Origin of the sequence: Paraburkholderia sp. SARCC-3016, assembly GCF_031119615.1 — a bacterium.
Taxonomy (GTDB): Bacteria; Pseudomonadota; Gammaproteobacteria; order Burkholderiales; family Burkholderiaceae; genus Paraburkholderia.
Map to the genome: position 1 here is coordinate 1 of NZ_JAVHZD010000024.1, position 57,671 is coordinate 57,671.

Annotated in this window: 44 protein-coding genes and 1 pseudogene (1 of these 45 running past the window's edge); 20 read left to right on the top strand and 25 right to left on the bottom strand. The window is 65.0% G+C overall.

Features of this window, described 5'->3' with window-relative positions:
* The 3 genes from QYH69_RS23095 to QYH69_RS23100 form a co-directional block, all read right to left on the bottom strand.
* Positions 1-387 (bottom strand): helix-turn-helix domain-containing protein (locus tag QYH69_RS23095; protein WP_308834068.1); only part of this gene is annotated, 387 nt, incomplete at its 3' end.
* Positions 388-1,038: 651 nt separating this feature from the next.
* Positions 1,039-1,149, bottom strand: coding sequence for a SymE family type I addiction module toxin (locus QYH69_RS36130; protein ID WP_374992474.1), 111 nt, complete (start codon positions 1,147-1,149; stop codon positions 1,039-1,041).
* Positions 1,150-1,917: 768 nt separating this feature from the next.
* Positions 1,918-3,453 (bottom strand): methyl-accepting chemotaxis protein, encoded by a 1,536-nt coding sequence (locus QYH69_RS23100; RefSeq protein WP_308834069.1) that lies wholly within the window; start codon positions 3,451-3,453, stop codon positions 1,918-1,920.
* Between the two features lie 389 nt (positions 3,454-3,842).
* Between QYH69_RS23100 and opgC the strand changes: the two genes are divergently transcribed.
* The 13 genes from opgC (at position 3,843) to QYH69_RS23165 (ending at position 23,145) form a co-directional block, all read left to right on the top strand.
* Entirely contained in the window at positions 3,843-4,952 is a 1,110-nt protein-coding gene (gene opgC / locus QYH69_RS23105; RefSeq protein WP_308834070.1) for an OpgC domain-containing protein, read from the top strand.
* Between the two features lie 191 nt (positions 4,953-5,143).
* Positions 5,144-6,790: a tannase/feruloyl esterase family alpha/beta hydrolase gene (locus QYH69_RS23110; protein WP_308834071.1), complete on the top strand. Its 1,647-nt coding sequence runs from the start codon at positions 5,144-5,146 to the stop codon at positions 6,788-6,790.
* A gap of 269 nt (positions 6,791-7,059) precedes the next feature.
* Positions 7,060-7,923, top strand: a complete 864-nt coding sequence (locus QYH69_RS23115) for an STAS domain-containing protein (RefSeq protein WP_308834072.1) — start codon at positions 7,060-7,062, stop codon at positions 7,921-7,923.
* A gap of 11 nt (positions 7,924-7,934) precedes the next feature.
* Positions 7,935-8,291, top strand: coding sequence for an STAS domain-containing protein (locus QYH69_RS23120; protein WP_075155559.1), 357 nt, complete (start codon positions 7,935-7,937; stop codon positions 8,289-8,291).
* A 17-nt stretch (positions 8,292-8,308) separates the two neighbouring features.
* Entirely contained in the window at positions 8,309-8,734 is a 426-nt protein-coding gene (locus QYH69_RS23125) for an anti-sigma regulatory factor (protein ID WP_308834073.1), read from the top strand.
* Positions 8,719-9,942 carry an ATP-binding protein gene (locus QYH69_RS23130; protein ID WP_308834074.1) on the top strand — a complete coding sequence of 408 codons (1,224 nt, stop codon included), beginning with the start codon at positions 8,719-8,721 and terminating at the stop codon, positions 9,940-9,942. Before QYH69_RS23125 ends, QYH69_RS23130 begins: the two co-directional genes overlap by 16 nt.
* Complete coding sequence (locus QYH69_RS23135; protein WP_308834075.1) at positions 9,908-11,401, top strand: ATP-binding protein; 1,494 nt, start codon at positions 9,908-9,910, stop codon at positions 11,399-11,401. Before QYH69_RS23130 ends, QYH69_RS23135 begins: the two co-directional genes overlap by 35 nt.
* Positions 11,398-12,963 (top strand): response regulator, encoded by a 1,566-nt coding sequence (locus QYH69_RS23140; protein WP_308834076.1) that lies wholly within the window; start codon positions 11,398-11,400, stop codon positions 12,961-12,963. The genes QYH69_RS23135 and QYH69_RS23140 overlap by 4 nt, the downstream gene beginning before the upstream one ends.
* Before the next feature lie 223 nt (positions 12,964-13,186).
* Positions 13,187-18,241: a response regulator gene (locus tag QYH69_RS23145; protein WP_308834077.1), complete on the top strand. Its 5,055-nt coding sequence runs from the start codon at positions 13,187-13,189 to the stop codon at positions 18,239-18,241.
* Between the two features lie 67 nt (positions 18,242-18,308).
* Positions 18,309-18,923, top strand: coding sequence for a DUF2239 family protein (locus tag QYH69_RS23150; protein WP_308834078.1), 615 nt, complete (start codon positions 18,309-18,311; stop codon positions 18,921-18,923).
* Between the two features lie 440 nt (positions 18,924-19,363).
* On the top strand, positions 19,364-20,668 hold the full coding sequence (locus tag QYH69_RS23155) for a solute carrier family 23 protein (protein ID WP_308834079.1): 1,305 nt from the start codon (positions 19,364-19,366) through the stop codon (positions 20,666-20,668).
* A 410-nt stretch (positions 20,669-21,078) separates the two neighbouring features.
* Positions 21,079-22,356, top strand: coding sequence for an EAL domain-containing protein (locus QYH69_RS23160; RefSeq protein ID WP_308834080.1), 1,278 nt, complete (start codon positions 21,079-21,081; stop codon positions 22,354-22,356).
* A 42-nt stretch (positions 22,357-22,398) separates the two neighbouring features.
* Positions 22,399-23,145 carry a copper homeostasis protein CutC gene (locus QYH69_RS23165; protein ID WP_308834081.1) on the top strand — a complete coding sequence of 249 codons (747 nt, stop codon included), beginning with the start codon at positions 22,399-22,401 and terminating at the stop codon, positions 23,143-23,145.
* 37 nt (positions 23,146-23,182) lie between these two features.
* Here QYH69_RS23165 and QYH69_RS23170 read toward each other — a convergent pair whose 3' ends face one another.
* From QYH69_RS23170 to QYH69_RS23210, 9 genes are all read right to left on the bottom strand, one after another.
* Entirely contained in the window at positions 23,183-26,944 is a 3,762-nt protein-coding gene (locus tag QYH69_RS23170; protein ID WP_308834082.1) for an indolepyruvate ferredoxin oxidoreductase family protein, read from the bottom strand.
* Positions 26,945-27,177: 233 nt separating this feature from the next.
* Positions 27,178-27,978 (bottom strand): ion channel, encoded by an 801-nt coding sequence (locus tag QYH69_RS23175; RefSeq protein WP_308834170.1) that lies wholly within the window; start codon positions 27,976-27,978, stop codon positions 27,178-27,180.
* 241 nt (positions 27,979-28,219) lie between these two features.
* Positions 28,220-28,465, bottom strand: coding sequence for a hypothetical protein (locus QYH69_RS23180; protein WP_075155570.1), 246 nt, complete (start codon positions 28,463-28,465; stop codon positions 28,220-28,222).
* An 85-nt stretch (positions 28,466-28,550) separates the two neighbouring features.
* On the bottom strand, positions 28,551-28,772 hold the full coding sequence (locus tag QYH69_RS23185) for a hypothetical protein (protein WP_075155571.1): 222 nt from the start codon (positions 28,770-28,772) through the stop codon (positions 28,551-28,553).
* A 157-nt stretch (positions 28,773-28,929) separates the two neighbouring features.
* Positions 28,930-29,841: a carbohydrate kinase gene (locus QYH69_RS23190; protein ID WP_308834083.1), complete on the bottom strand. Its 912-nt coding sequence runs from the start codon at positions 29,839-29,841 to the stop codon at positions 28,930-28,932.
* 5 nt (positions 29,842-29,846) lie between these two features.
* Entirely contained in the window at positions 29,847-31,178 is a 1,332-nt protein-coding gene (locus QYH69_RS23195) for an AGE family epimerase/isomerase (protein WP_308834084.1), read from the bottom strand.
* Positions 31,175-32,161, bottom strand: coding sequence for a LacI family DNA-binding transcriptional regulator (locus tag QYH69_RS23200; protein WP_308834085.1), 987 nt, complete (start codon positions 32,159-32,161; stop codon positions 31,175-31,177). Before QYH69_RS23200 ends, QYH69_RS23195 begins: the two co-directional genes overlap by 4 nt.
* Before the next feature lie 376 nt (positions 32,162-32,537).
* On the bottom strand, positions 32,538-34,385 hold the full coding sequence (locus QYH69_RS23205) for a phosphodiesterase (protein ID WP_308834086.1): 1,848 nt from the start codon (positions 34,383-34,385) through the stop codon (positions 32,538-32,540).
* A gap of 284 nt (positions 34,386-34,669) precedes the next feature.
* The gene (locus tag QYH69_RS23210) at positions 34,670-35,707 is read right to left on the bottom strand and encodes a bile acid:sodium symporter family protein (RefSeq protein ID WP_308834087.1); all 1,038 of its coding nucleotides are present in this window, start codon (positions 35,705-35,707) and stop codon (positions 34,670-34,672) included.
* 541 nt (positions 35,708-36,248) lie between these two features.
* Here QYH69_RS23210 and QYH69_RS23215 point away from each other — a divergent pair.
* The 4 genes from QYH69_RS23215 to QYH69_RS23230 all read left to right on the top strand — a co-directional run bounded on the left by QYH69_RS23215 (position 36,249) and on the right by QYH69_RS23230 (position 43,146).
* Entirely contained in the window at positions 36,249-36,683 is a 435-nt protein-coding gene (locus QYH69_RS23215; protein WP_308834088.1) for a hypothetical protein, read from the top strand.
* Positions 36,684-37,257: 574 nt separating this feature from the next.
* Positions 37,258-38,349: a porin gene (locus QYH69_RS23220; protein ID WP_308834089.1), complete on the top strand. Its 1,092-nt coding sequence runs from the start codon at positions 37,258-37,260 to the stop codon at positions 38,347-38,349.
* Between the two features lie 103 nt (positions 38,350-38,452).
* Positions 38,453-39,400, top strand: a complete 948-nt coding sequence (locus QYH69_RS23225; RefSeq protein WP_308834090.1) for a LysR family transcriptional regulator — start codon at positions 38,453-38,455, stop codon at positions 39,398-39,400.
* Between the two features lie 125 nt (positions 39,401-39,525).
* Positions 39,526-43,146 carry a methylmalonyl-CoA mutase family protein gene (locus QYH69_RS23230; RefSeq protein WP_308834091.1) on the top strand — a complete coding sequence of 1,207 codons (3,621 nt, stop codon included), beginning with the start codon at positions 39,526-39,528 and terminating at the stop codon, positions 43,144-43,146.
* An 81-nt stretch (positions 43,147-43,227) separates the two neighbouring features.
* Here QYH69_RS23230 and QYH69_RS23235 read toward each other — a convergent pair whose 3' ends face one another.
* Positions 43,228-44,187 (bottom strand): nitronate monooxygenase family protein, encoded by a 960-nt coding sequence (locus tag QYH69_RS23235; protein ID WP_308834092.1) that lies wholly within the window; start codon positions 44,185-44,187, stop codon positions 43,228-43,230.
* Between the two features lie 294 nt (positions 44,188-44,481).
* Between QYH69_RS23235 and QYH69_RS23240 the strand changes: the two genes are divergently transcribed.
* Positions 44,482-45,186 (top strand): alpha/beta hydrolase, encoded by a 705-nt coding sequence (locus QYH69_RS23240; protein ID WP_308834093.1) that lies wholly within the window; start codon positions 44,482-44,484, stop codon positions 45,184-45,186.
* 106 nt (positions 45,187-45,292) lie between these two features.
* On the opposite strand, the pseudogene QYH69_RS23245 reads toward QYH69_RS23240, so the two are convergent.
* Positions 45,293-45,787: pseudogene (locus QYH69_RS23245) on the bottom strand (Lrp/AsnC family transcriptional regulator); the annotation flags it as partial.
* Between the two features lie 113 nt (positions 45,788-45,900).
* Here QYH69_RS23245 and QYH69_RS23250 point away from each other — a divergent pair.
* Positions 45,901-46,803, top strand: coding sequence for a DMT family transporter (locus QYH69_RS23250; RefSeq protein ID WP_308834094.1), 903 nt, complete (start codon positions 45,901-45,903; stop codon positions 46,801-46,803).
* 289 nt (positions 46,804-47,092) lie between these two features.
* On the opposite strand, the gene QYH69_RS23255 is transcribed toward QYH69_RS23250, so the two are convergent.
* The 6 genes from QYH69_RS23255 to QYH69_RS23280 form a co-directional block, all read right to left on the bottom strand.
* Positions 47,093-48,013, bottom strand: a complete 921-nt coding sequence (locus tag QYH69_RS23255; protein ID WP_308834095.1) for an MBL fold metallo-hydrolase — start codon at positions 48,011-48,013, stop codon at positions 47,093-47,095.
* Positions 48,010-48,501 (bottom strand): MaoC family dehydratase, encoded by a 492-nt coding sequence (locus tag QYH69_RS23260; RefSeq protein WP_308834096.1) that lies wholly within the window; start codon positions 48,499-48,501, stop codon positions 48,010-48,012. Before QYH69_RS23260 ends, QYH69_RS23255 begins: the two co-directional genes overlap by 4 nt.
* Complete coding sequence (locus QYH69_RS23265) at positions 48,498-48,758, bottom strand: DUF1289 domain-containing protein (RefSeq protein ID WP_308834097.1); 261 nt, start codon at positions 48,756-48,758, stop codon at positions 48,498-48,500. The genes QYH69_RS23260 and QYH69_RS23265 overlap by 4 nt, the downstream gene beginning before the upstream one ends.
* Positions 48,755-49,303 (bottom strand): YbaK/EbsC family protein, encoded by a 549-nt coding sequence (locus QYH69_RS23270; RefSeq protein ID WP_374992475.1) that lies wholly within the window; start codon positions 49,301-49,303, stop codon positions 48,755-48,757. Before QYH69_RS23270 ends, QYH69_RS23265 begins: the two co-directional genes overlap by 4 nt.
* A gap of 31 nt (positions 49,304-49,334) precedes the next feature.
* Positions 49,335-50,261: a hydroxymethylglutaryl-CoA lyase gene (locus QYH69_RS23275; RefSeq protein ID WP_308834098.1), complete on the bottom strand. Its 927-nt coding sequence runs from the start codon at positions 50,259-50,261 to the stop codon at positions 49,335-49,337.
* Positions 50,262-50,466: 205 nt separating this feature from the next.
* Positions 50,467-51,408 (bottom strand): glyoxylate/hydroxypyruvate reductase A, encoded by a 942-nt coding sequence (locus QYH69_RS23280; RefSeq protein WP_308834099.1) that lies wholly within the window; start codon positions 51,406-51,408, stop codon positions 50,467-50,469.
* A 218-nt stretch (positions 51,409-51,626) separates the two neighbouring features.
* Between QYH69_RS23280 and QYH69_RS23285 the strand changes: the two genes are divergently transcribed.
* Complete coding sequence (locus tag QYH69_RS23285) at positions 51,627-52,250, top strand: alpha/beta hydrolase (protein ID WP_308834100.1); 624 nt, start codon at positions 51,627-51,629, stop codon at positions 52,248-52,250.
* Between the two features lie 20 nt (positions 52,251-52,270).
* Here the strand turns inward: QYH69_RS23285 and bioB are convergent, their stop codons facing one another.
* From bioB to QYH69_RS23310, 5 genes are all read right to left on the bottom strand, one after another.
* Positions 52,271-53,350, bottom strand: coding sequence for a biotin synthase BioB (gene bioB / locus QYH69_RS23290; protein ID WP_308834101.1), 1,080 nt, complete (start codon positions 53,348-53,350; stop codon positions 52,271-52,273).
* 50 nt (positions 53,351-53,400) lie between these two features.
* Positions 53,401-54,132 carry a dethiobiotin synthase gene (bioD, locus tag QYH69_RS23295; protein ID WP_308834102.1) on the bottom strand — a complete coding sequence of 244 codons (732 nt, stop codon included), beginning with the start codon at positions 54,130-54,132 and terminating at the stop codon, positions 53,401-53,403.
* Positions 54,129-55,313, bottom strand: coding sequence for an 8-amino-7-oxononanoate synthase (bioF, locus tag QYH69_RS23300; protein ID WP_308834103.1), 1,185 nt, complete (start codon positions 55,311-55,313; stop codon positions 54,129-54,131). The genes bioD and bioF overlap by 4 nt, the downstream gene beginning before the upstream one ends.
* Complete coding sequence (gene bioA / locus QYH69_RS23305) at positions 55,313-56,698, bottom strand: adenosylmethionine--8-amino-7-oxononanoate transaminase (RefSeq protein WP_308834172.1); 1,386 nt, start codon at positions 56,696-56,698, stop codon at positions 55,313-55,315. The genes bioF and bioA overlap by 1 nt, the downstream gene beginning before the upstream one ends.
* A 598-nt stretch (positions 56,699-57,296) precedes the next feature.
* Positions 57,297-57,671, bottom strand: the 3' portion of a protein-coding gene (locus QYH69_RS23310; RefSeq protein WP_308834104.1) for a prolyl oligopeptidase family serine peptidase. Its footprint extends 930 nt past the window's final position; the window shows 375 of its 1,305 coding nt (coding positions 931-1,305); its start codon lies beyond the right edge, outside the window; its stop codon occupies positions 57,297-57,299.

The following is a 57,671-nucleotide window of genomic DNA, read 5'->3' on the forward strand; positions in this document are numbered from 1 at the left end:
TCCCTTGCGCCTGCGGAACTCGACCCAATCCGCTTGCATCTGATCGCCCGCAGCAGTCTCGAATCGGATCAATGGATCGGGCGCCTGCGCGGGACGCAGCGTTGCAACGAACTTGCGCACGATGCGCTCTCCGCCGTTGAATCCCATGGACTGGATCTCGCGCCACAGCACTGTTGCCGGAATCCATTCCGGTGCCGCTGCCGCAATCCGCTCCCGTAAATACGCCTCGAACGGGCCCACAATCGACTCTCGCGGAATGGTTGCGGGCCGAAACGTCGGCGCGTCCTGCGCGGCCAGGTACTTCCTCACCGTGTTGACTGAGCAACCAACCTCACAAGCAATGGCGCGAAGGCTCTTACCCTGCTTGTGCAATATCCTGATCTGCATGTATCCCTCGTACGAGACCATCGCCGCTCAAAGCGGCCATTATCCCTTCGTCGAGGTGTATCAATTCCTCAGTGCCGACCGCGTATCAATTTACAGGTGCCGGTGACATCACGAACGGTCGCGGCTTGGGTGGCCGTATACACCGGGACATGTCTATCCATTGCTCTTGGCATATTGATATCGCTAATTGCGATTCCTCTTGCCGCTACTAAATTGGGAGCGATGGCCTTGCACGTCGAGTTTCGGACCTCGTTCTTTCAGTCGGCCTACCCGGCGTTGGGGGGCGACAATGATATGCAGAAACTGCTGCGGTATCGCTTGCGCTTCCAAGACTGGGTAAAGGGTTTCGACGTTCCATCACTGACTTGCCCACGCTAGCCCAGGCTTGGCCGGAGTGCCCATTGCTCACCACCGTCGCAACACTGCCCGACGACCGTTAAGTGTTTCCAGCGGTGTCACTGCATTTCGCGAGCGCGAAGGTCGTCATTGAGCAGACTGCGACGAGCTTGCCTAGGCGGACCGACAAGCGGGCGCTCACTACGAATTCGTGAACGGCAGGTCCAATCCCAATAGTGGAAAATGCCAAGGTGACGATCAACGTAGCATCACTGCGGACCGGAGAGCCTTCCTCCCCGGCCCTGACTCTCTAAATCAAGCAGGCGTTATAACAAGCTTCCCCTTTTCCACTTCCACCCGAACCTTCCCAGAAATATCAAACCCCGCCTCATTCAGCCAGCGCCCCGAAAGACGAATCCAGGGCACAGGCGGATAGTCCTCGTAGCTGCTCTTCCAGGACGGCCAATGCTTAGGCCGATTAAACGGCTGGCGTAGTCTAGACTACGGTCAAGTAGCGAACCGAAGTTCCATTCTCTGTTTTATGATTGCGTTCAGCCATGGTCAACTCCTACTGTGAGTTGGTTGTGGTTAGCGGGTCGTTTGGGTTGCCGCCCATGCGGCCCGCGCTTCTTCTCCTTCCTCTCCTCTATTGTCGCGAAGTTCATCCCTTGCGGGGACTACGTTCTAATTGATTAGCGATCCAATCAATTTTCCTTGATAGTTTTGGATAATGCAAACGAGCTACCGAAGATGGGAAAGCTCCGAATATTCTGCCCAAGACGTTTGAATGACTAAGACAACATTTATCCAGACCTTCGTTCAATTGCCTTAGAAATCAGTGCCGCGCCACGCGCTGTCAAATGTTGTCCATCCAGTCCGTTCCTATGGTGTGTCGTGCCAAACTGCGATGCGTTCGACGAACTGGCTGCTCGGAAAAATTTGAGATTCCGTTCGCGGCATCTGTGGCAACGAGTGCGGTCAGCAAACCGAGGAAAGTCATGCCTGTCTACTATGTGGCCATCGACGAGAATCGCTAAGAGCTACCAGCGTGAAGACGGCAATCGGCGCCTGGTCCGCCTCCCGCAGGATCGTGACCATCTGCTCTTCGGTAAACCGGCTCTTCTTCATGACTTCCTTCTCTCCGTTGGAAGCCATTTTCTCAAGTTTCAGCTGGTCCGAAAATTCCAGGGCAGGTCACCCCACCCTAAACACCCCCACCGCTCCCCCCAACCGCGTCGCCTGCTCCTCCAGCGACCCCGCCGCCGCAGCAGCCTGCTCGACCAACGACGCATTCTGCTGCGTCACCTCATCAATCTGACTAACCGCGTGATTCACCTGCTCGATCCCGCGCCCCTGCTCATCCGACGCATTCGCAATCTCGCCAACAATCGCCGCGACCTGCCGGATCGCCTGCTGCACCTGCGCCGTCGTGCGACCCACCTCTTCGGCCTGGCTCGACCCCGCACGAATCGTCGCAACCGAGCGCTCGATCAACTCCTTGATCTCTTTCGCCGCCGCCGACGACCGTTGCGCAAGACTGCGCACCTCCGACGCAACGACCGCAAACCCACGCCCCTGCTCCCCCGCGCGCGCCGCTTCGACAGCCGCATTCAACGCGAGAATATTCGTCTGAAACGCGATGCCTTCGATCAGCGACGTAATCTCGCCGATCTTGGCGGAGCGCGTCGCGATTTCGCTCATCGTGCCGACCATGCGCTCGACCGACTGGCTGCCTTCATCGGAAATGCGCGACGTGCCGAGCGCCAGCGAACTCGCTTCCTTCGCGTTGTCCGCGTTCTGCTGCACGGTCGCCGTCAGTTGCGCAAGGCTTGACGCCGTCTGCTGCAACGAGACGGCCTGTTGCTCGGTACGCGTCGACAGATCGAGATTGCCCGCGGCGATCTGCTTCGACGCAATGCCAACCGCGTCGCTCGAGTGCCGCACTTCGGCAATCACGTCAGCCATGTGTTTGAGCAGCCGGTTCAACGCGTCGGCCGTGTGTCCGATTTCATCCATCCGCTCGACGCGCGCGTGCAGCGACAGATCGAGCGAATGACTGACCTTTTGCAGCGTGTCCTGCAACTGCCCGAGCCCATTGCCGATCAGCCGGTACAAGTGCATGCCGAACGCGCCCGTCGCAACGAAGGCGACGGCGATGACCGCGATCATCGAACCGAACACGGTTTTGAACTGCGCGGCATTTTCGTCGCGGATCGCCTGGCTGCGCTCGATGTCGTAATCGAGGTGATCGTGCAGGCCGTTGTCGAGCACGAGCGCGGCCGTGTGCACGGCGCCGCCGTCGTGCAGCATCGCAAGCGCGCCGTCGCGGTCGCCGGCGCGCAGCTTGTCGAAGAACTGCGCGCGTGCACCACGGTACGCAGCGATATGGGCGCGATCCGCGTCGAGCATCCGCGCAGCTTTCTCGTCGCCGGCAACATAGGCGGCAACATCGCGATCGAAGCGCTTGTCGGCATCGGCGATCAACGCAACGATGGCGGCGCGGCTCGAATCGTCGATGCCGTCCACCACATAGCGATACGCGTTGAGGCGCATATCGGCGACGTCGTCGAGTGCCATCGAGATCGACTTGAGCCCCGGAATCGTGCGCGTTTCGAGGCCGTCGATGCGCTGATTCGATGCGTAGAGCTGCGCAAGTCCATAGCCGCCGACGAACACGAGCGCGAACAGCGCAACGCCCAAGGTGATCACGAGCCGTCGAACGATGGTCATAAGTCGTCTTCGATTGAACGCGGGCACGCATCACGCATCGCTCACGCAGGACGCCGTACCCGAAACCCGCCCTGACGACCGTATTGACGGACGCGCCGGCGCCAAACTTGAGTACATTCGCGCAAAAACGCCGTCGCCAAGCAACTCGAATTTCGCGAAGCAAGTCACAACTTCGTTCGCCGTTTCACCTGCGCCTTCCCGCGCACGCGGCGGCGCCAGCTTTCAAACGCACCTGTCGCCGGCCATCAATTCGCGCACTTGACGCAGGCGGAGATTTCATTCTGTCAGCCGACGTCGCGCTTCCCTGCAGCCAGTTACGAATCGGTTTAGCCTCACATGCACGCTTGACGCTTTTTCTCGTAACCCGCGACACTCCCCCGAGACTTCCCATGCCGCCCCGCCGAGGACGCTCGATCGAAGTGGATTTCTTTCGTGGCGTCGTACTGATTGTCATCGTTCTGGATCACATACCCGGCAGCGTGCTGTCGCATTTAATGCTGCACTCGTATGCGTTATGCGATTCCGCCGAGGTGTTCGTGTGTCTCGGCGGCTACGCGTCCGCTGCCGCCTACGATGCGGTGCTCGAGAAACGCGGCCTCAACGCCGCGCGCACGCGCTTTTTCAAGCGCGGTTTCGAAATCTACCGCGCGTATCTGCTGACGGCAGTACTCACCTTGCTGTCGGGCGCCGTGCTTGCGCTTTTCCATTTGAACCGGCCCATGGTCAACATGACAGGCTGGCCGTCGTTCTCGGCGGCGCCGCTGCGCGCGGCGTTCGATATCGCGGTGCTGCGCCAGCAGCCGTATCTGTCGAGCGTGCTGCCGATGTATGTTCTGTTTCCGTTGACCGTGCCTTTCATGGTGCCGCTCGCGCGGCGCTCGGCGGCTTCGGCACTGGCGTTGAGCATCGCGATCTGGCTTGCGGCGCGGCCGCTCGCGGCGTTGCTGCGTATCGACGATGTCGCCGATTGGGCTTTCAATCCGTTTGCATGGCAATTGATGTTCGTGCTCGGTATCCTGTGTCGGGTGCAGCCCGTGGGCGACGATTTCGTCGGATCGCGTGCGGGACGGTGGCTGACGCGCGTCGCGCTGGCCGCCGCCGTCGGCTTTGCGATCGTCAAGCTGTTTATCCTCACGCAGCCGCTGCCCGGTCATCTGAAGCAAACTCTATCGGTTGAACGCGTGATCAATTTCCTTGCGATTGGCTGGCTTGCAGTCTGGCTCGTGCGAAACGGTTACATTGCGCAACTCGCGCAGCGTTTGCCCGGCATCGTCAATGTCGGGCAATTGGGGCTCGTCTGCTTCGTCGGCGGCACCGTGATTTCGCTCGTCGTCGATACGGCGACGCCGCGTGCATTGCATGGCGTCGCGCATGGCCTTGCGGCGCTTGCCGCCGATCTCGTCGCGATCATTGCAGTGCTGACGCTCGCGCGGCTATGGCGCGACTGGTCGAACCGCCGCCATTCGAGGCGCCCAGCGGTGCGCGGAGCCGACGTGTGACGCGCGGGCATCCGGCCAGCCTTCACGCGGCGCGCTCGCCCGCTCGTGCCGAAGTTGATGCCGACGCTTGTGCCAACGCTTGTGCCAACACTCGTGCCGAAGTCCGTGCCGCAATCCATGTCGCTGTTCATTTTCGCGCCGCGCGTATCTGCGCGCGCGGCTTCGCATCACTGCTGTTGTTCGTGTCGGGCATGCACGGATGCGCAGCGCAACAGCCGCTCGTCGCACCCGCGCCCTCTGCTGCGATTCCACCCGCATCGAAGCTGCACTGCTCGACGCTGACCAATCTCTCGCTCCCGCCGAAAGCGATCGGCTTGCCGACCAACGGCGTGCATATCGATTCCGCGACGCTGATTCCCGCAAGCGCCGCAGGCAACGAAGCCGGCGACTATTGCCGCATTACCGGCAGCATCAAGGCGCTGAAATCCGCGACGCCCGATATCCGCTTCGACCTGAATCTGCCGCGCAACTGGAACGGCCGCGCGCTGCAGCTCGGCGGCGGCGGATACAACGGCGTCGTGGTGAGCGGCCTCGGCACGATGCCGTTTTCGCCCGAGCACGCGCCGCTCGCGCTCGGATACGCGACATTCGGCGACGATTCGGGACACGTAGGCAATTCGTCGCTCGCGGTGTTCGGCCTGATCGACGAGGCAGTGATCAACTTCGGCTACGCGCATCTGAAAAAGACCCACGATGCGGCGCTTGCGCTGATCCGGCTCGCCTATGGACGTGCCCCGGACAGGATGTACTTCGCCGGCGGCTCGACCGGCGGCCGCGAAGGCTACACCGTCATGCAGCGCTACCCTGACGACTACGACGGCGTGATCGCCGATTCCCCCGCGCTGAACTTCACCGGCGTGCGGCTCATCGGCATCAAGATCGGCGAAGCGGAGTACGCGACGCCGGGCGGCTACGTGCCGCCGACGCTGCTCGAGCGCGTCTACGAGCGGTCGATGGCGATGTGCGACAAACTCGACGGCGCGGCGGACGGCATCGTCGGCGACGTGCCCGCGTGCCGCAAACGCGAGGCCGAAATCGTCGACGCGCTGCGCTGCAAATCCGCCAGGTCAGGCAGATCCGCCGGCACCGCCTCGAAGACGCCGCAAGACGACAATTGCCTGACCAACACGCAGCTCGCGACGCTCTTCGCCCTGCGCGACGGCTTGACGCTGCCGTATCACCTCGCATGGGACGTCAGCGGCTACCATGGCTACAACGTCTTTCAGGGCACCCGCCTGACAGGCGGCCTCGGGCTCGGACGCGAGGCCACGCGCGAGCGGTCGCCTACGTTTGCGGCGAACGGCTATCTGTTCACGCAAGGCGACGGCTATCTGCGCTACTTCGTCACGCAGGACGCGGCATACGATTCGCTGACCTTCGACGTGCTGCATCCGGGGCGTTATCAATCGCAACTCGTCGAGCTGTCGGAGACGATCGGCGCGATGAACACCGACCTGTCGCGCTATATCGCGCGCGGCGGCAAGCTGATCACGCTGCAAGGTCTCGCCGACGAAGTGATCAGCCCGAACCAGACCATCGCGTATCGCGATGCGCTCGTGGCGCGCTTCGGGCAGGCGAGCGTCGATTCGTTCATGCGGCTCTATATGGTGCCCGGCTATCAGCACGGTAGCGGCGTGTTCGTGCCGTCCGTCGATCTGCTCGCGGCGCTCGACGAGTGGGTCACGCATGGCGTCGCACCCGAAACGCTGACCGCCACCGATATCGCCGCCGCCACCAACGGCCGCACGCGGCCGCTGTGCCGCTATCCGCTCTTTCCGCGCTACGTCGGCAAGGGCGACATGAACCGCGCGAGCAGCTTCGTCTGCACGTCGGCTTAAGCGCGTTCGCGCCCGAACGCAGCGACTCGAATAGCGCATCGTTTATCGCCTGCGATCGTCTTTGCATATTCGCTCCCGCGTAGCTGCATAACCGTTTCGCGCTGAATCGGCGCGTCACTGTGTAATATTGGTTTCTCGCGCAATCGCTTGCTGCATAAGGCTGTCGCGGCAATGCAAATTCGGTAATGTTGCCCTATAAAGTGCGCGCAAACGATTTGCGCGAAAGTAAATCAAGCAATACTTACTTGACGTTCTTCACCGGAGAGTCCATGAACAAATCGAAAGGCGCCGCATTGATTGAAGTGCTGAGGCGGCACCGCGACACGCTGTTGACCGACTGGCTGGACCAGCATCTGTCCATCGCGCTGCGTCGCGGCCTGACGACCGAAGCGGATATGTCGGATCAATTCCGCAATTTCCTGAACGTATTCGTCGATACGCTTTCGAGCGCGGATACGTTGGATGCGAGCCGTCCCGAATGGGAGCCCGTGCGTACCTTTCTCTCGGAGATGTCCGCGCATCGCGCGCGCCAGGGGTTCACGCCGGCTGAAACCGCAACCTTCGTGTTTTCGCTGAAGCAGCCGCTCTATACGCGTCTGCGCGAGGAGTTGGGCGATAACGCGATGGAATTCGCGGAAACGAACTGGGCCGTGAACCAGCTGCTCGACGCACTCGGCCTCTTCACCACCGAAGTGTTCCAGCGCAGCCGCGAGGCCATCATTCTTCGTCAGCAGGAAGAGCTGCTCGAACTGTCGACGCCGGTCGTCGAGTTGTGGGAAGGCATTCTTGCCCTGCCGCTGATCGGCACGCTCGATTCGGCGCGCACCCAGGTCGTGATGGAAAGCCTGCTGCAGAAAATCGTCGATACCGGCGCCTCGATTGCGATTATCGACATCACCGGCGTGCCGACCGTCGATACGCTCGTCGCGCAGCATCTGTTGAAGACCGTCGCGGCCGCGCGGCTCATGGGCGCCGATTGCATCATCAGCGGCATTCGCCCGCAAATCGCGCAGACCATCGTGCACCTTGGCGTCGATCTCACGAACGTCACCACGAAATCGACGCTTGCCGATGCCTTCGTCATTGCGCTGCAGCGCAGCGGCTCGAGCATCGCCGCGCGCGGCGAAAGCTGAGGCGGCCCGCCATGGACCGTATTCCGATTTTGCGGATGGGCGACTGCCTGATCGTCGCGATTCAGGTGGATATGCATGACCGCCTCGCAATCGCCCTGCAGGACGACCTGACCGCGCGCATCGTCAAGGATCGCGCAAAGGGCGTGCTGATCGACATTTCCGCACTCGATATCGTCGATTCATTCATCGGCCGGATGATCAGCAACACCGCGGCAATGGCGACCGTGCTCGATGCGCAGACGGTGGTCGTCGGCATGCAGCCTTCGGTGGCGATCACGCTCGTCGAACTGGGTCTCACGCTGACCGGCGTGCGTACGGCGCTCAATGTCGAGCGCGGCATGGCGCTGCTGCAGCAGCGGCGCCGTTGACGACGGAAACCCTATATATGGATTTAACCGGCGTCACGGTGTTATCGGCAATGGAGGTCGGCTTGCGCTCCGATCAGGAAATCGTCCGGCTGCGGCAGATCGTGCGCGACCAGGCGATCGCACAAGGTTTCTCGCTGGTCGATCAGACGAAGTTCGTCACCGCCGCGAGCGAACTGGCACGCAACACGCTGATTTACGGCGGTGGTGGCGACGCACAACTGAGCGTGCTCATGAACGGCACGCGCAAAGGGCTGCGCATCAGCTTTATCGACCAGGGAGCCGGCATTCCCGACATCGAGCGGGCGCTGCAGGACGGTTTTACGAGCGGTTCGGGCCTCGGCCTCGGGCTCGGCGGCGCACGGCGCCTGTCCGACGAGTTCGACATTCAGTCCGAGCCGGGCAAGGGCACGACGGTCACGATCACGAAATGGAAACATCGTTAAGCGGTTTGCGCGGTATGCATGCGTCGTTCGAAATCGCCGACGCAAGCGGCGTGGCGTTTGCGCGCCGCGGCGCGAGCGATGCCGCGCGCAAGTGCGGGTTCAACGAGACCGACGCAGGGCGGCTTGCACTGATCGTCACCGAGGCGACCACCAACATCCTCAAGCACGCGCAGCACGGCGAAGTGCTCGTGCGCGAGCTGCCGCCGCAGGCGCCGGCGGGCGGCGCGCGCAGTGCGGCGGGCGGCATCGAGGTGCTCGCGATCGATCGCGGCCCCGGCATCGCCGATGTGCGCCGCGCCTTCGACGACGGCCGCTCGACGGCCGGCACGTCCGGCACCGGCCTCGGTGCGATCCGTCGGCTTTCCGACTCGATGTCGATCTATTCGCAGCCCGGACTCGGCACGGTCGTGCGCGCAATCGTGCGCGCGGCGGGGCCGGGACCCGCTGCGAATCTCGGCGACGCGCGCACCGCGTTCGAGGGCACGAATCAGCGCGCGTCGGGCACCGATATCGGCGGTGTGTGCGTGCCGTATCCGGGCGAACAGGTATGCGGCGATGCGTGGGGTGTCGAACCCGATCAGCACGGTTTGACGGTGACGGTGGCGGACGGCCTCGGGCACGGACCCGATGCGCACGTCGCCTCGGCCGGGGCGATCGCGGCCGTGCATCGCCGCGCGGGCCGGCCGCCGGCGGCGCTCATGCAGTACGCGCACGATGCGCTGCGTTCGACGCGCGGCGCCGCGGTCGCGATCGCGCGCCTCGATCTCGACCGCTCGGTGCTGTCGTTTGCCGGCACCGGCAACATCGCCGCCGCGGTCTCGGGCGCGAGCCGTCCGGCGCTCGTCTCGGGACAGTTCGGGCAGATACCGAGGAATGCCTCCTCGCAAAGCGAGCGCGACACCGAGCATCGAAGCTGGCAGCTCACGTCGCGCAACGGTATCGTCGGTCACACGATGCGCGATGCGCAGGAATTCGAAGTGCCGTGGACGCGCAATGCGATGCTGATCCTGCATTCGGACGGCATCGGCACGCGCTGGGATCTGTCCGCTTATCCCGGCCTGCAACTGCAGCCTTCGGTGATGATCGCAGCGGTGCTGTATCGGGACTTCGCGCGCCGCCGCGACGATGCGACCGTAGTGGTAGTCAAAGCGGACCAGGGGGTACATTTCTCGCATGGCAACCCAGCAGATACTGCGAATCCGGCTTGAGGCCGAAGAGGACGTGGTCGCTGCGCGCCGCCGGGCGCGCGCTATCGCGGCCGGCGTAGGTTTTACGCCGCTCGATCAGACGCGCATCGCAAGCGCGGTATCCGAAATCGCGCGCAATGCGTTCGAGTATGCGGGCGGAGGCGAAGTGATTTTCGCGTTCGACGCGAGCGCGAAGCCGCAAGCGTTTCTGATCGACGTGCGCGATCGTGGGCCCGGCATCCGCGATCTCGAATCCGTGCTCGACGGCACCTACCGTTCGCCGACCGGCATGGGCCGCGGCATCGCGGGCAGCCGCCGCCTGATGGACCGCTGCACGATCGAATCGTCGCCGCAAACGGGCACGACGGTGTCGATGGCGCGCTTGCTGCCGGCCGATCGTGCCGACCTCGCACCGGCGCAGCTCGATGCGATCGTCAGGGATCTGATGCTGGATCTGTCGCGGCCGGGCGCGGGAGCGAGCGCGAGATCGCCGCAAGCGCACGAATCGCTCGAGGAGGTGCAGCAGCAGAACCGCGAACTGCTGTCGACGCTGACCGAACTGCGCGACCGCCAGGAAGAACTGACACGTCTTACGCAGGAGCTCGAAGCAACGAACCGCGGCGTCGTCGCGCTGTACGCCGAACTCGACGAGCGCGCCGACGAACTGCGCCGCGCGGACACGATGAAAACGCGCTTCCTGTCGAACATGAGCCACGAGCTGCGCACGCCGCTGAGCTCGATCCGCGCGCTGTCGAATCTGCTTCTGAACCGGCTCGACGGCGATCTGACCGAGGAGCAGGAACGTCAAGTGCTACTGATTCGCAAATCGGCCGAAGACCTGACCGAGATCGTCAACGATCTGCTCGATCTCGCGAAGATCGAGGCGGGCAGAACCGATGTGCTGCCGATATCGTTCAAGCCGTCCGGACTTTTCGCGGCGCTGCGCACGATGCTCACGCCGCTTCTGACGGACCCGGCGGTGCGGCTGATTTTCGAGGACGCGGAAGGACTGCCGGCGATCTTCACCGACGAAGCAAAGCTCACGCAAATCCTGCGTAATTTCGTCTCCAACGCGCTCAAATTTACCGAGCGCGGCGAGATACGCGTGGGCGCGCGCATCGAGCCGGACGGCGAGCACGTCACGTTTACCGTCGCCGATACGGGCATCGGCATAGCGCAGGAGCATCAGCAAGTGATATTCGAGGAATTTGGCCAAGTGCAAAGCCATTTGCAGCAGCGCGTGAAAGGCACCGGCCTCGGCTTGCCGCTGTGCCGCAAGCTCGCGGCGCTGCTCGGCGGCTATGTGGGCGTCGAGAGCAGATTCGGCGTCGGCTCGACTTTCTATGCGACGCTGCCGGTGCGGCTCGTGCCCGCGAGCGACGCGGCGGCGCAACTCGCCGCATCGACCGGCGCCGATCGGGCCGGCGCCGGCGCGGCCGATGCCGGCGCCGAAGTCACCGCGCGCGGAGACGGCGCATGACCGGTCCACTGATTCTGAATGTCGACGACAACGACGGCGCCCGTTATGCGAAAACGCGGGTGCTCGTGCACGCCGGTTTCGAGGTGATCGAAGCGGCGGGTGGCCAGGCCGCGCTCGACCAGGTGCGCGCGCGCCGCCCGGCGCTCGTGCTGCTCGACGTGAAGCTGCCCGACATCAACGGCATCGAAGTGTGCTCGCGCATCAAGCGCGATCCGCAGACCCGCTCGACGCTCGTGCTGCAAACGTCGGCCGCGGCGGTGCAGTCGCTCGACAAGGTCCGCGCGCTCGACGGCGGCGCCGATAGTTACCTGACCGAACCGATCGAGCCGGCCGAACTCGTCGCGAACGTGCGCGCGCTGTTGCGGCTGCATCGCGCCGAAGAGGCGCTGCGCGACGCGGACCGCCGCAAGGATCAGTTTCTCGCGACGCTCGCGCACGAGCTGCGCAACCCGCTCGCGCCGATCCGCAACGCGGTCGAACTGATGGACCCCAAATATCACGCAGCCGAGGCGGTCGTACGCGACGCGCGGATGATCGCGCGCCGCCAGGTCGAGCATCTGAGCCGGCTCGTCGACGATCTGCTCGACGTGTCGCGCATTACGCACGGCAAGATCGCGCTGCGCATGCAAACCGTCGATATCGCATCGGCGGTGGCGACGGCGGTCGAAACGAATCAGCCCGCGATCGAGCGCAAGCATCACACGCTGAGCGTGAAGATGCCCGAATTGCCGTGCGTGATTCGCGGCGACCCGATCCGCGTCGCGCAGGTCATCGGCAATCTGCTGTCGAACGCGGCGAAGTACACGCCCGATGGCGGCGCCATCGAACTCGAGGTGCAAGTCGTCGAAGGCTCGGTTGCCATCCGCGTGGCCGACAACGGCATCGGCATTCCGCCTGCGGAACTCGCCGAGGTGTTCAATCTGTTCATGCAGTCGGCCGACTCGCTCGCGCGCTCGGAGGGCGGCCTGGGCATCGGGCTGTCGCTCGCGCGCACGCTGACCGAACTGCACGGCGGCACGATCGAAGCGCGCTCGGAGGGGCTCGGCAAAGGCTGCGAATTCGTCGTGCTGCTGCCGCTCGCGATGTCGCCCGAATACGCGGCTGCGGCGGCGACGCGACAGACGGCGGCCACGCAGACGCCGCCGTCGAAGCGGCGCGTGATGATCGTCGACGACAGTGTCGACGGCGCCGAATCGATGTCGGTGCTGCTCGAAATGCTTGGTCACGAGGTGCGCGTCGTCTACGACGGTGCATCCGCGTTGTCGGCCGCGCCCGAGTTCAAACCGGAGGTCGTGATCCTCGATATCGGCCTGCCCGATCTCGACGGCTATCAGGTCGCGCGCGCCTTGCGCCTGCAGCCGGAGACAGCAGGCGCGCTGCTGATCGCGCTGACCGGCTACGGACAGGAAAGCGACCGGCAGCGTACGCGCGCGGCCGGCTTCGATCATCACCTCGTCAAGCCGGCGTCGCTCGAAGACGTCGAACGCGTGATCGCGACCGATAGCGGAAACGGACAGCCGCGCAATCCGGGCGTCGAATTGCCGACGGACGCAGCGGAATAAGCGGCCCTCGAGAGCCGGAAGGCCGATGTCCGGCCGCTGAGTGGCCGATGAGTGGCCGATAAGCGACACATGAGCGGTCGGACGAACCGCTGGACAACGGGAGACGACACGTTCGCGCAAGCAAGCCGCCGGTGCGGACGTTTCGGGACAGGTCTGGAGGCGACGTCTATTGCGGGCTCTGCGCCGGTAACACACAGCACAGCGAAGTCAGGAGAAGGCGTTGATGAAAGCGGACAACTCGACGGCGGGCGTGCCTCCAGGCGGCGCGGCTCCGGCATTTCTGCGCGGCGGCGGCGAGATGGGCGCGTTGATCGCCGCGCACGACTGGTCGAAGACGTCGCTCGGTCCGCCCGATCGCTGGCCGCAAGGCCTCAAGACAGCGATCCGCATCATGCTGACGTCGCGCCAGCCGATCTGGGTCGGCTGGGGCCCCGACCTGCTGTTCTTCTACAACGACCCGTACAAGTCGATCATCGGCGGCAAGCACCCGGTCGCACTCGGTCAGCCGACGTCGAGCGTCTGGCGCGAAATCTGGCAGGACATCAGTCCGCTGCTCGACACGGCGCTGACGGGCGTCGAAGGCACGTACGTCGAGCAGAAGCTGTTGATCATGGAGCGCAACGGCTACCCCGAGGAAACGTACTACACGTTTTCATACAGTCCGGTGCCGGACGATGACGGCAGCACTGGCGGCATCATCTGCGCGAACAGCGACGAAACGGCGCGCGTGATCGGCGAAAGGCAGCTCGCCTTGCTGCGCGAGATCGGCGCGTCGACGACCGAAGCGCGCACCTGGCTCGAGGCATGCGAACTGGGCATGCGCGCGCTCGCGACCGATTCGCGCGACATCCCGTTTGCGATGTTCTATTCAGGCGAAGCCGGCAGCGACAGCGTTACGCTGACGGGCACCTGCGGCATCGCGGCCGGCCACCCGGCGGCGCCCGCCTCGATGCAGGCGGGCGCGCACGCTCCTTGGCCGTTCGCCGAGGTGCAGCGCCGCCAGACGGTCGAGGTGGTCAGCGATCTGGCCGGGCGGTTCGGTCCTACGCTACCGGCCGGCCCATGGTCGCAGCCGCCGGCGCAGGCGGCCGTGCTGCCCGTACAGCCAAGCGGCGAACGCGGCCGCGGCGGCGTATTGATTGTCGGGCTCAATCCGTTTCGCCTGTTCGACGATCGCTACCGCGCATTCTTGAACCTGGCCGCGCGGCAGATCGGCGGCGCGATCGGCTACGCGCATGCCTACGAGGAAGAGCGCCGGCGCGCCGAAGCGCTCGCCGAGATCGATCGCGCGAAGACGACGTTCTTCTCGAATATCAGTCACGAATTTCGCACGCCGCTCACGCTGATGCTGGGGCCGCTCGAGGAACTGCTCGCGGATCCGGAAGCGGGCGCCAGCGACAGGCGGAAGCTCGTCGAAGTCACGCATCGCAACAGCCTGCGCTTGCTGAAGCTCGTCAATGCGCTGCTCGATTTTTCGCGGCTCGAGGCGGGCCGCATTCGGATTCATCGCGAGCCGACCGATATCGCTGCGTTCACGGCCGAACTTGCGTCGCTGTTCCGCTCGGCGATCGAATCGGCCGGCATGTCGCTCGTGATCGACTGCGCGGCGTTGCCGCGGCTCGTCGATATCGACCGCGACATGTGGGAAAAGATCGTGCTGAACCTGCTGTCGAACGCGTTCAAGTTCACGCTGTCGGGCGCGATCACCGTCAGCGTGAGGCCGGCCGACGGCGACACCGTCGAGGTGTGCGTGTCGGACACCGGCATCGGCATTCCCGAGCACGAGCTGCCGCGTCTTTTCGAGCGCTTTCATCGCGTCGAAGGGGCGGCGGGCCGCTCGGTCGAAGGTAGCGGCATCGGTCTCGCGCTTGTGCAGGAGCTCGTGCGTCTGCACGGCGGCGCAATTCGGGTCGACAGCACGGTCGGCGTCGGTTCGTGCTTCACGATCGCGCTGCCGGCCGGCAGCGCCGTCGCCGCACCGCCCGAGCGAAACGGGCAGCCCGCGCCTGCTACGACGAGCAGGCAGGCGCAATCGTACGTCGACGCGGCGCTGCGCTGGATGCCCGACGGCGCGGCCACGGCTCCCTTCGGCGCCAGCCCGGATGCCGATGCGGACATCGATACGGACACCGGCGCGGACACCGGCGCGGACACCGACACCGACACCGACGCGGACACCCACGCGGACATCGATACCGACGCCGGCGCCGATGATGCATGGCGCGTGGCCGCCAAGGCGCTCGACGGAACGGCGACGGCGGCGGCGCCGGCCGATGACCGGCCCGCACGCGTGCTCGTGGTCGACGATAACGCGGACCTGCGCGACTACATGCGCCGCATTCTGAGCGCGGCGGGCCACGACGTGCGCGTTGCCGACGACGGCATCAGCGCGCTCGAGGCCATCCGCGCAGCGCCGCCCGATCTCGTCGTGTCGGACGTCATGATGCCGCGCCTCGACGGCTTCGGCCTGTTGCGCGAGCTGCGCGCCGATCCGCAACTGGGCGAAACGCCGGTGCTGCTGCTCTCGGCGCGCGCGGGCGAGGAAGCGAAGGTCGGCGGCCTCGAATCGGGCGCCGACGACTATCTGACGAAGCCGTTTTCCGCGCGCGAACTGCTCGCGCGCGTGGCCGGCAATCTTCGGCTCGCCCGGCTGCGCCGCGAGACGCGGCAGCGTCTGGCCGACGAAACGCGCACGCTCGAAATCCTGAACCGCATTGGCACCGCGGTCGCGGCGGAACTCGACCTGAACCGCGCGGTGCAGATCGTCACCGATGCGGCGACCGAGTTGACGGGCGCCGCGTTCGGCTCGTTCTTCTACAACGTCGAGGACGAGGACGGCGGCCGCTATACGCTCTACACGCTGTCGGGCGTCCCGAAAGACGCGTTCTCGAAGTTTCCGATGCCGCGCAATACGGCCGTGTTCGGGCCGACCTTCAACGGCGAAGGGATCGTGCGTTCCGACGACATCACGAAGGACCCGCGTTACGGCAGGAACGACCCGCACCGCGGCATGCCGCTGGGCCATCTGAAGGTAACGAGCTATCTCGCGGCGCCGGTCGTTTCGCGCACTGGCGAAGTGCTCGGCGGCCTGTTCTTCGGCCACCCGGAGCCCGCCGTGTTCACGGCGCGTTCGGAGCGGTTTGTCGCGGGCATCGCAGCGCAGGCGGCCGGTGCGATCGACAACGCGCGACTCTATCGCGCCGCGCAGGACGAGATCGCGGCGCGCTCGAAAGCACAGGCCGCGCTGCACAACCTCAACGAAACGCTCGAAGCGCGCATCGCCGAAGCAGTCGCGGACCGCGACCGCCTGTGGGAGCTCAGCGAAGACCTGCTTGTCGTGGCGGGCCTCGACGGCTCGCTGCAGCGCGTCAGCCCGTCATGGACGCGCGTGCTCGGCCATCCGGCATGGACGCTGACGTCGCAGTCGTATTTCGACCTGATTCATCCGGACGACCTCGAAGCCGTCAACGCGCGCATCCACGACCTGCGCGTGACCGGCGTGCCCGTGCGTTACGAAAACCGGCTGCGGCGCAGCGACGGCAGCTGGTGCTGGATTGCATGGACGCTCGCGCTCGATCCGCATACCGAGCGCATTCACGGCGTCGGTCGCGACGTCACCGCCGATCGCGAAACGCAGGAGGCGCTGCGTCATGCGGAAGAGGCGCTGCGTTTCGCGCAGAAGATGGAAGCGATCGGCAAGCTGACGGGCGGCGTCGCGCACGACTTCAACAACCTGCTGCAGGTGGTCGGCGGCAATCTGCAACTGCTTGCCGAAGACGTCGCCGGCTCCGAGCGGGCCGCGCAACGCGTGCGCAATGCGCTCGCCGGCGTCGCGCGCGGCGCGAAGCTCGCCGCGCAACTGCTCGCCTTCGGCCGGCGCCAGCCGCTCGCGCCGAAAGTCGTCAATCTCGGGCGCTTCGTGCGCGGCCTCGACGATATGCTGCGCCGTGCGCTCGGCGACGGCATCGAGATCGAGACGATCGTGTCGGGCGGCCTCTGGAATACGCTCGTCGATCCGTTCCAGGTCGAAAACGCGCTGCTCAATCTCGCGATCAATGCGCGCGACGCGATGAACGGCCAGGGCAAGCTCACGATCGAAGCGGGCAATGCCGCGCTCGACGACGCGTACGCGAAGCGCAATGCCGACGTGCAGCCGGGGCAATACGTGATGGTCGCCGTGACCGATACCGGTAGCGGCATGACGCCCGACGTGCAGGAGCACGTGTTCGAACCGTTCTTCACGACGAAGCGCGAAGGCCAGGGCACGGGCCTCGGACTCAGCATGGTGTACGGCTTCGTCAAGCAGTCGGGCGGGCATGTGAAGATCTACAGCGAGCCGGGGCATGGCACGACGATCCGTCTCTATCTGCCGCGCGTGCGCCAGGAGGAGGACCTCGAAACGGAAGTCGACCCGGGGTCGTCGAAGGGCGGCGCCGAGACGATCCTCGTGGTCGAAGACGACGAGGACGTGCGCACGACCGTCGTCGACATGCTGTCGAGTCTCGGCTATCGCGTGTTGCGCGCGAAGGATGCGCAAAGCGCGCTGGCGATCGTCGAAAGCGGCGTCCCGATCGATCTGCTGTTCACCGACGTCGTGATGCCGGGGCCGCTGCGCAGCACCGAGCTTGCGCGCAAGGCGCGCGAGCGGCAGCCCGCTATCGCGGTGCTGTTCACCTCCGGCTATACGGACAACGCGATCGTGCATGCGGGGCGGCTCGACGAAGGCGTCGAGCTGCTGAGCAAGCCGTACACGCACGAAGCGCTTGCACGCAGGATCCGCCATACGCTGCGCGTGCAAAGCGCGAACGGCCCCATCGGATTGACGCTGCAGGCCGAAGATTCGCAGACCGTGACGCTCGTCGACCGCAATCGCAACGAAACCTTCGATGCGGTGCGCGGGCTGCGGATTCTGTTTGTCGAAGACGACGAACTGGTGCGCGCGAGTACCGCCGAAGTCCTGCGCACGTTCGGACTCGATATTTTCGAAGCGGGCGGCCACGACGACGCGCAACAGCTGATCGCCACGCAGCCGGTCGACGTGCTGCTCACCGATGTCGGGCTCGGCGCTCATTCGGGTGTCGACCTCGCGCTCGAGGCGACGCGGCGTCAACCGCATGTGCGCGTGATCTTTGCGAGCGGCTATCCAGTCGAACTCGCGCCCGATCAGCAGGCGACGCTCGGCAACGCCCAGCATTTGCGCAAGCCGTACGATCCGCTCGACCTGATCAACGCACTGCATGCATGCGTGCCACACGATCCGCGAAATTTACCCGGGTAATATTGCATTGTCATTTATACCCGGATAGAATTCGGGCGACTCATCGTTCATTGAAGAGGCGTTCGATATGACTATTCACACCACCTCATCCTGCACGGCGTTCGAAGGCGTTCGGCGGATCGCGTCCGGCGCGCTTCGCGACGTCGCGGCCGCGGTCAAGCGCGCGCACGACCGCGCAGGCGGCGAGCCGATTCTCGTATTCGACGATGCGACGAGCAGCCCAATCGAGTTCGATCTGCGTGGCGGCGTCGACGACGTGCTGGCGCGGCTCGCCGACGCGGCCGCAAACGGCGCCGGCGCGGCCGGGCAGGATGACGAACCCGCTGCGGCGCGCAGCCGCGGCCGCCCGAAGCTCGGCGTGATCGCACGCGAGGTCACGTTGCTGCCGCGTCATTGGGAATGGCTCAATGCGCAGCCGGGCGGCGCATCGGTCGCACTGAGAAAGCTCGTCGACGCGGCGCGCCTCGCGCGTGCCGACAACGAACGCGTGCGCCTCGCGCAGGAAGCCGTCTACCGCTTCATGACCGCGATGGGCGGCAATCTGCCGGACTACGAGGAGGCGACGCGCGCGCTCTATGCAAACGACCGTGCGCGCTTCGAGCAGATGATCGCCGGCTGGCCCGGCGACATTCGCGAACACGCGGCGAAGCTCGCGGCTGCTGCGTTCTGCGAAGTAACGTGACAAAACGCGTGCAGAGCGCGACGAAGAGCGCGATCTGACGGGTGACAAAAAGCGCGCAAAAAAAAACCGCTCGCACCGGGGAGTGCGAGCGGAAAGTCGGAGAGTTACAACATCGCTTACGCTTCTCATGGGGTCGCGCAGCCAAAGCAGTGTAGCGACGCGCCCTGATGCCGATAATCAGACTAGTCCCAAAGAATCTCGATCGGGGTCGCTCGCCAAGCGGGCGCATGCGAAGGTTCCTGCTTTAACGCTTAGTCCGCGGCCCTGCAAGCTGGGGTTAGTTGCCTTGTCAGTGGAATTCCCTCTCCGTACACTCGCGCCTGGTACAGCCGCGCATTGCAGCGATCCCGACACGGCCGATCGATGCATAAGCGATAACGCGCCAATAACGAACCAATAACCAGATCAACGTTCACGCCGTATAGAGGAGAACCCCCGCGATGGCCGATTCCTACTTTCCCCGCTGGCGCCTTCAGCTACGAAGCGAAGGCCGCGTCATCGCCACCGACGAGCGGCTGCCATTGCCGCAAATGTTCGCAATGGGTATTCAGCACGTCGTCGCGATGTTCGGCTCGACCGTGCTCGCGCCGCTGCTGATGGGCTTCGATCCCAATCTGTGCATTTTCATGTCGGGTATCGGCACGCTGTGGTTCTTCGTCGTCACGGGCGGCCGCGTGCCCAGCTATCTCGGCTCGAGTTTCTCGTTTATCGCGCTCGTGATCGCGGTCACGGGCTATGTGGGGCATGGTCCGAATCCGAACGTGCCGCTTGCGCTCGGCGGAATCATTGCATGCGGTATCGTCTATATGATCATCGGCGCGGTTGTCGCGGCGTTGGGCACTGCCTGGATCGAAACGCTGATGCCGCCGGTCGTGACCGGCTCGATCGTTGCGGTGATCGGTCTCAATCTCGCACCGATCGCCGTGAAGAGCGTCAGTTCGACCGCCTTCGATTCGTGGATGGCGCTCGTGACGGTCGTCTGCGTCGGCGCGGTCGCGGTGTTCGCGCATGGCATGGTGCAGCGGCTGCTGATTCTCGTCGGCCTGCTGATCGCTTACGCAATCTATGCGATTGTCGCAAACGGCATCGGCATGGGCACGCCGATCGATTTCTCGGTCGTCGCGCACGCGCCGTGGTGGGGCATGCCGCGCTTCACGGCGCCCGTGTTCGATGCGCATGCAATGGCGCTGCTCGCGCCGGTCGCGGTCATCCTGGTCGCGGAGAACCTCGGCCATATCAAGGCAGTGGCCGCGATGACGGGGCAAAACCTCGACCGCTATATCGGCCGCGCCTTTATCGGCGATGGGTTTGCGACCGCGGTGTCCGGTTTTGCGGGCGGCACGGGCGTGACCACCTATGCGGAAAACATCGGCGTGATGGCGGTGACGAAGATCTACTCGACGCTGGTGTTCGTGATGGCCGCCGTGATCGCACTCGTCCTCGGCTTCTCGCCTAAATTCGGCGCAGTGATTCAGACGATTCCTGGGCCTGTGCTCGGCGGCGTGTCGATCGTTGTATTCGGGCTGATTGCGGTGACCGGCGCACGCATCTGGGTCGTCAACAAGGTCGACTTCTCCGATAACCGTAATCTGATCGTTGCCGCGGTCACGCTCGTGCTCGGCGCCGGCGACTTCTCGCTGAAGATCGGCGCATTCGGTCTCGGCGGCATCGGCACCGCGACCTTCGGCGCGATCATTCTCTATGCGCTGTTGCGCCGTAAGCCTGCGCAGGAACCGGTGGTCTGAGCTTTCCTGGGCGGCGCGCGGCGAGCGCGCCGCGCGAGAGCGCTTCGCATCGAAGGTATGCGTTTCCTGCGCGGCCGATCGTCGAACTTCTGTAGACCCTGGTTGCCGCCCGCGTTTGCGCGCCTAAGCTGAGTTCATGCGCGTGTTTTGCGCGGGCCGCGATTTCATCCTCTTTACGAATCGCAGACGACGCACCGTCGCAGTGCGTCGCGCCCCAGATCGACCGCGCAAACCTTGCGAGCGGTGCAAGCGTCGCAACGAAGCCCGTGCGAAAGTGCGCTACCGTGCGCATGGAGCTTGCTTGATGAGCAGCAGCTAATGCACATTTGACGCACGCACATCAGACACGGGGCCCGCGGGATCGCATTCATCGTCACGGATGCGGCTTCGCTCTCGCGTGAGAGGAACGCATGTCCACAGCGCAACAGGAAAGAACGGCCGCGGCGCCGCATGGTTTCGAATTGAGCGTGAGCTCGGGCTTGCAGCGCTTCTCGGTGCAGCACGGCGGGCTCACGTTGACGAGCGTATTCCAGCCTGTCTTCAGCCTCTCGCATATGCGCGCGGTCGGCTATGAAGGGTTGCTGCGCGCACACGATGCATTCGATCGCCCTGTTTCGCCGGTCGATGTGTTCGGCGAAGCAGCGCGGGTCGGCGACGTGCTGCACGTCGATCGGCTCGCGCAGGTGCTGCATATGGAAAACTTCCGGATGCTCGGCGCCGAGCGCGAATGGCTGTTTCTGAACGTGCATCCGGGCGCGCTGACCGATCCTTACCATTCGGCGTCGCTGCTCGCGAATCTGCGGCGGCTCGATCTGTCGCCGCGGCGCATCGTGCTCGAGGTGCTCGAGCAAAGCGCCGTAGACGTCGAGCATCTGGCCGACGCGGTGCGCCAGTTCCGCGAGCGCGGCTTTCTGATCGCGCTCGACGACTTCGGCGCCGGGCATTCGAATATCGAGCGCATCTGGCAGTTGAACCCCGATATCGTGAAACTCGACCGGATCATGCTGTCGCAGGCCGCGCATCGCGCCGATGTCGCGGCGATCCTGCCGGGCCTCGTCTCGCTGCTGCATGAGGCGGGCAAGCTCGTGCTGATCGAAGGTGTCGAGACCGAGCATGAAGCGCATATGGCGCTCTCATGCAATGTCGATTTCGTGCAGGGCTTCTTTTTTGCGCGGCCGGCGCCGGGCATTGCCGATAGCGTGCATGCGGCGTCATGCATCGGCGAACTGAGCGAACGTCACCAGACGCTCGTCGACGCGCGCGAACGGCAAGCCGCGAACCGGCTCGCGCCGTATCTGCGCGCATTCGAGCGTGCTGCCGAACGGCTTGCGGCCGGCGAACCGCTCGACGAAGTATGCTGGAACTTCCTCGCGCTCGACGATGCGGCGCGCTGCTACGTCATCGATGCGAAAGGGCGGCAGGCGGGGCGCAACGTGGTGCTGCGCGCCGATCGGGCGTCGTACGAGACGCGCTTTTTGCCGCTCACCGACGCGCAAGGCGCGAACTGGCTCAGGCGCCCGTACTTTCGCACTGCGATCGACGAGCCCGGGCGGGTGCACGTGACGCAGCCGTATCTGTCGATCAACGAAGCGCTTCCGTGCGTGACGTTGTCGGTTGCGACGCAGATCGGCGATCGAACCTGCGTGCTATGCGGCGATATCGACTGGGGCGACGACGAGCGGTTCTGAGATCATGTCGTTTTTGACGACGACCTGTTCGAAAGCCGAGTCATGCCCGATTCCGATCTGATTCGACCGCGCGCCGCGAAGCGCATCCTGCTCGAGGTCATCGCCACGACCGTTGCCGATGCGAAGGCCGCGGAACAGGCGGGCGCCGACCGGCTCGAGCTGATCACCGCATTCGGCGAAGGCGGACTGACGCCGAGCATCGGCATGGTCGAAGCGGTGGTCGATGCGGTGCGCATTCCGGTCAATGCGATCGTGCGGCCGCATAGCCGGTCGTTCGTATTCGATACGCACGACTATGCTGTCATGCTGCGCGATGTGCGAGCGATCGCGGCGGCGCGTGCGAACGGCGTCGTGATCGGCATGCTGACGCCGACCGGCGAGATCGATCGCGATGGGCTCGCGCGTGCGATCGATGCGGCCGATGGATTGTCGATTACGTTTCATCGCGCGTTCGATGAAACGCGCGATCCGCTACGGGCATTCGACGCATTGCTCGGATTTGGCGCGGTAACGAACGTGCTGACGTCGGGCGGCGCGCCGTCGGCGCTGCAGGCGCAGCAGACGATTCGCGCGCTCGTTGCGCAGGCGCGCGGTTCGCATTGCACGGTGCTCGCGGGCGCGGGGCTCACGGTCGATGCGCTGGCGGGTTTTGTCGCGGCGACCGGCGTGCATGCCGTGCATTTCGGCGGCGGCGTGCGGGTCGGCGGCAATGGGCTTGCGCCGATCGATGCCGCGAAAGTCGTGCGTGCGAGAGCGTTGCTCGACGCCGCTGCCGGGGGTGGCAACTGAAGGCAACGCGTAACCCGGGCCGCCATCCGCGCCGCGCTCACCTCGCCACAACGACTGGAATTCCCTTCAACGCCCCGCCGCCTTTTGCGTCGTCGAGCGCGCGCTGCACGGCCGCACCGGTCGCCGCATCCACGCCGACGCGCGCCGCGAGCTCACGTTCGCTGCGCTTCGCCGCGACGAGGTTCGCGAGCTTCACGTGGCCGTACCCGCGCACACGTGAATGCAGTTCGGCGAGCAGCGCGATGTCGTTCGCGTTGTCGGCGGTGATGACCGTCATCGCGCGTTCGATCGTCGACTGATAGTCGTCGGCGAGTTGCCGTTCCATGCGGCGCTCGGTCGTGCGCCCGAATGGATCGAGCGGCGTGCCGCGCAGGCTGCGACAACGGGCGAGCACGCGCAGCACGGGCCACATCCATTGTCCGAACGTCTGTTTGCGCGGTTCAATGGCGAGCGCGCGTGCTCCGCCGCCGTTACCGCTGCGCTTACCGCCGCCGCTGCCGCGCCCCGCACGTGACAATGCCGGCGGCGCCATATTGAACTTGACGCGAAAATCCTTGCCCGCCACGCCTTCAAACTGCGCTTCGAGCGCGTCACGGAAAGCCGGATCCGCATAGAGCCGCGCGACTTCGTATTCGTCTTTCACCGCGAGCAGACGATAGAAAGTCGTCGCGACGGCGCGCGTGATGCGCTCGCCCGAGACACCGGCTGATCCGCATGCGCGCGCTTCCGCACGCCGCACGGCATCCACGAGCGTGCGAAAACGCGTCACGTAGCCACGCCCGCCGTACGCCGCGAGCCGCGCTTCGCGGTCCGCGATCAGCGCATCGAGCGTCTCGGGCGCCTCGGGCGACACTACGGCGCTCGCTGTCGGCCGCGTTGTTCCCGCATGCCGTTGTTGCCACAACCTTTCAAGCGCCGCGGCATCGCCGGCCGCCATGCGCCCGATCGAAAATGCGAGCTGATTCATCTGCACCGCGACGTTGTTGAGCTCGATCGCCCGCATCATCGCTTCGAGCGAAACCGGCACGAGCCCCTGTTGCCAGGCGAAACCGAGCATCAGAATATTCGCGCCTATCGTGTCGCCGAGAAAACGCGTCGCAAGCGCCTGGGCGTCGCACGCAGCGAGCCGGTCGCTGCCTGCCGCGTGGCGCATCTTGTCGAGCAAAGCGCCTGCGTGCAGATTCGCATCGGGGTTACGCACGAACGCCGCATTCGGAATCGCATGCGTATTGACGACGATTTGCGTGCGCCCATGCCGCACCGTCTGCAACGCTTCGGCGCTTGCGCCGACCACCATATCGCACGCGAGCAGCACATCGGCCTGTTGCGTATCGATACGTACCTGGTTCAACCATTCGTCGCGCGCGGCGAAGCGCACATACGACAGCACCGAGCCGCCCTTTTGCGCAAAGCCCATGAAATCGAGCACCGACGCGCTCTTGCCTTCGAGATGCGCAGCCATGCTGATCAGCGCGCCGACCGTCACGACGCCGGTGCCGCCGACGCCGGTCACGAGGATGTCGTAGGGCGCGGCATCGAGTTTCGCAGCCGGCCGCGGTAGCGCATCGACGCGCGCCGCAAGCGCGTCGACATCGAAGGCAACGCCCGCGGCCTTCTTCAACGCGGCGCCTTCGACCGTGACGAAGCTCGGACAAAACCCGTTCACGCACGAATAGTCCTTGTTGCACGACGACTGATCGATGCGGCGCTTGCGCCCAAGCGGCGTCTCGACCGGCTCGACCGACAGACAGTTCGACTGCACGCCGCAATCGCCGCAGCCTTCGCAGACGGCTTCGTTGATAAAGAGCCGCTTGTCCGGGTCGGGAAATTCGCCCTTCTTGCGGCGGCGGCGTTTTTCGGCTGCACAGGTCTGGTCGTAGATCAGCACGGTGACGCCGTCGATATCGCGCAACTGCCGTTGCACCGCGTCGAGTCCGCCGCGGTGATGAAACGTCGTGCCTTTCGGGAACAGCGCGTGGTGTCCGTCGTATTTCTCCGGCTCGTCGCTGACGACGACGAAGTGCGAAACGCCTTCCGCTTCCACCTGCCGTGCGATCTGCGGCACGGAAATGCTGCCGTCGACCGGTTGGCCTCCCGTCATCGCGACCGCATCGTTATAGAGAATCTTGTACGTGATCGTCGCTTTCGCCGCGACCGCCTGACGGATCGCGAGAATGCCCGAATGAAAGTAGGTGCCGTCGCCGAGATTCTGGAATACATGGCGCGTCTTCGTGAACATCGCGTGCGCGGCCCAATCGACGCCCTCGCCGCCCATCTGGATCAGCCCCGTCGTATCGCGCTCCATCCACGACGCCATGAAGTGGCAGCCGATGCCGGCCTGCGCGATCGAGCCTTCGGGTACCTTCGTCGATGTGTTGTGCGGGCAGCCGGAGCAGAAGTAAGGCACGCGCCGCACCGCGTCGGCTTCGTTCGACAGGATCTGCGGCGCAACGAGATCGACGACGCGCTCGCGCCGGTCGAGCGTGGGCTTGTGGCGCGCGAGCCAGCTCGCGAACACGGGCAGGATCCGCGACGGCCGCAACTCGCCGAGCGCGGATAGCAGCGGTGTGCCGTCCTGCGCATGCTTGCCGATCACCGTCGGGCGCGCGCCGCTCGTCCGGTTGTACAGATATTCCTTGATCTGCTGTTCGACGACCGGACCTTTCTCTTCGATCACGAGCACTTCGGCGAGGCCGCCGACGAACGCATCGATGCGCGTCATTTCCAGAGGGAACGACAGGCCGACCTTGTAGATGCGCACGCCGGCCGCGTCGAGATCGGCGGCGCTCAGGTCGAGGCGGCGCAGCGCTTCCATCAGATCGAGATGCGCCTTGCCGCAGGTGACGATGCCCACATTCGCATGCGGGCTCGGCGCGATCCATTTGTCGATGCTGTTGATCCGCGCGAAATGCCGCACGGCGTCGAGCTTGGCCGCGAGCCGCGCTTCGATCGCGAGACTCGGCAAATCGGGCCAACGGTTGTGCAGGCCGCCCTCCGGTATCCCTTCATGCATCGCGGCGTCGGGGCGTGCCGTCCAGTCGGTGCGCAATGCGTCGAGGTCGACCGTCGCGCCCGATTCGACCGTCTCCGAGATCGCCTTGAAGCCGATCCATGCGCCCGAGAAGCGCGACAGCGCCCAGCCGTAGAGGCCGAACTCGAGCATGTCGGCAATGTTCGACGGATTCACGACCGGCATATGCCACGACATCATCGCGAACTCGCTTTGATGCGGCATCGACGACGACACGCAGCCGTGATCGTCGCCCGCGACCACGAGCACGCCGCCGTGCGGCGACGATCCATACGCATTGCCGTGCTTGAGCGCGTCGCCGGCGCGGTCGACGCCCGGCCCTTTGCCGTACCACATCGCAAACACGCCGTCGACGGTCCGTTGCGGGTCTGCTTCGGCGCGCTGCGTGCCCAGCACCGCGGTGCCGCCGAGCTCTTCGTTGATCGCAGGCAGGAAGCGGATCTTGTTATCGGCGAGCAGCTTGCCGGCCTTCCACAATTGCTGATCGACCATGCCGAGCGGCGAGCCGCGATAGCCGCTGACGAAGCCGGCCGTGTCGAGCCCGCGCGCCTCGTCGAGCGCGCGTTGCATCAGCACGAGGCGCACGAGGGCTTGCGTGCCGGTCAGGAAAATACGGCCGCGCGTTGCAGTCAGGTTGTCGGAAAGGCGATAGTCGGCGAGAGCGGGCGCGCCGTCCTGAGCGCGGTGCGACGTGACGTTCGGGTTGGCGTCCGGGTTGGCGTCCACCGTGACGTCCGGGTTTGCGTCATCGGGTAGGCGAGCCGTCATGAAGAGTCTCCGTTTCCTGTATCCGCATGCCCCGCCGACGGGTGCGATCGGCACGAGATCGGCACGAGCGTCGGCAATGCAGCGAAAGAGACTCTATTTTTTAGCGCCGGACAGAGAGAGTTTTTGCTAAGTTCGCGCGAAGATCGGGCGGCGGCGCGATGGGGCGGATGAATTCAGCCTTTTTTGAGATAAATCTGCCGGATCGCATGCGGAGCGCGTTGCCGCGGTACCTCTTATGCCTGCTCAGTCCGGATCGCATCGCCGGGCGCCAGCGGCTCGAACGGCTCGACATCGTTAAAGCGCGTGTAGTCGACGTGACTGATGCCGCCTTCTTCGCGGATCACGTCGACATAGCGGGACTGCCAGCGGATATCGGCGCTCGGCCATGCATACCGTGCCTGCATCGTCTGCGAGGTATTTTCGTCGGAGCCTTCGATCGTGAGCAGCACCTGGGCGTGCTGGCTCGCGAGCGACTCGGCGGTCTCGCCGAACAGCGGACTTTTCTCGTCGATCACGTGCATGAGGTTCCAGCCGAACATGAACAGCGGATGCTGGTCGCGCACGAGTTCGAGATCGCGAATCCGGCGGATGCGATAGCCCTCCGAGGTCGTTTCGATGCGCATCAGCCGCAGCCGGGCACGCGCTTCCGCGATCACGTTCTGACGCGCATTGGCTGCGCGCACCATCAGCGTGTTGCGGCCTTCGATCGGATGCACGACGGCAAGGCGCGCGAACATGATCTGCGCGCGCGGCCGCGAAAAGCGCGCGAACACGAGACCGGTGGCCAGCGCGATGCCCGACATGCCGACGAAAATTTCGAGCGTGGCGACGAGATGGGCGTAGACCGTCTGCGGATGCATGTCGCCGTAGCCAACAGTCGCGAGCGTTTCGACGCTGAAGAAGAACGCGCCGACGAAGTCCTGCGGAGACTGGTTCGCGATCGGCGCGTGGCCGAGCATATAGAGCGATGCGAAGCCGGTGTTGAGCACCAGAAACAACGCCGCGAGCGATGCGAAGAACGTGGGCCACTTCATCGTCAGCGCGCGGTGGTAGAGATCCTGCCAGACGCGCAGCGGCAATCCGTGCGTGACGATCGTATGTGCGTCGACGTGCGTGGTGCGATTGATTACGCGGTTGCTTCGGTGACCGGAGCGTCTCGGTTTGTCTGTCCGGTTTGGCATGCCGCTCGACGACATCGCGTTCTCACGGTGGTTGAAAACGCGCAAAGCGTAGCACGCGGCATGCGTGCGTCAGGTCGATTTTTGTCGCGGCGCGTTACGGGAACGCACGCGGCTTCGGAATGCCGGCGCCATGGTCGATGTCGGCCACGGCCTGGCGCCGCGCCGATTCGACAGCCTCGGCCTCGCTCGCGTAGCCGGCGTCGCCGCCCACGGTCGTCCAGCGCTGCACTGCGTGGTCGTTGTGCCGGATCTCGTATTCGGCATCCCAGCGCGCGCCTTGCAGCGCGAGCGGCCGCACGTGAATCGAATACACGCCATAAAGGAAGAGCGGTTCAGCCATGTTCGTCTCCGCCTGATGATGAGCGGAACGGGACGCGGCACGGGGCGCCGTTCGCAGCGAGCGGCCCGCATGCCGCGCGCGCCCGCTAGAGTTCGATTTCGCCGAGGATCCGATGGGCAAGCGCCTTTGCTTCTTCGAGCGCTTCTTCGGCACTGGCCGATACGCTGCCGACTTCGTAGACCGTGTTCTCGGTCTCGTCGCCTTCATCGCGCTCGAGCGCGACGACGCCCTGGTAGCGTCCACCGTCTACCGGCCGCACCGATGCCGTGGCCGTGTAGATCCCTTTCGTGTAGGTGACGTCCTCCATGATGCATCTCCTAGGAAGGAGATTCCATCCTAGCACGGCGTGTCGACGCTTTCAGCGCGGCGGCGCTCATGCCGGCGCGCCGGCTTGCGGCTTCGGTCTCGGGATCAGTCGCTCGTCGCGCGTTCAGTCGCGCATTTAGTCGCGCATTAGTCGCGCATTAGTCGTTTAGCAGCGACACCACTTCGTCGAGCGTCGGAGAATGCGCGCCCGAGTGGCGGCACGCGGCCGCGCCCGCGGCGAGCGCGAACGCAAGATGCTCGTTCCATTTGCGCTGCGGCGCGCTCATGAGGCTGAACAGCAGGCCGCCGATCGACGCGTCGCCGGCGCCGACCGTGTCGACCACTTCGACGCGCGGCGGCGCCGCTTCGACGATCAGCCCGCCGTCGATCAGCGTTGCCTTGTCCGCGCCGCGCGTGACGAGCACGATCGCGTCGGGGTTCATCGTGCGCAACTGGTCGAGCGCGTTCGCTTCGCTGGTTTTGAACAGCATGCGCAGGTCCTCGTCGGAGACCTTGATCAGGTCCGCGAGCGCGGCCATCTTGCGCAGCGTCGGCTCGTAGCCGTGCTCCATCAGATTCCGGTAATTCGGGTCGAAGCTGATCTTCACGCCGCGTTCGCGCAGTTGCGCCGCGAGATCGACGAGCGTCGTGCCGAGCGGCTGCCGCACGAGGCTGATGCAGCCGAAGTGCGCCCACTTCACCTGCGCTTGCCAGTCCTCGGGCAGCAGCGCGGGATCGAACGCGAGGTCCGCGCTGTTCTCGCCCATGAAGAAGTAAGCGGGCGGATGCGTCTGATGCACGATCGCAAGCAGCGGCGGGTGGTCGACGCGCTGCATGAAGCGCATGTCGAGGCCCGCGGCGACGCTCGCGTTCCACAGTTCGTCGGAGAAGCAGTCGGTGCCGAGCGACCCGGCGCATGCGGTCGGCAGGCCCAGGCGCGCGACCGCGCGCGCGACGTTCCAGCCGGCGCCGCCCGGATGCGACAGCCACTGCGAGTCGCCGGTGCGCACGAGGTCGGTCAGGATGTCGCCGGCCGATACGAAAACAGGTAATGCAGTGCTCGCGGTCATGGTGCTCACCGTGCGGTTCGATTCAGGGAAAGAGCGGCCTGCGCGGTGACATCCGCGGTTTGCGCTTCGGTTGCGGGATCCGGCAACGCGTGCATCAGCACTTCGTAGCAGGCGCCCATCGTGTGATAGTCGGTTTTGCCGGCCGGACTTTTTTCGTCGCTGTACTTGCGGTTGTCGCAAGTCAGGATGCGGTACCACGCGCCGTAGCGGTGATCGACGAAATAAGCCCAGCTGTAGCGCCACAGTTCGTCGTACCAGTCCCAGAAACGCTCGTTGCCGGTGCGCTTGCCGAGCAGTGCCGCGGCCGCGAACGTCTCGGCCTGCACCCAGAAGTACTTGTCGTGATCGCAGATCGTGCGGTCCGGGCCGAAGCCGTAATAGAGACCGCCGTGGTCGTTGTCCCACGCGTACGTCATCGCCGCGTCGAAGAGCTCGATGGCGCGCGGCAGCAGCCACGGCAGCGGGCGGTGCCGCTCGAGAATCAGCAGAAGCTTGGCCCATTCGGTCTGGTGGCCGGGCTGGAAGCCCCACGGCCGGAAGATGTTCGAGCTGTCTTCCTCGTTGTAATGCCAGTCCACCGACCAGTCCGCGTGATAGTGCTCCCAGACGAGCCCTTGCGACAGCTTCGCCTGGCGGATCGTCATATTGGTCGCGACGCGTTCCGCGCGGTCCAGATAGACGAGGTGGCCCGTCGCTTCATACGCGGCGAGCAGAGCCTCGGTTGTGTGCATGTTCGCGTTCTGGCCGCGATATGTGCTCACGCGCCAGTCGGCCGTCGCTTCGTCGGCGTAGAGCCCCGCGGCTGCGTCCCAGAAGCGGTGCTCCATCAGCTCGAAGGTGGCGGCGATCATCGGCTTCGCTTCCTCGATGCCGGCCATATACGCATGCGCGTACGCGAGCAGCACGAAGGCGAGGCCGTAGCAGTGGCGCGTGCCGTCGAGCGTGCGCTTGTGGCCGTCGCGCCATTCGAGCTCCCAGTCGTAGCCCTCGTTATGCGCGTCCCAATGCGCGTCGCGCAGGAACTTGAGGCCGTGGCGCGCGTATTCGAGGTGCTGCGCATCGCCGAACTGCCGGTACGCCATCGCGTAATTGAACACGTAGCGGCAGCTGCTGACGAGGTGGCGCGTCGTGCGGTCGTAGATCGAGCCGTCGTCGCGCAGGAAATGGAAAAAGCCGCCGCTCGGATCGAGCACGTTCGGCGCGTAAAACGCGAGCGTGTGCCGGATATGCGCGAGCAGGAAATCGCGGTCGCGGTAGCTCGTGACCGGCGGCACGCCGGCAGCGGTCGCTGAATCGGAACGAAGTGCGTCGGAAAGAAGCGTGTCGGATCGGGTCATGACGGATTCACCGAGGTACTGGCACGAACAACGAGATTGACGGGCAGGCGCACTTCGGCTTCGGCCGGGGCGTCTTCGAGCAGCAGCTCGATGCCGCGCCGGCCGAGCGCTTCCTTGTCGACGGCGATCGTCGACAACGGCGGCGTGGCGTGCGCGGCGGCGGGAATGTCGTCGAAACCGATGATCGCAATGTCGTCGGGCACACGCAGGCCGCGCGCGGTGCAAGCGCGCAGCGCGGCGAGCGCCGCCGCGTCGTTATACGCAAAGACCGCATCGGGCTTAGCGCCCGGCGCGTCGAGCAGGCGCTGCATTGCAAGCGCTGCGCCCGTGGCCGGGTCGAGTCCCGCGTCGATCGTCACTTCGAGCGACGGATCGAACAGCAGCCCCGCTTCGAAAAACGCGCGCCGGTAGCCGAGCGCGCGCTGCGCGATGCTGTAGTGCGCGAGCGATCCGCCGATAAACGCGACACGCGTGCGCTTCTGCGCGAACAGATGGCGCATGGCGAGCGCCGCGCCCGTTGCGTTGTCGAGGTTGACCGAGCGCAGGCCGGGCGCCCACAGGTCGATCAGGACGAGCGGGCGTTGCATCGCGGCGAGCGTCGCGAGCGTTTCGGGCTCGACGAAGCCGGCCACCGCGATCGCGTCGGGCGCATGCAGCCGCATTTGCTGCGCGACGTCTTCGGTCGGCCCGGCGGTCAGCACCGACGGCACGATGCCGCGCTCGCGGCACGCGTCTTCGACGCCGTGCAGCACGCTCGAGAAAAACGGGCTCGCGGCGAAATTGTTGTGCTGACGGTGCAGCAGGAACGTGAGCCGGCGAATCCGCGGGCGCAATTGGGCGGCGTCGTAGCCAAGCCGGCGCGCCGCTTCGACGACGCGCACGCGCGTCGCGTCGGAGAGGCCCGGCTGGTTTTTCAGCGCGCGCGAGACGGTGCCGATCGACACGCTGGCCTCGCGGGCGACGTCGCGAATCGTAGTTGCCATGGATGATTTCGAGGCCGCGCGCGAAGTGCGCGACGCGGCAGGATTCAGGTTCGGGCGATTGTATAGTAAAACGATGCTCAAAAACCCTCAGAATCATGGCTTGGACACGCGTAAATACCCGTATAGCTAGCGTTTTGGTCGTAAGTGTGTGTTTAGTAAAAATGCTAAACAGCTCGGTTTCATTCGGCGCGTTCGGCGGATTGGTGACGAGCACACGAGCACAAGCGCGCTGCCGCGGTCACGCGCGCGTGCGCGCACCGCGCGCTTTTCCATGCGGAGCAAGCGCAAGGCGTGAAGCTGTCTGTCTTGTCGGGAGGCGCGGTGCGGGTAAGTCGGCGTCCGCGCAGCGGCAAAGCCTGAACGTCGCGAGCGGCGTTCAGTCCATCGTCGCGTGCGATGCTTCGGCGCGGCCGTGCATCAGCGGCTCGCTTTCGCCCGCGTCGATCAGCACGAGCCCGGACGATTCATGTTTCGCGCGGCGTTTCGCCAGCGCCGCCACCGATGCGATGTCCTCGCTCGTACACGGTGCATGTGCGCCGTCCGGCCGCACATGCACGCAGCCGATCGCCATCGTGACGAAGCCGAAGAAGGTCGGATTGCCGCGCCGGTCCTCGCCGTGGATGCCGCCGGCAAGACGGTCGCCGGGTGCGTAGAAGCGCTGCGCGCCTTCGTTGAATGCATGAATCGCGCGCTGCGCACGCGCGATGCAATCGTCGCTCTGGAACAGAACGAGGAAATCGTCGCCGCCCACGTGGCCGAGGAAATCGCGCGTCGGATCGCAGACGTCCGCGAGCACGGCGGCGGCGAATTTCAGCACCTCGTCGCCTTGCCAGTAGCCGTACTGGTCGTTGAAAGGCTTGAAGTGGTTCAGATCCACGTAGCACGCGTAGAAGCCGGCGCCGTTGCCGAGCAGCCGCGCGATGTGCGAGCTGATCGGAATATTGCCGGGCAGGAAGGTGAGCGGATTCGCGTAGCGCGCCGCTTCGATGCGCACCTCGGTTACCGCGCGCACGAGGTTTTCGCCGGTGCCGAGGCCTGCGTATTTGCCGTTGTCCGTTATCACGAAGCCGTCGGCGAGATAGCGCTGGTCGTCGCTCGCAAGCAGCTTCGCCATCTGCTCGACCGTCATCGATTTCTCGATGATGACGGGCGACGCATTCGCAAACAGCAGGCACGGCCGTTTGCCGAACAGCTCGCGGTGATACGGCAGCGCGTAGCGGTCCATGAATGCGCGACGGTTGATCAGCGCGACCGGCTCGTCATGTTCGACCACCGCGACCGCATGCAGATGCGGGAGCCGGCTGAAGAGCTCGAGCACGTCGTTGTTCGTCGCATGGCGCGGCAGCGCGGGCGCGTGCACCATCATCTTCGCCGACGCCATGCCGCCCGAGGGCGACGCGGCCAGCGTGCGCGTCGCCTCCGGGAACACCGCGATATGGCCTGCGCGAATCGCCTGCCGCGCGTCGTCGGCGACATTGCGCGGCGGCCGCGCGTGCGGCTTGCCGAAGAAATAACCTTGCCCGCAGCCGATGCCCATGTCGCGCACGACGATCAGATCCGCTTCGTTGTCGATGCCTTCGGCGACGAGCGTCGCACCGCTCGCATTCGCGAAGTACTGCATCGCCTTCACCGCTTCGAACTTCAGCGGATCGCTCGCAATGTCGTGAATGAAGAAGCGGTCGATCTTCACGACGTCGGGCCGCAGCCGCACCCACAGATTCATGCTCGCGTTCGCGGTGCCGTAGTCGTCGAGCGCGAATTGCGCGCCCGCCGTGCGCAGCGTCGCGATCGCGGGCAGCACGTGGTTGACGTCGGGAATCGCACTCTGTTCGGTGAGCTCAATGACGATGCGGCTCGCGTCGACCCCGAGGCGCCTCAGCAGCGCGAACGTTTCGTCGCGCGCATCGGCGAGCTGGCGGATCGCGCCCGCGCTGAAGTTCAGGAACAGCTTGCCGTCGTAGCGAAGCCGCGCGAACGCCTCGATGCAGGTGTGCGCGGCCGCGTGCTCGAGCGGAATCACCGCGTCTTCCGCGGCCGCCTGCGAGAACAGCGCGAGCGGCATTTCGAGATCCGAGCCCTCCGGCCCGCGTATCAGTCCCTCGTAGCCGACGATCGCGCCGCCGTCGAAATCGACGATCGGCTGAAACACGGCGGACAAGCTGCGCTGGGCAATCAGATCTGCAATGCGGGAAGCACTGGACCGGGCGGGCGAGCGAAGTGACATGACGGACAGCCGGACAGGGGACGTTCGGCATATCGGCGGCGGCGCTGAAGTCTTGAATGAACTTTTAATGAATTCCGCATAGATATCGCGTTCGTCTTGCGCGAAACGTCTCGCGCTTTTTGCCTATCCCATCCGGCCAGGCTGACGGCAAACGTGTGCGCACGGTCAAATAACGTCGCAACAACACACGAAGCAACGACGGCACGTAAAACAGGAACCGCCTTGAAAGCCGCGCTACGCGGCGTTCGAAAACAGTCTCAGGGAGAGAGTGAATGAAGGTCTTATCACGGTCGAGGTCCAACCCCGCCGCCGACGGCAGCCGCTGCGTCCTGCTTTCCGGCGCGCTTCTGGGCGTTCGTTTCGCGCGCGCCCCAGCGTTGGGCGAGCGCCGCGCAGGTCATCAGCTGGATCTGATGGAACAGCATGAGCGGCAGCACGGCGGCGCCGACCGCATGGGTCGCGAAGATCACCTTCGCCATCGGCACGCCGGCGGCGAGGCTCTTCTTCGAACCGCAGAACGTGATCGTAATCTGGTCGGCGCGGTTAAAGCCCAAGCGCTTGCTGATAAACATCGTGAGCGCAAGCGCGAGCGCGAGCAGCACCGCACACGCAACCAGCAGCCCGCCAAGCGCCGAAAGCGGAATGTGGTGCCACAGGCCTTCGGTTACCGCTTCGCTGAACGCGGCGTATACCACGAGCAGGATCGAGCCCTGATCGACGTACTTGAGCACGCCGCGGTTACGGTCGACCCAGTTGCCGATCATCGGGCGCAGCAGCTGGCCCGCCACGAACGGCACGAGCAACTGAAGCACGATGTTCCAGACGGTATGCCACGGCGAAACGCCGCCAGCTGTCTGGCTCGCGACGATGACGCTCACGAGCGCGGGCGTGACGACAATGCCGAGCAGGCTCGAAGCGGACGCGCTGCACACGGCGGCTGGGACGTTCCCCTTGGCTATCGACGTGAAGGCGATCGACGACTGAACCGTCGAAGGCAGCGTGCAAAGGAAGAGGATGCCGATATAGAGCGATGGCGTGACGATCGGCGCAAGAAGCGGCTTGAGCGCGAGGCCGAGCAGCGGAAACAGCGCGAACGTGCATAGCAGCACCACCACGTGCAGGCGCCAGTGCGTCGCGCCGGCGATGATCGCCTCGCGCGACAGCTTGGCGCCGTGCAGGAAGAACAGCAGGCCGATCGCGACGTCCGTGACCCAGTTGAACGCCGCCGCGGCCTGTCCGTGAACGGGCAGCAGGCTGGCAAGAATCACCGTGCCGACGAGGCACAGTGTGAAATTGTCCGGAAGCAGTTTCGGGCGAGCCATCTTTGAAATCTCGATGCGGGTGAGGCGCACGGTATTAGGGAAAACGCTTATTTTCCATGCATTGGGATTAAATATGCAAATTCATTTGCCGAATTGATTGATGCGAACGGCGCATGAAAGGTGCCGGCCAGTCATGCCAGTCATCGAAAGGATGGGATCGAGCGTCGGGCGATGCGTCGGCGGCGGATTCGCGCTCGTCGAAAGAGGCATCACTGAGTATTGGCGAGGGGCCGGCGAAAGCGCAGTCGGCGGGGCTGCGAATGTGGGCCGTTTCCACTTCCGTACGCGCGCTTTCCCGCCCTCTTTTACGCCTCGCGGAAATCCCGGTCAGCCCCGTCAGACGTGCGTTACAGACAAGTCATTTGTCCGAGAAGCGAAGCGGTAACATGGTGTTACAACCCTGCTCAGGGCATAACACTTTTTGCCTCGACAGGTATGACGAGGCGCCCATAAATTACTGCTGAAAGGCCATTGGGACGCCCGTATTTCCGGATTACCGGAAAGCGGTTTTCGCAGCGTTCCATTCAGCAGGTAATTGATCGTGAACGCAGGGTTTTCTCGAGCGAAGTACTGGCTTTCGGGCGTGTTGGTGGCGGCCGCGGCTTCGCTTGCCCATGCGAACCCAATGCTCTCGCCGCGTGATGTGCCGCGCCATAACGCAGCTACCTCGTATCGTGCGTACAGTGCGACGCTCGTTGCGGCGCCGCGCATTCCCGCGTTCGACAATGCATCCGAAGTTCGCGCGCACAGGCTGCCTGCCGTGCAATACGCCGGTGTCCAATACGCGGGCGCGATCACACCGGTCAGCACCGAAACGCGCGGCGCAGCGCGTCCGCCGTCGAACAGCCAGGCGATGCACGCGGGCTCGATCCGCGACGATGTTGCGCGCTACAACGAAGAGCGCGTGTCGCGGCAGATCGCGCATCCGCCGGGCGAAGGCAGCCGGCCGCCGGGGCCGTCGCCTTACCGCAACTGAGCGCAACTGAGCGCAACTGGGCGCCACTGAGCGAGAGCGCAACCGAGCGGGACTCAGCGGCACTGAGCGAGAGCGCAACCGAGCGGGACTCAGCGGCACTGAGCGTGCAAAGTGCAACCGGCTGCGCGGCCTGCGTGTGCCGCCACCGTGTCCAGGGCCGATCCGGGCCGCCACTCCTCCAATTGATGTAAGCGCGCCACACCGCGCGCAACGCGCGGCATATTTATTGCCGTTCGCGATCCGCTCGCCCGCTCCCATGCGGCGCCGCGACATAAATCGCGGGCCTGCGCCTTTCCTCTTTGCGTCGATCCCGACAGCTCGCCTGCAGAGGCGGGTGCCTCCTCGTGCCGCACCGCAAGCAACGCCCCCGTCCACGCACGGCTTCAGCACTGATCCGTCAGCCAGGCTATCGGGCCCGCTATACCCGCAATAAGTTTCCGCGTTTTTGTCCAGAAAAATGGCCGGCAAAGATGGCCCGGCCCAGATCGGCCCGACGCCCGCACCGGTTCCTCGTGACGGATCGGCGAGCGTCCTGCTGCACAGCCCCATCCATTTGACAAAGACAGGAGAACCCATGAAAACAGCGGTCAGCCGTGCAATCAGGTGTACTTCACGCACGGTGCTGAAGGCGGGCGCCATCGCCGCGCTCGCAGCTGGCGCGGCTTCGCCGGCGTACGCGCAATCGAGTGTGCAGCTCTATGGTCAGGTCGACGAATGGGTCGGCGCCCAGAAATTTCCGGGTGGCGAGCGCGCGTGGCAGGTGTCGGGCGGCGGGATGTCGACGTCGTACTGGGGAATGAAGGGCTCCGAAGATCTCGGCGGCGGCGTCAAGGCGATCTTCGCACTCGAGGACTTCTTTCGCGCGCAGAACGGCCGTTACGGCCGCTTCGACGGCGATACGTTTTTCGCACGCAACTCGTATGTGGGCATCGAATCGCCCTGGGGCACGGTGACGGCCGGACGGCTGACCACGCAGCTGTTCGTGTCGACGATTCTTTTCAATCCGTTTATCGATTCGTACGTGTTCTCGCCGATGGTCTATCACGTGTTCCTCGGCCTCGGCACATTCCCGACCTATACGACAGACCAGGGCGTGGTCGGCGATTCGGGCTGGAACAACGCGATCCAGTTTTCGTCGCCGAGTTTCAACGGACTCTCCGGCAGCGCGATGTACGCGTTCGGCAATTCGGCGGGACAGAACGGCGCGAAAAAATACAGCGTGCAGTTCCTGTACTTCAACGGTCCGTTTGCGGCGACCGGCGTCTATCAGTACGTGAACTTCAACAGCGATCCGGCCGACCTCGGCACGCTCGTGTCCGGCATGAAGAGCCAGGGCGCCGGCCAGTTCGGCGTGACCTACGACCTCAAGTTCGTCAAGTTCTACGGCCAGTACATGTACACGACGAACGACCAGCAAACCGGCAGCTGGCACGTGAATACCGCACAGGGCGGCGTGACGGTGCCGGCGGGGCCCGGCACCGTCATGGCCTCGTACGCATACTCGCGCGACAGCGGCGGCCTCGACCAGACACGTCAGACGGCGGCGTTCGGCTACGACTATCCGCTGTCGAAACGCACCGACGTGTACGCGGCCTATCTGTACGACCATTTCTCCGGCCAATCGAGCGGCGACACTTTCGGAATCGGCATGCGCACGAAATTCTGAGCGGCGTCGGGCGTGGATTGACGCGCCGTTGCCGCTTTGCTGACCAGTCTTTGATAAAGTCGCCGGGAGTTCAACGATTGATTCCTGTCAAGAGCGACTGGCTATGGATACGCTCATCAGCATGAAAGTGTTTCGTTATGTCGTCGAAATCGGCAGCTTCGTCGGCGCGGCGGAACGGATGGATATGTCGGCGGCAATGGCGAGCAAGCATGTCATGCATCTCGAACAGCAGCTCGGCGCGCGCCTTCTGAACCGCACGACGCGCCGTGTTGCGCCGACCGAAGCCGGCCGCGAATACTACGAGCGGCTCAGCCAGGTGCTGGCCGAACTCGACGAAGCGGAGCAGGCAGTCGGCGCGGCGAGCGTCGTGCCGCAGGGACGGCTGCGCGTGTCGTCGCTGTCGGCGTTCGGTCTGCGTCATGTGATGAGCGCGACCGCCGATTACGCGACGCTGCATCCGCAGGTGACCGTCGACATCACGCTGTCGGACCGCGTCGTCGAGATGATCGACGAAGGCTTCGACGTGGCGATCCGCGCGTCGCCGACAGGCCTGAAGTCGTCGTCGCTGATCGCGCGGCAGGTCGCGACCGCGCATATCGTGCTGTGCGCGTCGCCCGACTATCTGCAGCGGCACGGCGTGCCGAAGACGCTCGACGATCTCGCACGGCACAACTTCATCGAATACTCGGGCGTCTCGGCTCAGGATCTGCTGACGGCGGCAAATGCCGCGAATGCGGGCAGCGCGCACTTGCGGCTGACGGGCAATATGGTCGTCAATCACCTCGAGGCGCTGCGCGTGGTCGTGCTGCAAGGCGCCGCGATCGCGCTGCTCGGCACCGAAGTGGTCGGCGACGACATCGCTGCCGGCCGGCTCGTGCCGCTGCTCGTCGACGTCCTGCCGCCGCGCGAGCTGCCGATTCACGTGATGTACGCAAGCCGGCGCCACGTGTCGGCGAAAGTGCGCTCGTTCGTCGATTTCCTGGCCGACCGGTTCTCGAACGAATCGCTGTGGCCTACGCTCGAACAGGTGCGCACGCTTGCAGCAAGCTGACGCCGCCACCGTTGGCGCAAAACCGTTTCGATATACTGCTTCCAGCACCCGCGAAGCGTGACCGTCGCCGCGCTGCGTCAATGCAGCATCGCATCTCGTCGCGCATCCATCGATCCGGGGGAGACATGACTGATCTTTCCACGCCGCAGCGCGCCGGCGGCGCCGCGCTATCCGACGAGGCGCCCGCAAGCGAGTCGCCGCCGCGCGCGGTTCAGCCCGGCCAGTCGAGCGCGCGCGGGCAGCGCGCGCGGCCCGCGCGTCTGCGATTCGTCACGGCGGCCGCGCTATTCGACGGCCACGATGCGTCGATCAACATCATCCGGCGCATGTTGCAGGCAAGCGGCGTCGAGGTGGTCCATCTGGGCCACAACCGCTCCGTCGAAGAAGTGGCGACCGCCGCGTTGCAGGAAGACGCGGATGGCGTCGCGGTGTCGAGCTATCAGGGCGGCCACGTCGAATATTTCCGCTACCTCGTCGATCTGCTGCGGGCGCGCGGCGGCGAGCGGATCAAGGTGTTCGGCGGCGGCGGCGGCGTGATCGTGCCCGACGAAATCGCGGAACTCGAACGCTATGGCGTCGAGCGGATCTATTCGCCGCACGATGGGCAGCGTCTCGGTTTGCAGGGGATGATCGACGACATGATCGTGCGCTGCGCCGACGCGGCGCGCGATGAGCGGCAAGGCGAACAAATGGCGCAGCGTTCGGCCGTGCAGTTAGCCGGCGAAATCGCGCGAGCGTTGACCACGGACCTCGCACGATCCGACACGCCAAAGCACGCAGACAGCGCAGCGCAACGCGCCGCGGACTCGAATGGCGCTGTCTTCCGCAAATTGGCGCAACTGATCACCTACCTCGAAACGGGCACCGAGGCCACGGCCTCTGCGGCCACCGCCGCATTGAACGCCGCGCTCGCACCGCACGCACACGCAGCGCGTGTACCGGTGCTCGGCGTTACCGGCACCGGCGGCGCGGGCAAATCTTCGCTGACCGACGAACTGATTCGCCGCTTTCGCCTCGACTACGACGATGCGCTGACGATCGCGGTGCTCGCGATCGACCCATCGCGCCGCAAGTCCGGCGGCGCGCTGCTCGGCGACCGCATCCGCATGAATGCGATCGGCGACTGGGGCGCGGGCTCGCGCGTCTTCATGCGCTCGATGGCGACGCGCGAGGCGTCGAGCGAAATTTCCGACGCGTTACCCGATGCGATCGCCGCCTGCAAGGCAGCCGGCTTCGATCTGATCGTCGTCGAGACATCGGGCATCGGCCAGGGCGACGCCGCAATCGTGCCGCACGTCGACAAATCGTTGTACGTGATGACGCCCGAATTCGGCGCGGCCAGTCAGCTCGAGAAAATCGACATGCTCGATTTCGCGGATTTCGTTGCGATCAACAAGTTCGACCGCAAGGGCGCGGCCGATGCGTTGCGCGACGTCGCGAAGCAGGTGCAGCGCAATCGCGGCGAATTCTCGACGGCGCCGGCCGGCATGCCGGTGTTCGGCACGATAGCCTCGCGCTTTAACGACGACGGCGTGACCGCGCTCTATCAGCGCGTCGCTCGCGCGCTGCGCGCACGCGGACTGCGCGAAGGCCGCGCGCGGCTGCCGCTGCTAGATGGCGTGCGTCATTCGAGCGGGCGTCATGCGATCGTGCCGCCCGAACGTGTGCGTTATCTGTCGGACGTCGCACAGACCGTGCGCGACTATCGCGCGCGAGCCGAAGCGCAGGCGCGCATCGCGCGCGAGCGCTGGCAACTGATCGAAACGCGTCGGATGCTGGTCGGCAGCATGTCCGAACCTGCGGATTCCGCTGCCGCTTCGTCGCAAGCCGGCGATCGCGCGACAGGCTCTTCAACCGTCGCGTCGCAGCGTCGCGGCACATCGATCGACCCAGCGACCAACCCAGCGACCAACCCAGCGACCAACCCAGCGATCGACACATTGATCGCCGCCCGCACTGCGCAACTCGGCGAACGCGAAAAAGCGTTGCTCGACACATGGCCGCACACCGTGGCCGCCTATTCGGGCGACGAACACGTCGTGAAGATTCGCGACCGGGAAATCCGCACCGCGCTGACGGTCGAGACGCTGTCGGGCAACGCGATTCGCAAGGTGTCGCTGCCGAAATACACGGACCCCGGCGAAATCCTGCGCTGGCTCATGCTCGAAAACCTGCCCGGTTATTTTCCGTACACGGCCGGCGTCTTCCCGTTCAAGCGCGAGAACGAAGACCCGACGCGCATGTTCGCGGGCGAAGGCGATCCGTTCCGCACCAACCGCCGCTTCAGGCTGCTCTCGGCCGGCATGCCGGCCAAGCGGCTGTCGACTGCGTTCGATTCGGTCACGCTATACGGCGAAGAGCCGCACGAGCGCCCCGATATTTACGGCAAGGTCGGCAATTCGGGCGTGTCGGTCGCTACGCTCGACGATATGAAAGCGCTCTATGACGGCTTCGACCTGTGCGCCCCGGACACATCCGTGTCGATGACGATCAACGGTCCCGCGCCGGCGATTCTTGCGATGTTCTTCAATGTCGCGATCGACCAGCAGATCGAACGCGCCCGCGAGCATGCGCGGCAGGCGGGTTGCGAACCGCTGTCCGACGAGGCACTCGAAGGCGCACGCCGCACCGCGCTCGAAAATGCGCGCGGCACCGTGCAGGCCGACATCCTCAAAGAAGACCAGGGGCAAAACACCTGCATCTTCTCGACCGAATTCAGCCTCAAGGTGATGGGCGACATTCAGGCGTATTTCGTCGAGCACGGTGTGCGTAACTTCTATTCCGTCTCGATCTCTGGTTATCACATCGCGGAGGCCGGCGCGAACCCGATCTCGCAACTTGCGTACACGCTTGCGAACGGCTTCACGTATGTCGAGGCATATCTGGCGCGGGGCATGTCGATCGACGACTTCGCGCCAAATCTGTCGTTCTTCTTTTCGAACGGCATGGACCCCGAGTACACAGTGCTCGGCCGCGTCGCGCGCCGCATCTGGTCGGTCGCGCTACGCGAGCGTTACGGGGCCAACGAGCGCAGCCAGAAGCTCAAATATCATGTGCAGACGTCGGGCCGCAGCCTGCATGCGCAGGAAATCGACTTCAACGATATCCGCACGACGTTGCAGGCGCTCATCGCGATCTACGACAACTGCAATTCGCTGCACACGAACGCTTTCGACGAAGCGATCACGACGCCGACCGAAGATTCGGTACGGCGCGCCGTCGCGATCCAGCTGATCATCAACCGCGAGTGGGGGCTCGCGAAGAGCCAGAATCCGAACCAGGGCAGCTTCGTCATCGATGAACTGACGGACCTCGTCGAAGCAGCGGTGCTCGCCGAGTTCGACCGGCTGACCGAGCGCGGCGGCGTGCTCGGCGCGATGGAAACCGGCTATCAGCGCGGGCGCATTCAGGACGAGTCGATGCTGTACGAGCATCGCAAGCACGACGGCTCCTATCCGATTGTCGGCGTGAACACGTTTCTGGGCGCTCATCCGCATGAAGCGCCGCCGCCGATCGCCCTTGCGCGCTCGACCGAAGACGAGAAGCAAAGCCAGCTGGAACGGTTGCGCGCGTTTCAGGCGCGGCATCGCGATGCCGCGCCCGCCGCACTCGAGCGTTTGCGGCAGGCGGTGATCGACGACCGGAACGTGTTCGCGGTGCTGATGGATGCGGTGCGTGTCTGCTCGCTCGGGCAGGTCACACATGCGCTGTTCGAGGTGGGCGGGCAGTATCGCCGCAATATGTGAGCGCGAAGGGTGCGCCAGGGTGCGCCAGGGTGCGGCACCGCGCGGCAGCACCGCTACGCGGCCGCCGTCTCGCATGTGCCGCTATGCGCCGATCGATAACCGCTTCTTCGTATCCGCATACTCCTGCTTGAGCCGCGCGACGAGTTCGGCGACGCTCGGCACGTCGTCCATGAGGCCGACGCCTTGCCCCGCACCCCAGATATCGCGCCACGCCTTCGACTTTTCGTTCGCGAAGTCCATCTTCGATTTGTCCGACTCGGGCAGTGCATCGGGATCGAGCCCGGCGGCGACGATGCTTTCGCGAATGTAGTTGCCATGCACACCGGTGAACAGATTCGTGTAGATGATGTCGGCCGCATTCGAATGAACGATCGCCTGTTTGTAGCTGTCGACCGCGTGCGCCTCGCGCGTGGCGATGAAGCGCGTGCCCATATAAGCGAGGTCCGCGCCCATCGCCTGCGCGGCGAGAATCGAGCCGCCATTTGCAATCGCGCCCGACAGCACGATCGGCCCGTCGAACATGCGCCGCACTTCGCCGACGAGCGCGAACGGCGACGTCGTGCCCGCATGGCCGCCCGCGCCGGCTGCAACCAGAATCAACCCGTCGACACCGGCTTCGAGCGCCTTGTTCGCGTGACGCAGGTTGATCACATCGTGCAGCACGATGCCGCCGTAGCCATGCACCGCATCGATTATTTCCTTCGCCGGCGCGCGCAGGCTTGTGATGAAAATCGGCACCTTGTGCTCGACGCAGACGCGCACGTCGTGTTCGAGCCGCTCGTTCGAATGGTGGACGATCTGGTTGACGGCGATCGGACCGATCACCGCATCCGGGTGCGCGGCCTTATGGTCGGCAAGCGCGGCCTGAATTTGCGTGAGCCATTCGTCGAGCCGTTCCGCGGGCCGGGCATTGAGCGCGGGAAACGCGCCGACAATTCCGGCCTTGCATTGCGCTAGCACGAGTTCCGGATAGCTGACGATGAACATCGGTGAAGCGACGACCGGCAGCGTGAGATTTTGCAGAACGGCTGGCAATGCCATGGCGGAAGTCTCCTGAACGATGAATCCTTGCCGATGCGCCCTGCGCAGCGGGGCGGCATGATGAGTGTAGCCGGAAGCGGCGTGCGGGCGGCGGTGCTCGATCCGGTTACATGCCGGTATGAACGATTGCGGTATGAACGATCGTTCGATTATAGGGCGGCACCTTGCTGCTGATGCGCCATCCCCGGTTGGAGGAAGAGTTCGGTTTCTATATTTGCGTGGGCTAACCCACCTCGCGCGGGCACAGCGGCCTTCTACAATGCGCACACTCACAATGACAACGAGAATGCACCGATGCCCTTCGAGCACTACGCACCGTTTCGCTTCTCAGCCGAGGGCGCCGAAATATATGGCGTCAAGGGCGGATCGGGGCCGCCGCTGCTTCTGCTGCACGGCGATGCGCAAACGCATGCGGTTTGGCATCGGTGCGCAACACCGCTTGCCGCGCATTTCACCGTGATCGCAACCGACCTTCGCGGCTACGGCGCATCGGCGACGCTGCGGGGCGATGCAGCGCCGCACGAGAAGCGTTCGAAGCGCACGCTGGCGGCCGACCAGCTTGCGGTGATGCGCCACTTCGACTACGAGCAATTTCTCGTCTGTGCGCATGATCGCGGCGCGCATGTTGCGTATCGGATGGCGCTCGATCACACCGCCGTCGTCGAGCGTTTGATGCTGCTCGATAGTGCGCCGGCGTGTGCAACGGACCGACAGGCGCAGCGAGTGGCTGCCGGCCCTGCGGCGGGCGCGGCAGACGGCCTCGATTTCGAACACGACCGGGCCGATATCGAACGCGGCAACCGGATCGGTTGCCCGCTGCGCGTGCTATGGGGCGCACGTGGCGTGTCCGGGTCGTACGCCGACCCGCTCGCCGGATGGCGCAAAGTCGCGCGTGACGTCAGCGGCCGCGCGCTGCCATGCGGTCCCTCGATTCCCGAGGACGCGCCGGACGAACTGATGGCCGAAATGTTGTCGTTCTTCGAAGCTATTGATTCGTAGCGGTGGACGTGCGCGCGGCAGTGCGTGTCGTGGTGCGCGAGCCGGAGGCGCGCGCAGGCGGCCGCCGCGCCGCGGCCTGCGTCGCATCGCCTGCCGCGCGTCCGGTCAGCGGCGGCAGACGGCGCGGCACCGGCGTCGATTTGACGATTGCCGTACTGGTTTCCGCGCGTTCGGTGACTTTCGACAGAATCTCGTCGAGCTGCTCGATCGTGCGCAGATAGAGCCGGCAGACAAAGCAGTCGTCGCCTGTCACCTTGTCGCACTCGACGAACTCCGGAATGCGCCGGATCACTTCTTCGACCAGATGCAGCTGGCCGGGCAACGGCTTGACCCGGACGATCGCCTGCAACGTATAGCCGAGCGCGCGCGGGTCGATCTGCACCGTGAAGCGCCCGATTACCCCCGAGGCTTCGAGACGCCGTAGACGGTCGGCGGTCGCGGGCGCCGACAGGCCGACGCTGCGCGCGAGTTCGCTGACGGGCTGACGCGCGTCGTCGGCGAGCGCCGACAACAGTGCGCGGTCGGTATCGTCGAGCGGTGCGGCCGGCGCGTGGGCAGCAGGCGACGCGGACGATGCGGCGGAACTGAGGCGTTTGGTCATCTGAACCTTCGTTTGCGAAGTCGAAACGGCGATTGGCTTAAGTTTAGTCATGTATTCTCGCTTGCGCATTCATTACACTGCCATCATTCGTGTGAAGCTCTCGGGGAACAGTGATGGCAGGCGGCAATGAAATCCGGCGCGGTGCGCTCGAGATGACCATCGCGATGCTGATGTCGGGCACGATAGGCTGGCTCGTCGTGTCGTCGCAGCAGTCGTCGCAAAACGTCGTGTTCTTCCGCTGTCTGTTCGGCGGCGCGACGCTCGCGCTCGTCTGCGCGGCGCTCGGTCTTTTCAGGCGCAAGCTGTTCAGCTGGCGCGTCGTCGCGCTCGCCACGCTCGGCGGCGTTGCGATCGTCGCCAACTGGGTGCTGCTGTTTGCCGCCTACTCGCGCGCGTCGATTTCGATGGCGACCACGGTCTACAGCACGCAGCCGTTCATGCTGGTCGCCCTCGGTGCACTCGTGTTTCGCGAGCGCATCACTGCATCGGTCGTCGCATGGCTTGGCATTGCGTTCGCCGGACTCGTGCTCGTCGTGCGAGTCGAACCTGCGGTGCTTGCGGTGCCGGGGGAATATCTGCAAGGCGTCGAGCTTGCGGCCGGCGCGGCATTCCTGTGGGCGATCTCGTCGATCGTGACCAAGTCGCTGAAGTCGACGCCTCCGCATCTGATCGCACTCTTCACGGCGGCGACCGGCGTCGTGCTGCTTGCGCCGTTTGTCAGCTTCGACGCTTTGCCGACTAGCGCGATCCATTGGCTGCAGCTGGCGACGCTCGGCATCGTCAATACCGGCGTGATGTACGTGCTGCTGTGCGGCGCGATCCAGAAACTGCCGACTGCGATGACGGGCGCGCTTTCATTTATCTATCCGGTGGTGGCGATTATCGTCGACCGTGTTGCGTTCGGACAGAAGCTCGCGTGGGTTCAGATGGTGGGCGCGGTGCTGATTCTGCTGGCGGCGGCGGGCGTCAATCTGGGCTGGCGGATCGTACCGGCGCGTCGTTACTCATCGTCGTAAGGGCAGGCTCGGGCCGAACGACAGGTTTGAAATGCATCGGTAGATAATACGGATTCCGTAACATGAAGCCGGACCGACGCATCGCCTGTCTGTGCATCGCCCGCTGGCCGCAGGACGTCGTTTCCGGCCGCGAAGCCGAGGTCCGTAGGGAAACCCCCGATGCGTGAGTATGCATCCTGGAAGTATCATTACGACTGACGCTGATCACGTCACAAACAAAACGTTGCGCCGCTCGCCAGATTTGCCGAGCGGCTTTCTTTTTTCCGCTTCGGGTTTCCGCGTCCGTTTTTCACCATGCGCGTGCGCTCACACGCTCGCCGTCGATGTGCAGCGGACCTTTGCTGCCGGCAAGTTCCCCGACGATCTGTCGCACCAGCGCCGGCCATGCATCGCGCGGCGCCAGGATCGCCGCAGCGGCGCGCATCGCGCTGGCGTTTTCGAGCATGTCGATCAATGCGCCGAAATCCGTTGTGCGCACATCGAGCAGCCTGAATACGAGCAGCACCTTGAGCGCGTTTTTCGCGTTGCGCTTCGGGTCCGCGCGCAACCATGTCAACCGCGAGAAGGCGCGTTCGAGCGCCGGCTCGACGTTTGAGAACGGTGCGCCATGACCGGGAATCACCGTCGCAACGTCGAGACTCGCGATCAGTTCGAGCGCAGCCTGCTGTTCCGCAAATCCGCTCTCGCCGTCGAGTTCGGGAAAGATTACGCCGAAGCCGTTTTCCCACAACGCGTCCGCGCTGATCAGCAAGCGCTCGTCGGCGCAGAAAAGCATCAGCGAATGCGGATCGTGGCCCGGCGCGCCGAGCACCTGCCAGTCGAGTGCGCCCATTTCGATGTGCATACCCGGTGCGAGCGAGCCGTTCGCCGAGAAGCGTTCGCAGAACTGTCCCGTCGCGCGAAATGTGAGGCGCGCTTCATCCCATTGCCGCACCGTTTCGATCTCGGTGTCGGGGATCAGCGTTTCGCAGCCCCATGTTTGCTGCAAGAGCGTGTTGCCGCCGCAATGGTCCGAATGCAGATGCGTGTTGACGATGCGATCGAGCGCGCGCGTGCCGAGAGCGTGACGCACGAGCGCAACCGTTTGCGGCGCGTGCGTCGCGTATCCGGTATCGACGAGCGTCGCGTTGCGATCGTCGATCAGCAGCACGTTGTTCGACGATAGCCAGCCGCGTTCGAACACGCGCATCGACGCGGGTAGCGCAATCATGGCGCGGCGCCTTTTTTCACGGGTCGAGGCGTGGACCCCGGCGCGGGTTCGGAGAGCGGCTTCGGCATCACGAGTACCGTCGCGCTCGCGAGCATCACCGTTTCGCCGCGCTCGCTCACGGCGTTGCCGTCGAGTTGAACGAGATCGCCGGCGAGGCTCGGCTTCCAGAACGCGCTGCGCACGGCCCACGTGAACGTCAGCGTGTCGTCGCTGCGCACGGCCTTCTTGAGCTTGATGTCGAACTCGAGGCCGAGCGGTTGCGCGTATCGGGAAAAGTGCGTGGCGATCAGCGCCATCAGATGCGCGGCAGGCTGCGTGCCCGATGCGATCAGCGTGCCGAAGCGGCTTTGCGCGGCATAGGCTTCGTCGTGATGCAGCGGATTCATGTCGTTGACGAGCGTCGCGAACGACTTTACCGAATCGTTGGAGAACGCGAGCGTCGTGCTGAAGCGTTCGCCGATCGTCACGACGCGCGGCGGCGAATTCATCGCGAATCCTTATCGCTCGTGCTCTGCCTCGCATCCGGCGCGCTAGTGCGTTGCGACATCAGGTGCGCATGCCTCGCTTCGAGCTGATCCCAAACGGCGCGCTTCGCCGCTTCGTCGTACAGCGACCAGTTTGCGATCTCGTCGATCGTGCGCAGACACCCGTCGCACCAGCCGGTCGCATCGTCCATCCGGCAGATGTTGATGCACGGCGACGGCACCGGTGCGACGCTTTCCGTTTCGGGCGCGGCCTCGGTCATACCGGTTCGCGCAGCGCGACGTCGACCACGGGCGCGCCCGTCAGCGCGACGAGTTCCTGCGGCGACAGATTGAACACCGCGTGCGGATGCCCTGCCGCAGCCCACAGGCTGCCGAGCGCGAGCAGGTCCGCATCGATCAGCGCGACCGGCGCCGTCGCATGGCCGATCGGACATACGCCGCCGATTGCATAGCCGGTCTTCTCGCGGACGAACTTCGCGTCGGCGCGGCCGACTGCGCCGACGTGCGCGGCTACCTTGTGTTCATCGACGCGATTCGCGCCGCTCGCGACCACGAGCACGGGCGCGTCGTCCTCGCGACGGCGAAACAGGATCGACTTCGCGATTTGCGCGACCGAGCAGCCAAGCCCCGCGGCCGCTTCGGCCGATGTCTTGCCGGTCTCGGGCAGCATCACGATCTGGCCGGCGTGGCCGCGCTCGCGCAACAGCAGTGCGACGCGGCGTGCCGCGTCGGGCAGCGCGTCGAGATTGGTCGGCATGGCGGCGGTCGCGTTGCGGGACGAAGCGTTGTTGGTGTCGTGTGTCATTGTCGAATGTGTCCGTTCTTCTGCGGTGAATTCAGGCGCAGCTTGTCTGCTCGCTGCGCGCCTTGGCCAGCGTCGCCTTGCCGGCGCGCGATGCGTTCTGTCGCCCGATCGACTTCGAGATAAAGTCGCCGATCTCGACGACTTGCGCGAGATCGACGCCCGTTTCGATGCCCAGGCCGTTCATCAGGTACAGCACATCCTCGGTCGCGACATTGCCGGTCGCGCCTTTCGCATACGGGCAACCGCCGAGCCCCGCGACCGACGCATGAAAAATGGCAATACCTTCCTGCAGCGCGGCGTAGATATTCGCGAGCGCCTGGCCGTAGGTGTCGTGGAAGTGTCCCGATAGCCGTTCACGCGGAAACACCTCGGTAACGGCGGCGAATACCTCTTGGGTGCGCCTCGGCGTGCCGACGCCGATCGTGTCGGCAATGTCGATCTCATCGCAGCCAAGCGCGGCAAACCGTTCGACGACGTCGACGACCGATGCGACCGGCACTTCGCCCTGGTACGGGCAACCAAGCGAACACGACACGCTGCCGCGCAGGCGCAGGCCTTTTTCCTTGGCCGCATGTGCGACCGGCGCGAAACGCTCGATACTTTCGGCAATGCGGCAATTGATGTTCCTCTGCGAAAACGCTTCGCTCGCCGCGCCGAAAATCACGATCTCGTCGGCGCCCGCGGCAAGCGCGCCTTCGAAGCCGCGCAGATTCGGCGTCAATACCGAATAAATCGTGCCGGCGCGGCGCTCGATGCCGGCCATCACGTCGGCCGCATCGGCCATCTGCGGCACCCATTTCGGCGACACGAACGACGTGGTCTCCACATTCGGAAATCCGGCGGCCGAGAGCCGGTTGACGAGTTCGATCTTGATCGCCGTCGGCACCTGCTCCTTCTCGTTCTGCAGCCCGTCGCGCGGACCGACTTCGACGATCTTCACCGTTTGCGGGATTGCCATGTCGTTTCTCCTGCCGCCTCGCGCGGCGTCACTGCCAGTCAGATAAGCTCGCTCCGATCATGTCGTCGCGATTTCGTCGGTTATGTGGCGCATAAGTGCCGGCCAGGTTGCCGGATAAGTTGCCGATAACGTTTCGTACAAAGTGCCGATGCGGCTTCCGACGTTGCCTCCATCTCCGTGTCGATGCGTACCTACGACCGATGCGTCAGTAGCCGCGCGCCATATCGACGATACCGCTGATCGTTTCCCCGCGCGTCAACGCGACGATCTTCCGCGCAATCTGCGCGACGCTTTCCGCGCGCAGCGTGAGTGCCGAACTATGCGGCGTAATCGTGATGCGCGGCTCGCGCCAGAACGGATGCCCGGCCGGCAGCGGTTCGTCGCGGAATACGTCGAGTGTGGCCGCGGCGATCCGGCCGCTCGCCAGCGCGTCGAGCAGGTCGCGTTCGACGAGATGCGCGCCGCGCGCGACGTTGATCAGGTACGCGCCTTCCGCGAGCTTCGCGAAGCTTGCGGCGTTCAGCACGTCGTGCGTATCCGGCGTATGCGGCAACAGATTGACGAGCACCTTGACGCCATCGAGAAACGCGTCGAACTGTGCGGGTCCTGCGTAAGTCTCGATGCCTTCGATGTGCCGCGCGCTGCGGCTATAGCCGCGCACCGGCAGCCCGAACGACGCGACCGCGTTGGCGACATGAGCACCGAGCACACCGAGCCCGAGCACGCCGACCGTGAACGACTCGCGCGGATGCGGCTCGAGCACATGCCAGCGATGTTCGCTCTGTAAGCGCGCGTATTCGTCGAAACGCCGCAGGTAGCGCAGCACCGCGTGGACGACGTATTCGGCCATCTGCGGCGCCATGCCCGTATCTTCGAGCCGCACTAGCGGCACACCCGGCGGCAAGGTGCCCGGCTGTTCGCGCTCGATCGCGAGAATCGCATCGACGCCGGCGCCGAGATTGAAGACCGCACGCAAGCCGTTGCGTCCCGCGAGCATTTCGTGCGGCGGGCGCCAGACGACGGCGACATCGGCCGGCGCGGTGTCGCCGGACTTCCATTCGCGCACGTCGGCTTCGGGCAGCGCGCGCCGCAGATCGGCGAGCCACGCGTCGGTATCCGATGCCGGCGTATAGAAAAGGATTTTCATGCAGGACGCTCGCTGCGGCTGAACCGGTCTTTTATTGGGATAGCCCTATTCTACTTTTTCGAGCTGCGGCGCGTCGCGCGTGCGATCGCCGCGGCAATGCGTTCGTCTTGTGCGACGCCGACGATCATCGAGCCATATGCAAAGCACGAAAAATTGGTTCGTGACGCACGCGCATGCGCGTCACAATAAATTTCCGCTTCGGACAGCGAGGAAGAACCATGTCTTCATGCAAAACATCGTCGTGGCCGCCGCGCCTCGTGACCGTGCCGGGCCTGCATGGCAGTGAGGGCGCACACTGGCAGACATGGCTCGAGCGGCAATTTGCGCGTTCGATGCGCGTCGAGCAGGCCGACTGGGATGCACCGAACCTCGAGCAATGGGCCCAATCGGTCAACGATCTCCTCGCGTGCCAGCGTGGCCCGTTCATACTGGCCGCGCACAGCTTCGGTTGCCTTGCGGCTGCGCATGCTTTACAGCAACGTGCGCAGCGCGCGAGGTCCGCAGATGTTGTGGGCGTGCTGTTCGTTGCGCCCGCGAGCCCGCGCAAATTCGAGTTCGCCGGTGCGTTCGAAGCGACGCGCATTGCCGTGCCTTCGATTCTGATCGGCAGCGAGACGGACCCGTGGATGCCGCTCGCGGAGGCCCGCGAACTCTCGCAACGTTTCGGCAGTGCGTTCGTCAATCTCGGGCGCGCGGGGCATATCAATGCGGCCGCGGGATTCGGCCCGTGGCCGCGCGCGAAGTATTTCGTCGATACGCTTGCGCACTGTGCCGCGCCGCTAAGGCTCGGCGAAGACGCCGCATGGCGGCTGCAGCCGGCGACGCCGGCTGCAGCCTGGTGACCGCGCTGTGCTCCTCGGCCTCAGTTCTGCGTCATATGACCGTCGCAGCCGTGCTCGCACCCGCTCGCGGCGCGCGGCATCTGTTGCGCGGCCTCGGCGTGCATGCCCAGACGCGCGAGCAGTTTGCGATCGGCTTGCGCTTGCGGGTTGCTCGTCGTAAGCAGCTGGTCGCCGTAGAAAATCGAATTTGCGCCGGCGAAGAAGCACATCGCCTGCAACGCGTCGTCCATCTGCTCGCGGCCGGCGGAGAGCCGCACCATCGCGCGCGGCATCGTGATTCGCGCAATCGCGATCGTGCGCACGAACTCGAACGGATCGAGCGCTTCGGTGCCGGTCAGCGGCGTGCCTTCGACCTGCACGAGATTGTTGATCGGCACCGACTCCGGATACGGATCCATGTTCGCGAGTTGCGCGATCAGGCCCGCGCGCTCGCGCCGCGATTCGCCGAGACCGACGATGCCGCCGCAGCACACGTTGATGCCGGCGTCGCGCACGCGCTCGAGCGTATCGATGCGGTCCTGATACGTGCGCGTCGAGATGATCTGCCCGTAGAACTCCGGCGACGTGTCGAGGTTGTGGTTGTAGTAATCGAGGCCCGCGTCGGCGAGGTCTTGCGCCTGATGCGGCTCGAGCATGCCGAGCGTCACGCAGGTTTCGAGGCCCATCGCCTTGACGCCGCGAATCATTTCCTTGATCGGCTCGAGGTGGCGGTCTTTCGGATTGCGCCAGGCGGCGCCCATGCAGAAGCGCGACGCGCCGTTTTCCTTCGCGGCGCGCGCGGCGGCGAGCACGCTGTCGATTTCCATCAGCTTGTCGGCCTTCACGCCGGTGTCGTAGTGCACGGACTGCGGACAGTACGCGCAATCTTCCTCGCAGCCGCCCGTTTTGATCGACAGCAGCGTCGACAATTGCACGGCGTTCGGGTCGAACTGCTCGCGGTGCACTTGCTGTGCGCGAAACAGCAGGTCGTTGAGCGGCAGCTCGTACAGCGCGACCACGTCGGCCACGCGCCAGCGCGCGCGCGCGGCGGTGGTCGATGCGGCCGCGCCGGCGGCCTGTTGCGCGTCGGCGTGGAGCGTGGGGGAAGTGACTTCAGTCATCGGTTCAATCCTTATCGATCAATTCGAAAATTCTGGCGTTGCCGGAAATTCTAGCGCTGCGCCTTGCGCAGCGTCTGCAACAGTCCTGCGGTGTCGAGATGGCCGGCCGCGACCTCGGGCGAGGCCGGTTGCAGATGCGGCACCACGCCGACGAGCGGCGCGCCGTACTGGCGCGCGAGGCGCGTACGCAACGCATCGATGTTCTCTTGCGGGAAGCGCATGGCCGGGTCCACCCGGTTCGCGACCCAACCGGCGAGCCGCAGCCCGCGCGCCGCGATCGCCTCGGCCGTCAGCAGTGCATGGCTGATGCAGCCAAGCCGCATGCCGACCACGAGCAGCACCGGCAGGTCGAGCATTTTCGCGAGATCGGCGGTGTCGTGCGCATCGTCGAGCGGCACGCGAAAACCGCCGACGCCTTCCACCACGACGATATCCGCCGCACGCAACGCCTGCGTGTGGCAATCGACGATCCGTGCGACCTCGAGCGACACCTGTTCGAGTGCCGCGGCGATATGCGGCGCAGCCGGCTCCCTAAGCAGATACGGCGTGCGGACGGCGGGCGGCAGCGGCGCATTGGCCGCGGCGTCGAGCTGGTCCGCATCTTCGTTGCGCCAGATGCCGTCCTGTTCGTAGGCGCCCGCGGCAATCGGTTTCATGGCGGCCGCGCGCAGGCCTGCGCGCGCGAAGCCGCGCAACAGCGCCGCCGATACCAGCGTCTTGCCGATTTCCGTATCGGTACCGGTGACGAACAGCGACAGGGCCGACGATGGCGTGCCGCTCATGTGCGTTCTCCCGGCAGCACGCTGAGCGCGGCCTCGAGCCGGTCGAGGTCCGCTTGCGAGTGCGCGGCCGACAGCGAAATGCGCAGCCGCGACGTGCCTTCCGGCACCGTCGGCGGACGGATGGCCGGCACCCAGAGACCGGCGCGATCGAGCGCCGCGGCGATGTCGAGCGTCGCCTCGTTCGCGCCGACGATGAGCGGCTGCACGGCGGTATCGGAATCGACGGGCAGCCACGGCGTCGCTTTCAGCATCGCGCGCGTGCGCTCGATCAGCGTATGCAGATGCGCGCGCCGCGCATTCCCTTCGTCGCCGGCGATGATCTCGAGGCTCGCCGAAACCGCATGTGCGGCGGCCGGCACCGAAGCGGTCGTGAAGATATAGGGGCGCGCGCGCTGCACGAGCCATTCGATCACCGTTTCGTGCGCGACGACGAACGCGCCGGACACGCCGGCCGCCTTGCCGAGCGTGCCGATCGAAACGAGGTTCGGCGAGCGCAGCCCGGCATGCGCGAGCGCGCCGCGCCCTTGCGGGCCGAGCACGCCGAAGCCGTGCGCGTCGTCGACGATGAGCCACGCGCCATGCCGCTCCGCAAGCTCGACGAGGCGCGCGAGCGGCGCGAGGTCGCCGTCCATGCTGAAGATCGTATCGGTGACGATCATCTTGACCGGCGCATCGGACGCCTCCAGCATCGCGGACAGCGCGTCGGCATCGGCATGCGGATAGATCTGCACCTCGGCGCGCGATAGACGCGCGCCGTCGATCAGCGACGCGTGATTGAGCGCATCCGAAAACAGCATCGTGCCGCGGCCCGCGAGTGCCGTCAGCGTCGCGAGGTTCGCCATGTAGCCGGTGCTGAAATAGAGCGCGCGCGGCGCATCCGAAAAACCGCCGGCAAATTCGGCGAGTTCGTCCTCGAGCCGCGCGTGCGCGCGCGAATGGCCGCCGAGCAGATGCGAGCCGCCGCTGCCCGCGCCGTAGCGCCGCGCGCCTTCGATCAGCGCGGCGACGAGCAGCGGATGCGCGGCAAGCCCCAGATAGTCGTTGCTCGCGAAACCGATCACGTCGCGGCCGTCGACCGTCATATGCGCGGAGCACGGACTGTCGGCCACGCGCCGGCGGCGGCGCAGACCTTGCGCGTCGAGTTCGGCGAGCCCGCGTTCGAGCCTGTCGAGCAACGGCATCAACGGCCCTCCGCGAGAGTCGCGTCGAAAGTTTCGAGCGTGCGGACGGCGAGCCATTCGATGTCGGCGCCGTCGAGCACGTATGGCGGCATCAGATACACGGTCGTGCCGATCGGACGCAGCAGCATCTCGCGTTGCAGCGCGTGTTCGAAGAAACGGCGCGAGAAGGTTCTGGCGAACTGCGGGTTATCGACGGCGGCGTCGAACGCGAAGATCGTCCCGCATTGGCGCAGGTTGCGCGCATGCGGATGCTGCGCGATCGGTTCGAGCGCCGCGCGCATCTGCGCCGATTTCGCCGCGTTCGCGGCGAGCACGCCGTCGCTGTCGAACAGGTCGAGCGTGGCGAGCGCCGCGCGGCACGCGAGCGGATTGCCCGTGTACGAATGCGAGTGCAGAAAGCCGCGCGTCGTCTCGTCGTCGTAGAACGACGCGAAGATTTCGTCGCGCGCGAGCACGATCGACAACGGCAGGTAGCCGCCGCTGATGCCCTTCGACAGGCACATGAAATCGGGCCACACGCCGGCCTGTTCGCTCGCGAAGAACGTACCGGTGCGGCCGCAGCCTACGGCGATTTCGTCGGCGATCAGATGTATGCCGTAGCGGTCGCACAGCGCGCGCAGGCCGGCGATATACGACGGGTCGTGCATCGCCATGCCGGCCGCGCACTGCACGAGCGGCTCGACGATCAGCGCGGCGATATTGCAGCCGCGCGCTTCGAACAGCATGCGCACGTTATCGAGCGCGCGACACGCGACGTCGGCCGCGGTTTCGCCGTCGCGCGCATGGCGCGCGTCGGGCGACGCGACCACATGCGCATGGCGGATCAGCGGGTCGTAGGCGTCCTTGAAGAGCGCGACGTCGGTTACGCCCAAGGCGCCGATCGTTTCGCCGTGATAACCGTTCGCGACGCAGACGAACTCGCGCTTGTAGTCGTAGCCGCGGTTGCGCCACGCGTGAAAGCTCATCTTCAGCGCGATCTCGACGGCCGATGCGCCGTCCGATGCGAAAAACGCATGGCCCAACGTGTGCTGCGTGAGCGCGGCGAGCCGCTCGGCCAGTTCGACCGCGGGCTCATGCGTGCAGCCGGCGAGCATCGCATGCTCGAGCGTGTCCAGCTGGTCCTTCAACGCCGCGTTGATGCGCGGGTTCGCGTGACCGAACAGATTGACCCACCACGAGCTGATCGCGTCGAGGTAGCGTTGACCGGCGCGGTCATAGAGCCACGGACCCTGGCCACGCGCGATCGGCAGCAACGGCAGCCGCTCGTGATGCTTCATCTGCGTACACGGATGCCAGACGGCGCGCAAACTGCGCGCGACCCAGTCGTCGGGCTGGGCCGAGGCCGGCGTCGACGCTTCGGCCGGCGGCTTGCTCGCCGGGGCGATCGACCGGCCGACTGGCGCGTTGATCTGCGGGTTGATCTGATCAGTTCCTTGCGTATCCAAAAACCACTCCGGGCAAAACGCGTGCGGACCGCGCAAAACGCGCGGACCTGGCACGATCACAACAGGCACAAACAGGGCAAATCGGGATGGCGCGGCGTCGCCGGAAACACGGCGAGCGCAGGGAGGTTGTAGAGATTAACGCGATATCGAACGTAATGCACCACCGAAAATTATCCCGCGCGGCTTGCATAGCGCTTGATTCGTAACGCTTTTTCGACGTTCGGCGCTGCACGGTGCCGATCGCTTGAGAAAGGCGCAAATCGCTGCAATTGGCGACGGCAGATTGAACGACTCCTACCGCAAGACATGTAGTGCCGTCGCGATGCGCGTCCGCTGATGTGTGCGTTACGGTATGGCGCGGTGCGCGATCGAACTGCAGAAGAGAAGCCGCGGAAAATGCGGAAAACGCGACACACTCGCGGGCAGAGCGCGGGAGAGCGCGCAAGCGCAACCGCCATGCGCCTCGTCAGGCGCGCGGTTCAGCCCGGTACTGGTTGGGAAATGGTTGAAGTTTGCCGCGTTGCGACGATTCAGCCGGTCAATTGCGGCTTGCAAGCGCCGGCTTGCTGTCGGCCTTCTGCTTCGAAGCGTCGCTGTTGCTGGCGCCGCCACTGTCGGCCGTTTGCGTATCGGCCTGCGTCTGCTTCCAGACGACCGTATCGTTGACCGCGTACAGCCGGCACGGGTCGCTGCTCTGCTTCTGGCAATTCGAAATCGCGACCGCCATCGGATCGTCGCCGCCTTCGGCCCACGACCACGCGCCCGTCTCCGACACGGCGAATGCGCGGCTCGGATACTGATGCAGGAAGTTGCGATAGCCGTTGCGGCCCGCGTCGTCGACGAACGGTACAGAGTTGACCGAATCGATCGATGCGAAGTCCGTCGCTTTCGGTTGTGACGGTTCGGACACATG

Bases quoted from the DNA above. Each gene is read 5' to 3' on its own strand.
- QYH69_RS23100 (WP_308834069.1), bottom strand. From the start codon at position 3,453: ATGACCATCGTTCGACGGCTCGTGATCACCTTGGGCGTTGCGCTGTTC.
- opgC (WP_308834070.1), top strand. From the start codon at position 3,843: ATGCCGCCCCGCCGAGGACGCTCGATCGAAGTGGATTTCTTTCGTGGC.
- QYH69_RS23110 (WP_308834071.1), top strand. From the start codon at position 5,144: ATGCACGGATGCGCAGCGCAACAGCCGCTCGTCGCACCCGCGCCCTCT.
- QYH69_RS23115 (WP_308834072.1), top strand. From the start codon at position 7,060: ATGAACAAATCGAAAGGCGCCGCATTGATTGAAGTGCTGAGGCGGCAC.
- QYH69_RS23120 (WP_075155559.1), top strand. From the start codon at position 7,935: ATGGACCGTATTCCGATTTTGCGGATGGGCGACTGCCTGATCGTCGCG.
- QYH69_RS23125 (WP_308834073.1), top strand. From the start codon at position 8,309: ATGGATTTAACCGGCGTCACGGTGTTATCGGCAATGGAGGTCGGCTTG.
- QYH69_RS23130 (WP_308834074.1), top strand. From the start codon at position 8,719: ATGGAAACATCGTTAAGCGGTTTGCGCGGTATGCATGCGTCGTTCGAA.
- QYH69_RS23135 (WP_308834075.1), top strand. From the start codon at position 9,908: ATGGCAACCCAGCAGATACTGCGAATCCGGCTTGAGGCCGAAGAGGAC.
- QYH69_RS23140 (WP_308834076.1), top strand. From the start codon at position 11,398: ATGACCGGTCCACTGATTCTGAATGTCGACGACAACGACGGCGCCCGT.
- QYH69_RS23145 (WP_308834077.1), top strand. From the start codon at position 13,187: ATGAAAGCGGACAACTCGACGGCGGGCGTGCCTCCAGGCGGCGCGGCT.
- QYH69_RS23150 (WP_308834078.1), top strand. From the start codon at position 18,309: ATGACTATTCACACCACCTCATCCTGCACGGCGTTCGAAGGCGTTCGG.
- QYH69_RS23155 (WP_308834079.1), top strand. From the start codon at position 19,364: ATGGCCGATTCCTACTTTCCCCGCTGGCGCCTTCAGCTACGAAGCGAA.
- QYH69_RS23160 (WP_308834080.1), top strand. From the start codon at position 21,079: ATGTCCACAGCGCAACAGGAAAGAACGGCCGCGGCGCCGCATGGTTTC.
- QYH69_RS23165 (WP_308834081.1), top strand. From the start codon at position 22,399: ATGCCCGATTCCGATCTGATTCGACCGCGCGCCGCGAAGCGCATCCTG.
- QYH69_RS23170 (WP_308834082.1), bottom strand. From the start codon at position 26,944: ATGACGGCTCGCCTACCCGATGACGCAAACCCGGACGTCACGGTGGAC.
- QYH69_RS23175 (WP_308834170.1), bottom strand. From the start codon at position 27,978: ATGAAGTGGCCCACGTTCTTCGCATCGCTCGCGGCGTTGTTTCTGGTG.
- QYH69_RS23180 (WP_075155570.1), bottom strand. From the start codon at position 28,465: ATGGCTGAACCGCTCTTCCTTTATGGCGTGTATTCGATTCACGTGCGG.
- QYH69_RS23185 (WP_075155571.1), bottom strand. From the start codon at position 28,772: ATGGAGGACGTCACCTACACGAAAGGGATCTACACGGCCACGGCATCG.
- QYH69_RS23190 (WP_308834083.1), bottom strand. From the start codon at position 29,841: ATGACCGCGAGCACTGCATTACCTGTTTTCGTATCGGCCGGCGACATC.
- QYH69_RS23195 (WP_308834084.1), bottom strand. From the start codon at position 31,178: ATGACCCGATCCGACACGCTTCTTTCCGACGCACTTCGTTCCGATTCA.
- QYH69_RS23200 (WP_308834085.1), bottom strand. From the start codon at position 32,161: ATGGCAACTACGATTCGCGACGTCGCCCGCGAGGCCAGCGTGTCGATC.
- QYH69_RS23205 (WP_308834086.1), bottom strand. From the start codon at position 34,385: ATGTCACTTCGCTCGCCCGCCCGGTCCAGTGCTTCCCGCATTGCAGAT.
- QYH69_RS23210 (WP_308834087.1), bottom strand. From the start codon at position 35,707: ATGGCTCGCCCGAAACTGCTTCCGGACAATTTCACACTGTGCCTCGTC.
- QYH69_RS23220 (WP_308834089.1), top strand. From the start codon at position 37,258: ATGAAAACAGCGGTCAGCCGTGCAATCAGGTGTACTTCACGCACGGTG.
- QYH69_RS23225 (WP_308834090.1), top strand. From the start codon at position 38,453: ATGGATACGCTCATCAGCATGAAAGTGTTTCGTTATGTCGTCGAAATC.
- QYH69_RS23230 (WP_308834091.1), top strand. From the start codon at position 39,526: ATGACTGATCTTTCCACGCCGCAGCGCGCCGGCGGCGCCGCGCTATCC.
- QYH69_RS23235 (WP_308834092.1), bottom strand. From the start codon at position 44,187: ATGGCATTGCCAGCCGTTCTGCAAAATCTCACGCTGCCGGTCGTCGCT.
- QYH69_RS23240 (WP_308834093.1), top strand. From the start codon at position 44,482: ATGCCCTTCGAGCACTACGCACCGTTTCGCTTCTCAGCCGAGGGCGCC.
- QYH69_RS23250 (WP_308834094.1), top strand. From the start codon at position 45,901: ATGGCAGGCGGCAATGAAATCCGGCGCGGTGCGCTCGAGATGACCATC.
- QYH69_RS23255 (WP_308834095.1), bottom strand. From the start codon at position 48,013: ATGATTGCGCTACCCGCGTCGATGCGCGTGTTCGAACGCGGCTGGCTA.
- QYH69_RS23260 (WP_308834096.1), bottom strand. From the start codon at position 48,501: ATGAATTCGCCGCCGCGCGTCGTGACGATCGGCGAACGCTTCAGCACG.
- QYH69_RS23265 (WP_308834097.1), bottom strand. From the start codon at position 48,758: ATGACCGAGGCCGCGCCCGAAACGGAAAGCGTCGCACCGGTGCCGTCG.
- QYH69_RS23270 (WP_374992475.1), bottom strand. From the start codon at position 49,303: ATGACACACGACACCAACAACGCTTCGTCCCGCAACGCGACCGCCGCC.
- QYH69_RS23275 (WP_308834098.1), bottom strand. From the start codon at position 50,261: ATGGCAATCCCGCAAACGGTGAAGATCGTCGAAGTCGGTCCGCGCGAC.
- QYH69_RS23280 (WP_308834099.1), bottom strand. From the start codon at position 51,408: ATGAAAATCCTTTTCTATACGCCGGCATCGGATACCGACGCGTGGCTC.
- QYH69_RS23285 (WP_308834100.1), top strand. From the start codon at position 51,627: ATGTCTTCATGCAAAACATCGTCGTGGCCGCCGCGCCTCGTGACCGTG.
- bioB (WP_308834101.1), bottom strand. From the start codon at position 53,350: ATGACTGAAGTCACTTCCCCCACGCTCCACGCCGACGCGCAACAGGCC.
- bioD (WP_308834102.1), bottom strand. From the start codon at position 54,132: ATGAGCGGCACGCCATCGTCGGCCCTGTCGCTGTTCGTCACCGGTACC.
- bioF (WP_308834103.1), bottom strand. From the start codon at position 55,313: ATGCCGTTGCTCGACAGGCTCGAACGCGGGCTCGCCGAACTCGACGCG.